This is a genomic window from Mesorhizobium sp. L103C105A0, from assembly GCF_000502215.1.
In the GTDB taxonomy this organism is placed as follows: domain Bacteria; phylum Pseudomonadota; class Alphaproteobacteria; order Rhizobiales; family Rhizobiaceae; genus Mesorhizobium.
This window is the reverse complement of sequence record NZ_AYXF01000003.1, coordinates 228,104-284,185: the sequence shown is the minus strand read 5'-3', so window position 1 is coordinate 284,185 and position 56,082 is coordinate 228,104. Positions and strand designations below refer to the sequence as shown.

53 protein-coding genes and 1 pseudogene (2 of these 54 only partly in view) are annotated in these 56,082 nt (G+C 63.2%); 32 read left to right on the top strand and 22 right to left on the bottom strand.

Going from position 1 to position 56,082, the window contains the following annotated elements:
* Nucleotides 1–580, bottom strand: partial view of a N,N-dimethylformamidase beta subunit family domain-containing protein gene (locus X727_RS152760; protein ID WP_023834155.1) — the start only. The gene continues 1,052 nt to the left of window position 1, outside the view; only the first 580 of its 1,632 coding nucleotides appear in the window; it begins with the start codon at nucleotides 578–580; its stop codon lies off the left edge, out of view.
* A 169-nt stretch (nucleotides 581–749) separates the two neighbouring features.
* Here X727_RS152760 and X727_RS152765 point away from each other — a divergent pair, with 169 nt between their 5' ends.
* The 6 genes from X727_RS152765 (at nucleotide 750) to X727_RS152790 (ending at nucleotide 5,045) form a co-directional block, all read left to right on the top strand.
* Complete coding sequence (locus tag X727_RS152765) at nucleotides 750–998, top strand: ParB N-terminal domain-containing protein (protein WP_008875526.1); 249 nt, start codon at nucleotides 750–752, stop codon at nucleotides 996–998.
* Between the two features lie 115 nt (nucleotides 999–1,113).
* Nucleotides 1,114–2,070 (top strand): alpha/beta hydrolase, encoded by a 957-nt coding sequence (locus tag X727_RS152770; protein ID WP_023834154.1) that lies wholly within the window; start codon nucleotides 1,114–1,116, stop codon nucleotides 2,068–2,070.
* A gap of 187 nt (nucleotides 2,071–2,257) precedes the next feature.
* Nucleotides 2,258–2,656, top strand: a complete 399-nt coding sequence (locus X727_RS152775; RefSeq protein ID WP_023697596.1) for a GFA family protein — start codon at nucleotides 2,258–2,260, stop codon at nucleotides 2,654–2,656.
* Between the two features lie 116 nt (nucleotides 2,657–2,772).
* Nucleotides 2,773–2,964: a hypothetical protein gene (locus X727_RS152780; protein WP_023669058.1), complete on the top strand. Its 192-nt coding sequence runs from the start codon at nucleotides 2,773–2,775 to the stop codon at nucleotides 2,962–2,964.
* Between the two features lie 357 nt (nucleotides 2,965–3,321).
* Nucleotides 3,322–4,386, top strand: a complete 1,065-nt coding sequence (locus tag X727_RS152785; protein WP_023690159.1) for a GH25 family lysozyme — start codon at nucleotides 3,322–3,324, stop codon at nucleotides 4,384–4,386.
* A 152-nt stretch (nucleotides 4,387–4,538) separates the two neighbouring features.
* Nucleotides 4,539–5,045 (top strand): DUF2314 domain-containing protein, encoded by a 507-nt coding sequence (locus X727_RS152790; RefSeq protein WP_023684921.1) that lies wholly within the window; start codon nucleotides 4,539–4,541, stop codon nucleotides 5,043–5,045.
* Here X727_RS152790 and X727_RS152795 read toward each other — a convergent pair.
* Nucleotides 5,035–5,994 carry a LysR family transcriptional regulator gene (locus X727_RS152795; RefSeq protein ID WP_023669055.1) on the bottom strand — a complete coding sequence of 320 codons (960 nt, stop codon included), beginning with the start codon at nucleotides 5,992–5,994 and terminating at the stop codon, nucleotides 5,035–5,037. The genes X727_RS152790 and X727_RS152795 overlap by 11 nt on opposite strands.
* Nucleotides 5,995–6,097: 103 nt before the next feature.
* Here X727_RS152795 and X727_RS1000000168500 point away from each other — a divergent pair, with 103 nt between their 5' ends.
* The 3 genes from X727_RS1000000168500 to X727_RS152805 are packed head-to-tail and all read left to right on the top strand — an operon-like array spanning nucleotide 6,098 to nucleotide 7,789.
* On the top strand, nucleotides 6,098–6,271 hold the full coding sequence (locus tag X727_RS1000000168500; RefSeq protein ID WP_023669054.1) for a hypothetical protein: 174 nt from the start codon (nucleotides 6,098–6,100) through the stop codon (nucleotides 6,269–6,271).
* Between the two features lie 28 nt (nucleotides 6,272–6,299).
* Entirely contained in the window at nucleotides 6,300–6,908 is a 609-nt protein-coding gene (locus X727_RS152800; RefSeq protein WP_023669053.1) for a class I SAM-dependent methyltransferase, read from the top strand.
* Nucleotides 6,905–7,789: a DMT family transporter gene (locus X727_RS152805; RefSeq protein ID WP_023669052.1), complete on the top strand. Its 885-nt coding sequence runs from the start codon at nucleotides 6,905–6,907 to the stop codon at nucleotides 7,787–7,789. The genes X727_RS152800 and X727_RS152805 overlap by 4 nt, the downstream gene beginning before the upstream one ends.
* Before the next feature lie 20 nt (nucleotides 7,790–7,809).
* On the opposite strand, the gene X727_RS152810 is transcribed toward X727_RS152805, so the two are convergent.
* Nucleotides 7,810–8,751: a phosphoribosylaminoimidazolesuccinocarboxamide synthase gene (locus X727_RS152810; protein WP_023669051.1), complete on the bottom strand. Its 942-nt coding sequence runs from the start codon at nucleotides 8,749–8,751 to the stop codon at nucleotides 7,810–7,812.
* 163 nt (nucleotides 8,752–8,914) lie between these two features.
* Here X727_RS152810 and X727_RS152815 point away from each other — a divergent pair, with 163 nt between their 5' ends.
* Genes X727_RS152815 through X727_RS152825 form a run of 3 tightly spaced genes read left to right on the top strand, consistent with a single transcriptional unit; the run spans nucleotide 8,915 to nucleotide 11,043 of the window.
* The gene (locus X727_RS152815) at nucleotides 8,915–9,886 is read left to right on the top strand and encodes a DUF3592 domain-containing protein (protein ID WP_023669050.1); all 972 of its coding nucleotides are present in this window, start codon (nucleotides 8,915–8,917) and stop codon (nucleotides 9,884–9,886) included.
* A 13-nt stretch (nucleotides 9,887–9,899) separates the two neighbouring features.
* Nucleotides 9,900–10,436, top strand: coding sequence for a hypothetical protein (locus X727_RS152820; protein ID WP_245265831.1), 537 nt, complete (start codon nucleotides 9,900–9,902; stop codon nucleotides 10,434–10,436).
* Between the two features lie 4 nt (nucleotides 10,437–10,440).
* Nucleotides 10,441–11,043, top strand: coding sequence for a hypothetical protein (locus X727_RS152825; protein ID WP_245265832.1), 603 nt, complete (start codon nucleotides 10,441–10,443; stop codon nucleotides 11,041–11,043).
* Between the two features lie 23 nt (nucleotides 11,044–11,066).
* Here the strand turns inward: X727_RS152825 and X727_RS152830 are convergent, their stop codons facing one another.
* From X727_RS152830 to X727_RS152840, 3 genes are read right to left on the bottom strand one after another with little or no spacing between them, the layout of a single operon-like run.
* Entirely contained in the window at nucleotides 11,067–11,273 is a 207-nt protein-coding gene (locus tag X727_RS152830; protein ID WP_023669048.1) for a type II toxin-antitoxin system HicB family antitoxin, read from the bottom strand.
* Nucleotides 11,274–11,277: 4 nt separating this feature from the next.
* A complete protein-coding gene (locus X727_RS152835) occupies nucleotides 11,278–11,478 on the bottom strand; it encodes a type II toxin-antitoxin system HicA family toxin (protein WP_023669047.1) in 201 nt (66 codons plus the stop codon).
* A 6-nt stretch (nucleotides 11,479–11,484) separates the two neighbouring features.
* Nucleotides 11,485–15,249, bottom strand: coding sequence for a vitamin B12-dependent ribonucleotide reductase (locus X727_RS152840; protein ID WP_023745995.1), 3,765 nt, complete (start codon nucleotides 15,247–15,249; stop codon nucleotides 11,485–11,487).
* A 731-nt stretch (nucleotides 15,250–15,980) separates the two neighbouring features.
* On the opposite strand from X727_RS152840, the gene gltX reads away from it, so the two are divergent.
* Nucleotides 15,981–17,354, top strand: coding sequence for a glutamate--tRNA ligase (gltX, locus tag X727_RS152850; RefSeq protein ID WP_023834153.1), 1,374 nt, complete (start codon nucleotides 15,981–15,983; stop codon nucleotides 17,352–17,354).
* On the opposite strand, the gene X727_RS152855 is transcribed toward gltX, so the two are convergent.
* The gene (locus X727_RS152855; protein WP_023834152.1) at nucleotides 17,272–18,465 is read right to left on the bottom strand and encodes a DUF2865 domain-containing protein; all 1,194 of its coding nucleotides are present in this window, start codon (nucleotides 18,463–18,465) and stop codon (nucleotides 17,272–17,274) included. The genes gltX and X727_RS152855 overlap by 83 nt on opposite strands.
* A gap of 203 nt (nucleotides 18,466–18,668) precedes the next feature.
* On the opposite strand from X727_RS152855, the gene X727_RS152860 reads away from it, so the two are divergent.
* Nucleotides 18,669–19,289 (top strand): DUF1287 domain-containing protein, encoded by a 621-nt coding sequence (locus tag X727_RS152860; protein ID WP_023745998.1) that lies wholly within the window; start codon nucleotides 18,669–18,671, stop codon nucleotides 19,287–19,289.
* A 5-nt stretch (nucleotides 19,290–19,294) separates the two neighbouring features.
* On the opposite strand, the gene X727_RS152865 is transcribed toward X727_RS152860, so the two are convergent.
* Complete coding sequence (locus tag X727_RS152865; protein WP_023745999.1) at nucleotides 19,295–21,619, bottom strand: NADP-dependent malic enzyme; 2,325 nt, start codon at nucleotides 21,617–21,619, stop codon at nucleotides 19,295–19,297.
* 159 nt (nucleotides 21,620–21,778) lie between these two features.
* Nucleotides 21,779–22,558, bottom strand: coding sequence for an SDR family oxidoreductase (locus tag X727_RS152870; RefSeq protein WP_023834151.1), 780 nt, complete (start codon nucleotides 22,556–22,558; stop codon nucleotides 21,779–21,781).
* 120 nt (nucleotides 22,559–22,678) lie between these two features.
* Between X727_RS152870 and X727_RS152875 the strand changes: the two genes are divergently transcribed.
* Nucleotides 22,679–23,494 (top strand): UDP-2,3-diacylglucosamine diphosphatase, encoded by an 816-nt coding sequence (locus tag X727_RS152875; protein ID WP_023834150.1) that lies wholly within the window; start codon nucleotides 22,679–22,681, stop codon nucleotides 23,492–23,494.
* Nucleotides 23,495–23,598: 104 nt separating this feature from the next.
* Complete coding sequence (locus X727_RS152880) at nucleotides 23,599–24,813, top strand: MFS transporter (protein ID WP_023834149.1); 1,215 nt, start codon at nucleotides 23,599–23,601, stop codon at nucleotides 24,811–24,813.
* Here X727_RS152880 and dgcA read toward each other — a convergent pair.
* Nucleotides 24,784–25,767, bottom strand: a complete 984-nt coding sequence (dgcA, locus tag X727_RS152885) for an N-acetyl-D-Glu racemase DgcA (RefSeq protein WP_023834148.1) — start codon at nucleotides 25,765–25,767, stop codon at nucleotides 24,784–24,786. The genes X727_RS152880 and dgcA overlap by 30 nt on opposite strands.
* Nucleotides 25,768–25,844: 77 nt before the next feature.
* Between dgcA and X727_RS01000000164620 the strand changes: the two are divergent.
* The 4 genes and pseudogenes from X727_RS01000000164620 (at nucleotide 25,845) to X727_RS152900 (ending at nucleotide 29,995) form a co-directional block, all read left to right on the top strand.
* Nucleotides 25,845–27,108: pseudogene (locus X727_RS01000000164620) on the top strand (ABC transporter permease).
* Between the two features lie 4 nt (nucleotides 27,109–27,112).
* Nucleotides 27,113–27,928: an ABC transporter ATP-binding protein gene (locus X727_RS152890; protein WP_196814994.1), complete on the top strand. Its 816-nt coding sequence runs from the start codon at nucleotides 27,113–27,115 to the stop codon at nucleotides 27,926–27,928.
* A gap of 14 nt (nucleotides 27,929–27,942) precedes the next feature.
* Nucleotides 27,943–29,316, top strand: coding sequence for an MlaD family protein (locus X727_RS152895; protein WP_023834146.1), 1,374 nt, complete (start codon nucleotides 27,943–27,945; stop codon nucleotides 29,314–29,316).
* A complete protein-coding gene (locus X727_RS152900) occupies nucleotides 29,297–29,995 on the top strand; it encodes an ABC-type transport auxiliary lipoprotein family protein (RefSeq protein ID WP_023834145.1) in 699 nt (232 codons plus the stop codon). Before X727_RS152895 ends, X727_RS152900 begins: the two co-directional genes overlap by 20 nt.
* 34 nt (nucleotides 29,996–30,029) lie before the next feature.
* Here X727_RS152900 and X727_RS152905 read toward each other — a convergent pair whose 3' ends face one another.
* From X727_RS152905 to X727_RS1000000165575, 3 genes are read right to left on the bottom strand one after another with little or no spacing between them, the layout of a single operon-like run.
* Nucleotides 30,030–30,782, bottom strand: coding sequence for an RNA ligase family protein (locus tag X727_RS152905; RefSeq protein ID WP_245265833.1), 753 nt, complete (start codon nucleotides 30,780–30,782; stop codon nucleotides 30,030–30,032).
* 6 nt (nucleotides 30,783–30,788) lie between these two features.
* On the bottom strand, nucleotides 30,789–31,235 hold the full coding sequence (locus X727_RS1000000168975; RefSeq protein ID WP_245274157.1) for a hypothetical protein: 447 nt from the start codon (nucleotides 31,233–31,235) through the stop codon (nucleotides 30,789–30,791).
* Entirely contained in the window at nucleotides 31,220–37,012 is a 5,793-nt protein-coding gene (locus X727_RS1000000165575) for a kinesin (protein ID WP_245274156.1), read from the bottom strand. Before X727_RS1000000165575 ends, X727_RS1000000168975 begins: the two co-directional genes overlap by 16 nt.
* A 313-nt stretch (nucleotides 37,013–37,325) precedes the next feature.
* Between X727_RS1000000165575 and X727_RS152910 the strand changes: the two genes are divergently transcribed.
* The 3 genes from X727_RS152910 to X727_RS152920 all read left to right on the top strand — a co-directional run bounded on the left by X727_RS152910 (nucleotide 37,326) and on the right by X727_RS152920 (nucleotide 39,278).
* Nucleotides 37,326–37,664, top strand: coding sequence for an Hpt domain-containing protein (locus X727_RS152910; RefSeq protein ID WP_023688665.1), 339 nt, complete (start codon nucleotides 37,326–37,328; stop codon nucleotides 37,662–37,664).
* Nucleotides 37,665–37,821: 157 nt separating this feature from the next.
* Nucleotides 37,822–38,142, top strand: a complete 321-nt coding sequence (locus X727_RS152915; RefSeq protein WP_023673507.1) for a 2Fe-2S iron-sulfur cluster-binding protein — start codon at nucleotides 37,822–37,824, stop codon at nucleotides 38,140–38,142.
* 104 nt (nucleotides 38,143–38,246) lie between these two features.
* Entirely contained in the window at nucleotides 38,247–39,278 is a 1,032-nt protein-coding gene (locus tag X727_RS152920; protein WP_023673506.1) for an NAD(P)/FAD-dependent oxidoreductase, read from the top strand.
* A gap of 20 nt (nucleotides 39,279–39,298) precedes the next feature.
* On the opposite strand, the gene X727_RS152925 is transcribed toward X727_RS152920, so the two are convergent.
* Nucleotides 39,299–40,783, bottom strand: coding sequence for an MDR family MFS transporter (locus X727_RS152925; protein WP_023834144.1), 1,485 nt, complete (start codon nucleotides 40,781–40,783; stop codon nucleotides 39,299–39,301).
* A gap of 233 nt (nucleotides 40,784–41,016) precedes the next feature.
* On the bottom strand, nucleotides 41,017–41,637 hold the full coding sequence (locus tag X727_RS152930) for a DUF922 domain-containing protein (RefSeq protein WP_023728091.1): 621 nt from the start codon (nucleotides 41,635–41,637) through the stop codon (nucleotides 41,017–41,019).
* Nucleotides 41,638–41,785: 148 nt separating this feature from the next.
* Here X727_RS152930 and folP point away from each other — a divergent pair, with 148 nt between their 5' ends.
* Genes folP through folK form a run of 3 tightly spaced genes read left to right on the top strand, consistent with a single transcriptional unit; the run spans nucleotide 41,786 to nucleotide 43,510 of the window.
* Nucleotides 41,786–42,631: a dihydropteroate synthase gene (gene folP, locus X727_RS152935; RefSeq protein ID WP_023739999.1), complete on the top strand. Its 846-nt coding sequence runs from the start codon at nucleotides 41,786–41,788 to the stop codon at nucleotides 42,629–42,631.
* A gap of 17 nt (nucleotides 42,632–42,648) precedes the next feature.
* Complete coding sequence (gene folB / locus X727_RS152940) at nucleotides 42,649–43,008, top strand: dihydroneopterin aldolase (RefSeq protein WP_023673502.1); 360 nt, start codon at nucleotides 42,649–42,651, stop codon at nucleotides 43,006–43,008.
* Nucleotides 42,992–43,510 carry a 2-amino-4-hydroxy-6-hydroxymethyldihydropteridine diphosphokinase gene (gene folK / locus X727_RS152945; RefSeq protein WP_023739998.1) on the top strand — a complete coding sequence of 173 codons (519 nt, stop codon included), beginning with the start codon at nucleotides 42,992–42,994 and terminating at the stop codon, nucleotides 43,508–43,510. The genes folB and folK overlap by 17 nt, the downstream gene beginning before the upstream one ends.
* On the opposite strand, the gene X727_RS152950 is transcribed toward folK, so the two are convergent.
* A complete protein-coding gene (locus X727_RS152950) occupies nucleotides 43,507–44,055 on the bottom strand; it encodes a DUF924 family protein (RefSeq protein ID WP_031204189.1) in 549 nt (182 codons plus the stop codon). The two genes, folK and X727_RS152950, sit on opposite strands and share 4 nt — an antisense overlap.
* On the bottom strand, nucleotides 44,055–45,902 hold the full coding sequence (locus X727_RS152955; RefSeq protein WP_023834143.1) for a monovalent cation:proton antiporter-2 (CPA2) family protein: 1,848 nt from the start codon (nucleotides 45,900–45,902) through the stop codon (nucleotides 44,055–44,057). The genes X727_RS152950 and X727_RS152955 overlap by 1 nt, the downstream gene beginning before the upstream one ends.
* A 163-nt stretch (nucleotides 45,903–46,065) precedes the next feature.
* Here X727_RS152955 and X727_RS152960 point away from each other — a divergent pair, with 163 nt between their 5' ends.
* From X727_RS152960 to X727_RS152970, 3 genes are all read left to right on the top strand, one after another.
* Complete coding sequence (locus X727_RS152960) at nucleotides 46,066–47,055, top strand: AraC family transcriptional regulator (RefSeq protein WP_023706171.1); 990 nt, start codon at nucleotides 46,066–46,068, stop codon at nucleotides 47,053–47,055.
* 60 nt (nucleotides 47,056–47,115) lie between these two features.
* A complete protein-coding gene (locus X727_RS152965) occupies nucleotides 47,116–48,324 on the top strand; it encodes an MFS transporter (RefSeq protein ID WP_023834142.1) in 1,209 nt (402 codons plus the stop codon).
* Between the two features lie 183 nt (nucleotides 48,325–48,507).
* Nucleotides 48,508–48,774 (top strand): hypothetical protein, encoded by a 267-nt coding sequence (locus X727_RS152970; RefSeq protein ID WP_023688654.1) that lies wholly within the window; start codon nucleotides 48,508–48,510, stop codon nucleotides 48,772–48,774.
* Between the two features lie 343 nt (nucleotides 48,775–49,117).
* Here X727_RS152970 and X727_RS152975 read toward each other — a convergent pair whose 3' ends face one another.
* The 4 genes from X727_RS152975 to X727_RS152990 form a co-directional block, all read right to left on the bottom strand.
* Nucleotides 49,118–49,666 (bottom strand): hypothetical protein, encoded by a 549-nt coding sequence (locus X727_RS152975; RefSeq protein WP_023673495.1) that lies wholly within the window; start codon nucleotides 49,664–49,666, stop codon nucleotides 49,118–49,120.
* A gap of 82 nt (nucleotides 49,667–49,748) precedes the next feature.
* Nucleotides 49,749–50,816, bottom strand: a complete 1,068-nt coding sequence (locus X727_RS152980) for a TIGR01620 family protein (RefSeq protein ID WP_023834141.1) — start codon at nucleotides 50,814–50,816, stop codon at nucleotides 49,749–49,751.
* Complete coding sequence (locus X727_RS152985) at nucleotides 50,813–52,291, bottom strand: YcjX family protein (protein WP_023742505.1); 1,479 nt, start codon at nucleotides 52,289–52,291, stop codon at nucleotides 50,813–50,815. The genes X727_RS152980 and X727_RS152985 overlap by 4 nt, the downstream gene beginning before the upstream one ends.
* A gap of 86 nt (nucleotides 52,292–52,377) precedes the next feature.
* Complete coding sequence (locus X727_RS152990; protein ID WP_023693370.1) at nucleotides 52,378–52,881, bottom strand: histidine phosphatase family protein; 504 nt, start codon at nucleotides 52,879–52,881, stop codon at nucleotides 52,378–52,380.
* Nucleotides 52,882–52,950: 69 nt separating this feature from the next.
* Between X727_RS152990 and X727_RS152995 the strand changes: the two genes are divergently transcribed.
* Both X727_RS152995 and dksA read left to right on the top strand, forming a co-directional pair.
* Complete coding sequence (locus tag X727_RS152995) at nucleotides 52,951–53,130, top strand: hypothetical protein (protein ID WP_023706174.1); 180 nt, start codon at nucleotides 52,951–52,953, stop codon at nucleotides 53,128–53,130.
* Nucleotides 53,131–53,135: 5 nt separating this feature from the next.
* A complete protein-coding gene (gene dksA, locus X727_RS153000; protein WP_023673491.1) occupies nucleotides 53,136–53,552 on the top strand; it encodes an RNA polymerase-binding protein DksA in 417 nt (138 codons plus the stop codon).
* A gap of 174 nt (nucleotides 53,553–53,726) precedes the next feature.
* Here dksA and X727_RS153005 read toward each other — a convergent pair whose 3' ends face one another.
* Complete coding sequence (locus X727_RS153005) at nucleotides 53,727–54,443, bottom strand: flagellar biosynthetic protein FliO (RefSeq protein ID WP_023834140.1); 717 nt, start codon at nucleotides 54,441–54,443, stop codon at nucleotides 53,727–53,729.
* 205 nt (nucleotides 54,444–54,648) lie between these two features.
* Between X727_RS153005 and X727_RS153010 the strand changes: the two genes are divergently transcribed.
* Nucleotides 54,649–56,082: the 5' portion of a PAS domain-containing sensor histidine kinase gene (locus X727_RS153010; protein ID WP_023707485.1), read on the top strand. The gene runs 1,137 nt beyond the window's last position; only the first 1,434 of its 2,571 coding nucleotides appear in the window; the start codon lies at nucleotides 54,649–54,651; the stop codon falls past the right edge of the window.

Sequence of the window (56,082 nt, the reverse complement as noted above, 5' to 3'; positions counted from 1 at the left end):
ACCACGGCCGCTGCGTCGACACCATGCGCGCATATTGGTCGCGGCCAGGTCCGGTGATACCCTGATAGGCGTTGGAGCCGCCCCAGGTGTTGTAGGACAGCCAGGTGCCCGTCGCCGCCACCTGCAGCACGCGACCGGGCTTTTTGCCGGGCAGGGGCGCGACGATGATGAGGTGATGGCAATGGATGGGCTCGCGCCCGTCCGCCGTCAGCGTCAGCCGATAGGCGCCGGATGGCCAATCGTTGCCGATGCGAAATTCGAAAGACGCCTCCCAGCCGCAGCCTTCGACCGAGCACTGGTCGGGCGTATCCTGCCAGCGCGCCGAAAGCCCCGTTTGCTCGAAGACTTTTGTCTCGCTGCCGCCGTCGCGGACAATGACAATGCTGAAGCGCGGCACTGTCGAACTGACATGCAGCGTCACGGTATCGCCGGCGCGGTAGGAAAATCGATCAGAATAGCACCAGATCTCGCCGCGCTCGCCGTCCATTCCCGGCCATTCATAGTAATGGCCGCGCACTGCCTCGCGGCGCTGCTCGGGCGTCAGTCCGAAATCGGGAAATTCGGTTGGCAGATGGGTCATGAACACCGAAAAAGTGACAGGCCGCCATTTCGGCCATCTGCCGGCCAAGCGTCAAATGGAAACGATCGGGCCAGCAATTGCATACGACACAATTGCTTGGCCGCTCTTGGCCGCACCCGGCAAACCGACTATCTCAGGCGAGGCGGTATGTTCCGCCTCGGGAGCCGGCATGCTGAGAGTGCAGAAGGTCAAGGTCGACGACATCTACGTGCCGACGGCGCGCAAGAAGACGCTGCATCCCGAAACGGTCCGGCATCTGGCCGAAGACATACTGGAAAACGGCATGAAGACGCCGATCCAGGTTCGCCATGACGGCAAGCGCCACATCCTGGTCGAGGGCCTGCACCGGCTGGAAGCCGCCAAATGGCTCGGCGAGACCGAGATCGACGCCTATCTGGTGCAAGCCAAGCGCCACTGAGGCGCGCGACCGATCGACAACAGCCAAACCGATCATTCTTCCGCGGATTTTTTCGCAGGGCATGTCGGCACGCGGCGTGCTCGCTCGTCCTTGGGGGGAACCTGAGGAGACCGACATGTCCAGACGAATCTATTTCGCCATTCTTGCCTCGGTCGCTGCCTTGTTTGCAGCGCCCGGCCCAGCCAATGCAGAGGAGACCAAGCCCGCCATGACCACCGAAGCAACAGCCATGCCGAAGCCGGAAAAGTCCGGCCTGCTGCCGATCGACGGCCTGAATTACTACTATGCCGTCTACGGCAAGGGCGAACCGCTGCTTCTGCTGCATGGCGGCCTTGGCACGTCCGACATGTTCGCGCCGTTGCTGCCTAGACTGGCGGAAAACCGCACCATCATTGCCGTCGACCTGCAGGGCCATGGCCGCACCGCGCTCGGCGAGCGACCCTTCAGCCTGGAGGGGATGGGCGACGACATGGCTGGTATCGTCAAGGCGCTCGGCTATGACAAGGTCGACGTGCTTGGCTATTCGCTGGGCGGCGGCGTCGCCTTCCGCATGGCCGTTCAGCATCCCGAGACGGTGAGACGTCTGGTCCTGGTCTCGACCGGCTTCGCCGCCAATGGCTTCTATGACGAGATGCGCGGCCAGCAGGCGCAGGTGAGCGCGGCCGCCGCCGATTTCATGAAGGACACGCCGATGTACAAATCCTACGTCGCCGTCGCCCCACGTCCCGACGATTTCCCCAAACTGCTCGATGCGCTGGGCAATTTCATGCGCAAGGATTACGACTATTCCGCCGATGTGGCGAAGCTGAAGATGCCAGTCATGCTGGCCTATGGCGACAGCGACATGTACAAGCCCGAGCACGAGATCAAGTTCTACCAGATGCTCGGCGGCGGGCTGAAGGATGCCGGCTGGATGCGTGAGAACCTGTCGCAGAACCGGCTGGCCATCATTCCCAATCGCACCCACTACGATGTCTTCTTCGCACCGGAGCTGACGGCCGCGGCACTGCCCTTCCTCAATGGCGAAACCAAGGTGAAGACCTGGGACGAAGTCCTCAGCGAAACGAAATAGCTTGCCTGAAAATACATGCCGGCCGTCTCGAAGAGGCGGTCGGCTTTTTTGTGCCTGCGAAGCTACGGAGCCTTGGCGCAGCCATTGATCCTATCGGCGCAATCGATGGCGCCATCAGGGCTTTTCAATTGACCGAAAGGTACCTATCGATATCATCAAGAGACCTTCAGTGTGATGGGTTCGAATGATGACGAAATACCAGGGCGGATGCCATTGCGGGGCAGTGCGCTACGGCACCGAGGCGGCGCCGCTCAACCAGCGCGTCTGCCACTGCCGGCGCTGCCAGAAGGTGATCGGCGCGGCCTTCAACGCCCGCCTTTTGTTTCGCATCGACGATGTCACCATCGAGGGAGAGGTGGCGACGGTCAACACCTCTCCGGACCTAAAGCGCGGCTTTTGCGCCGCTTGCGGCACCACGCTGTTTTCCCGACGCGACTCCGCCGGCATCGTCGGCATCACCACCGGCTCGCTCGACGATCCCTCACTTTTCAAGCCGGAGATGCATATGTGGACCGCCTCGAAGCAGCCTTGGCTGCAGCTCGAAGACGGCCTGCCGCACCATGAAGGCGCGCCGCCTCCGAACTGACGCCGGCCTTACCGGAAATTAATCCCGAAACCACGACATAGCCGGCAAAGCGTCATTGGCGGGCCATGATTGCCTGCCTATCTGTCGTCTGCGGGCCGGTATCGAGGAGACGACCGATGAGCGACAGAATCAGCACCCTGGACGAGCTTTTGAGCGATCCGATGGTCCTCCTCGTGATGGAGCGTGACCGCGTGCGCCCCGAACAGGTTCGCCTGCTGCTCGAACGTGCCCGCCGCCCGGCCGCCGACGCCGTGCCACCGGCGCATGTGGTGGCGAAAAGCTGCATGCAGCAATGGCTGGGAAGGTAAGGGCTTCCCCTTCTCCCCTTGTGGGAGAAGGTGGCCGAGCGAAGCTCGGTCGGATGAGGGGTGTTCCAGGGAACGCCAACGCCTCACTCCGCTGGAACANGAGAAGGTGGCCGAGCGAAGCTCGGTCGGATGAGGGGTGTTCCAGGGAACGCCAACGCCTCACTCCGCTGGAACACCCCTCATCCGTCTCGGCGCTACGCGCCGATCCACCTTCTCCCACAGGGGGAGAAGACAAGAGGGCCAATTCCTAATAACTTGATTCAAACTTTGTTGGTAATTTCTCGTTAGTAATCGAGGCCGGTTTGTCCGGCGGCGTCTGTTTGCCTTCGGTCTGTTGTGTTTTGCGTACAGGTCCAGATGCGGATTTCAGGCGTCGTCAGTTTCATGTTGGCATCGCTGTGGCTTGCCGGCTGTTCGTCCACAGCGGGCGTCGATGGCTTGCAGCCGTCGAACGAGACGACCAGTTCGGTCGTGCGTCCGAGCGCGCCGGTCACAGCGGCTCCGGCGGAGACCGCCGACCTCGCGCCGATGCGGTCCGACATGGTGGCCGACAACGCTGTGGCCGACAATGCGCCGCCCTTTTCCATGGTCGAGGAAGAAGAGGCCATCGTCGCGGGCACGCCGCAGGGGAGCACCAGACCACAGCTCGAGCCCGCCGCTCTGATGTCTGCGCCGAAGCGGTTGACGCGCGCGGCGCCGGCCATGCTGGCCTCGCCGGTCACCCGCTACGGTTTCCGCGACGCCAAGCCGATCAATTTCGGCAAGGCTTCGCCACGCTACCTTGCCGTCCACGGCGTCGACGTCTCGCGCTGGCAGGGCAATGTCAACTGGCGCAAGCTGCGTGCCCAGGGCGCCAACTTCGCCTACATCAAGGCGACCGATGGCGGCGACCATCTCGACCCGATGTTCATGAAGAACTGGCGCAATGCCGACGCCGCCGGGCTGAAGCGCGGCGCCTATCATTTCTTCTACTGGTGCCGCACTGCGGGCGAGCAGGCCGACTGGTTCATCCGCAATGTGCCGAGGGTCGAAGGCGCGCTGCCACCGGTAATCGATGTCGAGTGGAACGGCGAATCTTCCTGCAAGCGGCGGCCGTCGCGGGCCACCGTGCTGGAAAAGATGAAGGTGTTCATGGACAAGCTGGAGCGCCATTACGGCCAGCGGCCCATCATCTACACCGCGCCGGATTTCTATCGCGACAATCTCAAGGGTGCGTTTCTCGATTATCCGTTCTGGCTGCGCGCCGTCGCGCGGCATCCCTCAAAAGTCTATCCCGGCCGCAAATGGCTGTTCTGGCAGTATTCCGGCTCCGGCCTGTCGCACGGCGTGACCGGCCGCATCGACCTCAACGTCTTCCATGGCGACGAGCGCGCCTGGCGGGCATGGGCAGGCGGGCAGACGACCGTCGCCGACGCCGACTGAACGTCAGGCAGGTGCCGGTGCGCCTGCGCTGCCTGCCGCTGCGCCTTGGGTTGAATTTTCAGCGTCTCGCTAACGATCCGCTCACTGTGTCCTTTAGCGGTATCGCAACAGCCTTCCGGTAACGTGCCCGTGATCGGGTTTCGGAGGGATCCATGCGCAATCCAGTTGTGGCTGTCGCACTTGCCGCCGCCGTCGGCTACGGGTTTTTCAGTTCGCTCGGCCACATGCCGGGCGGAAGTGGCGCTTCGCTGGCGGAGTCGAAGCAGAACGTCGTGTCCTATTCCACCGAGGACAAGGCGATGCAGGCCGCCAAGGACAGCGGCCGCTCGACCCTCAAGCGCTTCCACGAATTGATGGACGCCGGCACACCCGGCACCTACACGGTAAAATTCCCGCTGACCCAGAACGGCGCCACCGAGCATATCTGGCTGCAGCTGGTCGGCTACAGCGACGGCTCCTATATCGGCCTGCTCGCCGACGTCCCGGTCAATGGCAACAAGTACAAGATGGGCGACAGGATGACGGTGACCGAGGCCGACGTCGAGGACTGGATGATCAAGAACGGCAAGGTGATCTATGGCGGCTACACCACGCGCCAGGCGCTTGCGGATATGCCGAAGGAACAGGTTGCAAGATACGGGTTGACCTTCAAGGACTGAGGGTTGAGGCGGGGGCGAGTTTTATCGCGGTGCCTAGAGGGCTGTCGCGCTTTTCGCGTTCGCGTATCTCTGCCGTCTGCGCCAGCACCCAGTCGCGAAACACCTTGATTTTGGGCGCGTTGCGGCGGCTCTCCAGATGCACCAGCCAATAGCCGTCGCCGTCCGATCCAAGCACGCCGAATGGCTGTATCAACTGGCCCTTTTCCAACAGGGCGCTGTAAAGGTTTCTGGTGAGGATCGCGGCGCCCTTGTCGGTCAGCGCCGCCATCGCATCATAGGCCTGCGTACCCAGCTTCGGGCCAGCGATGACGCGATCGGGCTCGAACGGCACGCCGGCAGCCTTGAACCAGATTTCCCACCAGGGATCGTCGGCACAGCATAGCGGCACTTGGTAGAGATCCTCGGGGCGGTGGATGCCGCCGACGCTTTCGGCGAGTCTCGGGCTGAGCATCGGCGTATAGTCCGCCTTGAACAGATAGTGAGCCGTCAGGCCCGGCCATTTTCCACTGCCGGTGCGAATGCCGACATCCATGTCGCCGCGCGTGAAATCGACCAGCCCGTGCGATGTATTCACCTTCACGGCAAGATCGGGATGCATCAGCTGGAATGTTCCAAGCCATACGGCCAGCCAGTTCGATGCGAAGGTTTCCATGGTCGTCACCGACAGCACGCCGGTCGCTCCACCCTTGGTGGCGACCCATGCGTCGGCCAGGGTCGAGAACGCGCCTGTTGCGTGCGGCGCCAGCTGCTGTCCGGCCTCGGTCAGCGCGATCTGCCTTGTTTTTCTTATGAAAAGCGGCGTTCCGGCACGTTCTTCCAGCACCTTTATCTGATAGCTGGCAGCTGATTGGGTCATGCCGAGTTCTTCGGCTGCCTTGGTGAAACTGCCCAGCCGGGCCGCGGCTTCAAAGACCCTGATGGCTCCTAATGGTGGTAGTTCCCAGCTCATGACGCATCAATCCCGCTGATGCATACTACGCGACGTTCGATTGGAAACCAAGCCCGGAAAACGGCATGCTGCATTCATCGGATCAAACCCTGAGGATACGGCAATGACCACCACCATCGCTCTCTACAACACGCTTCGCCGCCCGGTGCTCGACCTCTTCACCGCGCCGTTCAGGCCTCGCAAGCGCGGCTTGCTCGACCGCCGCTCGCTGTCGGATCATTTCCTCAGGGATATCGGTATGCTTGACGGACGCGTGCCTCCCGGCACCATTGGCTAAGCAAGCTCTTTGACCAGGGGAGGGAAAGATGACTGTGCCATCCGAGGATCTGGCGAAGAGCCGCCAAACGATCAACGCCTATGAGGACTATGCCGAACGCTACGACGCTCTGGTGCGGCACGTTCCGAACCAAAGAGAACAGAAATGGCTGAAGCGCCTGGTGAAGATCGCCGGCAAAGGTGGCCGGATTCTGGAAGTCGGTTCGGGGCCCGGATACGATGCGGACTTCGTCGAAGGGCTCGGTGTCCAGGTTCGGCGCACAGACGCAACGAAGCGGTTTCTCGAGTTGCAGGCCGCACGCGGCAAGCATGGTGAGTTTCTCGATCTCATCACCGACGATCTCGGCGGCCCCTACGACGCGGTGCTCGCATTGTGCGTCCTGATCCACGTGCCGCGCGAGCAGGCCGACCAGGTGCTTGCCAAGATTGCCGGGTCGTTGCGGCCGGGCGGCGCCTTCCTCGTCTCGATGCGCATTGGCGATGGCGAGAAGAGCGGCGAATATCATACGGTCTACTGGCGCAGGGACGACTTCGCGGCCCGCCTTGAAAACGCCGGGCTGGTTCTTGTCGGAGACGAATTCAACGTCGGCCGCGATCGCGAAGAGTGGACCACCTTTCTGGCTGTGAGGCCGTCATGACGCGCCGCGGACTGTTTTTGTTCGTGCTGCTCAGCCTCCTGTGGGGCATTCCCTATTTGTTGATCAAGCTGGCGGTTGCCGAGGTGTCGGTGCCCTTCCTGGTCTTTGCCCGAACAGCCGTCGGCGCCCTGGCGCTGCTGCCCTTCGTCCTTGTCCAGCGCAGTTTCGGATGGCTGAAGACACATTGGCCGGCGGTCGCCGCATTCTGTCTGGTCGAGATGATCCTGCCATGGGGGCTGATCACCCATGGCGAAGTCAGCATCGACAGTTCCACCGCCGGACTGCTGATTGCCATGACGCCGGCGGTAACCGTCGCGCTCTCAAAGCTGATGGGCTCGGATGAGCGGCTGGGGATACGCCGCTGGACCGGTCTTTTCCTCGGTTTTGCCGGTGTCTTCGTGCTGGCGCTGCCGACCTTGGGTGGCGGATTTCTCGCGGTCGTCGAGATTCTCATGGCCGCGGCCTGCTATGCCTCGGGTTCGATCATCGCGTCGCGCTGGCTGAACGATGTGCCGGCAACCTCGCTGACGGCAGTCTGTCTGGCAGGGGCCGCGCTGATCTACGCCGTGCCGGCGGCGTTGGCCTGGCCGGCGGCCATGCCGTCGACAACGGTGGTTGGCGCAATCCTCGGTCTTGGCGTGTTTTGCACGGCGATCGCCTTCGCCACCTATTTTCTGCTGGTGCGGGAGATCGGCCCCGAACGGGCGGTCGTCATAACCTATGTGGCGCCCGCCGTCTCCGTGGCAGCCGGCGTGCTCGTCCTTTCAGAGCCGCTCGATATCGGCATTGTAGCGGCTTTCGCGCTCATCCTGTGCGGATCATATCTCGGCACGTGGCGCGCTCCGCCAGAACCGTCCGTGTCCGCGACCTCGGCAAGTTGACCGGCGGCCGCCAGCCGCCGTCAGAAATAAGGTCGCAGGTTCTCGCGAATGCGGTCCAGCACCGTCTTTCCCGAGATATCGGCGGTGAAGGTCTTGCCGGTGATGGTCTCAAAGGCCTGCGTGTAAACCCGCGATGTCTGCTCGATGAGCTCGGCGGGGATTTTCGGAATACGATCCTTGTAGGGATCGCAGCGCGCGGTCACCCAGGCGCGAATAAAGTCCTTGTCGAAACTTTGCGGCCGCTCGCCTGCCTTGAAACGCTCTTCATAGGTTGCCGCAAGCCAGTAGCGGCTTGAGTCGGGCGTATGGATTTCATCGGCAAGGATGATGGTGCCATCCTTGTTCGTGCCGAACTCATATTTGGTGTCGACCAGGATCAGGCCGCGCTTCGCGGCCAACGCTTTGCCGCGCGCAAACAGCGCCAGCGCATAGCGCGAGACTGTGTCCCATTGCTCTTCCGATAACAGGCCGCGCGTCAGGATCTCGTCGCGCGTCAAGGGCTCGTCATGGCCGCCATCGAGCGCCTTGCTGGTCGGCGTGATGATGGCCTGCGGCAGCTTCTCATTGTCGCGCAGCCCGTCCGGCAGGCGGATGCCGTACATATCGCGTTCGCCGTTCTTGTATTTCGTCAGCACCGAAGTGCTGGTGGTGCCGGCGAGATAGTCGCGAACAACGATTTCCACCGGCAGAATGTCGAGCCTGGTGCCGACAACGACATTGGGGTCGGGATAATCGAGCACATGGTTTTGGCAGATGTCCGCCGTTTCCTCGAACCAGTAGCGCGCCGTCTGCGTCAGCAGCTCTCCCTTGAGAGGTATTGCGGTCAGGATCACATCGAAGGCGCTCAGCCGGTCGGTGGCGATGATGATGCGGCGGCCATCCGGCAGATCGTAATTCTCGCGGACCTTGCCTTTGTAGTGGTTCGGGAGTTCCGGAATGAAGGCATCCGAGAGAACGCGCAGTGCTGTCATCCTGGTCTCATGGCTCCTAACAGTTTGGGCGACTCTTAACAAAGTTGAGGGGGCTTCGATACCCGAGGAAGGGCGGTTCGTCCTTCGGGAATAATCAAGACATTGCCTTCGCCGTGCTATCTATTCGCAGCTTCCGACACTCCTGGGGGACGCGGTGGACGTAGAGCTCAAATTTCTGATTGTCGGATTTGCCTGCGCGATCGCGGGCGGTCTGTCGTTCATCACTTTCGTCAAATGGCGCGAGGTGCAGGCGATGAGCCACTGGCTGCCGGCGCCGGGCAAGATCATCTCGTCGCGCGTCGAGGCGCGTGAAGTCAGAAGGTCGGGCGTCGGCTCGGACAGCAGCGACACCACCGAGATGCGCAATTTTCCGGCGATCACCTTCGAATACAAGGTCGGTAAAAAGAAATTTCAAAGCTCGCGCTACAGCGTGAAGGAGAATCTGGGGAATTTCGAAGTCACCGAAACCCTGGCGCAGTTTCCCACCGGCGCTGAAGTGACCGTCTTCTACAATCCGGCCGATCCGGGCAAGGCCGTGATCGAACGCACCCTGCCGGACGGCGCCTTCAAGTTCATGGTCAAGCTCTCGGCCGGGCTGGTGATCGGCACGGTGGTGCTGGTGTTTTCGCTCGGTGGCGTGCTGGAGGCGATCCGGCCGCACCTGCCCAAGCCGCAGAACCTCGGCGCCGGAGCGCTGCTGCTGTTCATGGGCCTGATGATCCTGCGCATGGCCTTCGTCCAGAAGTCGCTTGCCGAGCAGGCGGCAAAATGGCCGGTCGCGCCCGGCCGCATCGATTCCTCCGGTCTGCAGGCGCTACGAAACTACAGCGGCCACCGACGCTGGAGCACCGTTTTCAAATCCCGCATCGTGTACAGCTACGGCGTCGCAGGCCAGCACTACACCTCAGACCGCGTCACCTTCGGCGCCACGGTCACCGCTTCAATGCCCGGCCTCGTCAGCAGCCAGGCGCGCAGCTATGCCGAGGGCGGCAAGGTCGACGTGCATTACGACCCAGCCAACCCCGCCTCGGCAGTGCTCGAATGCAGGGTGCGCGGGCTTTGGCTGCTGTGGGTCTGTTCGGCCGCGTTTCTGGGCGGCGCGGCTTGGCTGGTCGGTTTTATCTGAGGCGCCCACTTTCATGACAAGACATCCAATGATCGTCCGCAGGCTGGCCGTCGTTTGCCTGGCTCTGCTCGGCGCCGTGCAGGCAGCGAGCGCAAAGGAATGTCTGCTCAGCCACGCCACCTATCGCGAGCCGCGTTCGGGCGCGGTGTTGCAATTCCGGCCGCTAGACAATGAGCCGGCGGCACTGACGGCCGAAGTGTTTTCGGTGACCGTGCCCAACACCGACACGCGCTTGCCGGCCGACATCGCCTGGACCAATGGCAAAAATTCGTTTCCGCTCGGCACCATCCGCCACGCCTGCACCGACGACGACCGCGAAGCGGGGCTGGAGGATGGCAGCGGTCTCTGCCGGATATGGATGGGCCAGGTCTATGCCTTGACCGGAGGCGGCGCCGAGCAGCTGAATTCGCGCGAAGCGACACCGGCGCCGAAAGGGCTGTTGCTGCCCGATTTCGGCGCGGGCTTCACCGAATTTGCCGATTTCGCCAATGCCAATCCGGACGGCTCGGCGTGGGACGCCTTCACATTGACAGGATGCAGCGATGAATAGCGCCATGAGACCGATTGTCTGGATCTGCACGCTGTTTGCCTCGGCGACGATATCAGCCGCAGCGCGGGCGGACGAGCCGGCGCCATCGCGCCCGCCGATCGACAAATGCGTCTGGGAAAAAATGGCCGACAAGACGGTTGGGCTGGCCGCCTGGGTGCAGCGCTGCGATTTCGGTTTTCGCCAGATCCACTTCGAATTCGTCGGCAACGCGCTCGCCATCAAATACAGCGATGGCGGCGCGCCCGATCCGCTGGTCGAGGTGTTCGACATCAAATCAGGCGAAACCGCCGAGGCCGCGGTGTTGCGCCTGTTGCTGGAAAAGACCGACAAATCAGTCAGCGCCCGCTGCGTGCTGACGCCCTACACCGAGGGCACCGTGCCCGCGGGCGTCAAACGCTACACATTCAGCCCCGATGCTGCCTATGCGAAAGAGCTGAAGGCGCTAGCCAATGACGAAGTTCCCGAACCGCCCTGCGGCGACTGGGGCGAAATGCCGGATGGTATTCAGTATTTCGAGGCGCCGGCGGGTGAGGGGCGGAGGGTGCTGTTCGTTCGGGCGGGGCAGGACGAGCCGCTGTTCGACGATCAGACGCTAAGGGCGCGGTAGGAGGTTGTCCTGAAGGTTACCGCTTATGCCTCTACGTATTCCGCGAGACTGATTCCTTTGGGCACCTCCAGCCCATCGGCACGCAAGCCCTCGATGTGAAAGCGTATAGCGTCGCGAATTTCGATTTCTACTTCTGGCACGGTAGCACCAGTTGCGATGCAGCCGGGTAGGTCCGGCACATAGGCAGAGAAATTGTTGCCTGCTTTTTCAATCACCACCGCGTAACGCATATAGTCACTCCTTCAAACCGGACTGCTTGAGGATGCTGTTCAGTGTTCCTGGCGCAACCTCTTCAGACGGTTTGCCGGCCACGGTGACGCGGCCGGCTTTGGTTTTGTGCTTATATTGGCGATGGCTGCCCTTGGTTGCAACCAGATACCAACCGTCGGTCTCCAGCAGGCGAATGACTTCGCGGACTGTAAGCCGAGGCGGCATGATTTCTCAGCTGCACCCGCTCGTCGAGCCGCAGGTATCGCACTTCTCGCAGGTGCCGTTCCGCACCATGGTGAAGTTGTGGCATTCCGAGCATTCGTTGCCGGTGTAGCCTTGCATCAAGGATTGCTGACGCCGCGTAGAGGCAAGCGCCTTTGCCTCGGCCGCTTCTTTCGCTGCTTCGTCGGTGAACAACCCGGTGGGATCGGCTGCCTCCTCGGAAACAATATCTTCGACCAATTCCTTGGCTCGCTCCTCATAGTCGCGCTTGTAGGCGATGGCTTCGTCGCTTGCTGGTTTAAGCGCCAGCACATTGGAGCCTGAGAACGCAGTTGGGGTGACCCGGGCAGGGGCCGCGGCAGGTGATCCGGCAAAACCCTTGGGTTCGCCACCTAGGCCAGACACCAACTTGACCGGCGAGGCGCCGCGGGTAAGGCCCTTCGAGAACGGCGTCGCCTTGCCTTCGTTGATGCCGCGTCCGAGCGCCGTCTTGTCGAAATCCGACTGGTCGACATGGGCGAGGTCGTGGCGGCCGAGGTAGGACACGGCGAGTTCGCGGAACACGTAGTCGAGGATCGACGTCGCATTCTTGATGGCGTCATTGCCCTGCACCATGCCGGCCGGCTCGAATTTGGTGAAGGTGAAGGCCTCGACAAATTCCTCGAGCGGCACGCCATATTGCAAGCCAAGCGAGATGGCGATGGCGAAGTTGTTCATCATCGCTCGGAAAGCGGCGCCTTCCTTGTGCATGTCGATGAAGATCTCGCCGATGCGGCCGTCGTCGAATTCGCCCGTGCGCAGGTAGACCTTGTGGCCGCCGACGACTGCCTTCTGGGTGTAGCCCTTGCGGCGATTCGGCAGTTTTTCACGATCGCGGTAGAGGCGTTCGATGACGCGCTCGACGATCTTCTCGGTGACCTGCACGGCACGCTGTGAAGCGGGCGCCGCGATCAACTGCTCGACCGCGTCGTCCTCGTCGTCCTCGCTGTCGGCGAGCAGCGACGAATTGAGCGGCTGCGACAGCTTCGAGCCGTCGCGATAGAGCGCGTTGGCCTTCAGCGCCAGCTTCCACGACAGCATGTAGGCGCCCTTGGCGTCTTCCACCGTCGCATCGTTGGGCATGTTGATGGTCTTGGAGATGGCGCCGGAGATGAAAGGCTGTGCCGCCGCCATCATCTGGATGTGGCTGTTGATGGACAGCGAGCGCTTGCCGATCTTGCCGCACGGGCTGGCGCAGTCGAACACCGCGAGATGCTCGGCCTTGAGGAAGGGCGCGCCTTCCAGGGTCATCGCACCGCAGACATGGATGTTGGCGGCTTCGATGTCCTTCCTGGAGAACCCGAGCGCCGGCAGCATCTCGAACGAGAAGTCGTTGAGCTGCTCGTCGGTGAAGCCGAACGTCTCCTTCACCCAGTCGGCGCCCAGCGTCCACTGGTTGAAGACGAACTTGATGTCGAAGGCCGACTTCAGCGCCGCATTGAGCGCCGCGATCTTGTCGTCAGTAAAACCCTTCGCCTTGAGCGAGCCGGGGTTGACCGCCGGCGCCTGGTTCATGTTGCCGTGGCCGACAGCGTAAGCCTCGATCTCGGCGAGCTGGCTCTCGGAATAGCCCAGCGTGCGCAGCGCTTCCGGCACGGCGCGGTTGATGATCTTGAAGTAGCCGCCGCCAGCGAGCTTCTTGAACTTCACCAGCGCGAAGTCGGGCTCGATGCCGGTGGTATCGCAATCCATGACCAGGCCGATCGTGCCGGTCGGCGCAATCACGGTCGCCTGCGCGTTGCGGTAGCCATGCTCTTCGCCGAGTTCGATGGCGCGGTCCCAGGCAGCCTTGGCGTGCGTGGCCAATTCCTGCTGCTTCAGGTCGGACGCGACCAGCGGCACCGGATTGACGGCGAGTTTCTCGTAGCCCTGTTTCTCGCCATAGGCGGCACGGCGATGGTTGCGCATGACGCGCAGCATGTTCTGCGCATTGCGGTCGTAATCGGCGAAGGCGCCGAGCTCGCCAGCCATCTCGGCCGAGGTGGCATAGGCAGTGCCGGTCATGATGGCGGTGAGCGCTGCGCAGATGGCGCGGCCCTCGTCGGAGTCATAGGGAATGCCGGACGTCATCAGCAGGCCGCCAATGTTGGCATAGCCGAGGCCGAGCGTGCGGTATTCGTAGGACTGCTTGGCGATCTCCTTCGACGGGAACTGCGCCATCATCACCGAGATTTCGAGGACGACGGTCCACAGCCGCACCGTGTGCTCGTAGGCGGCGATGTCGATCGTGCCGTCGGCATTGCGGTAGGGCAGCAGGTTGATCGAGGCCAGGTTGCAGGCCGTGTCGTCGAGGAACATGTATTCCGAGCACGGATTGGAGGCCCGGATCGCACCGGCCGAAGCGCAGGTGTGCCAGTCGTTCATCGTCGTGTTGAAATGCAGGCCCGGATCGGCCGAAGCCCAGGCGGCGTAGCCGATCTTTTCCCAGAGGTCGCGTGCCTTCAGCGTCTTCAGCACCTTGCCGTCCTTGCGGGCGGTCAGATGCCAGTCGGCGTCGTCCTCGACGGCGCGCAGGAAGTTGTCCTTCAGCGACACCGAATTGTTGGAGTTCTGGCCGGAAACGGTGAGGTAGGCGTCGGAATCCCAGTCGGTGTCGTAGGTCTTGAACGACATCGCGGTGTAGCCCTGCTTGGCGAACTGGATGACGCGGTAGATGTAGTTCTCCGGCACGGCCGACTTCTTGGCCGCCTTGATCTCGCGCTTCAGCGCGGTGTTGATCGACGGGTCGAAGCAATCGTCATCATGGCCTTCGCAATTGATGCAGGCCTTCATGATCGCTTCGAGATGTTTTTTGACGATCTTGGAGCCGGTGACCAGCGACGCCACCTTCTGCTCTTCATTGACCTTCCAGTCGATGAATTCCTCGATATCGGGATGGTCGGCGTCGACAATGACCATCTTGGCCGCACGACGCGTGGTGCCGCCCGACTTGATTGCGCCCGCCGCGCGGTCGCCGATCTTGAGGAAGCTCATCAGGCCGGACGAACGGCCGCCGCCCGACAGCTTTTCGCCTTCGCCGCGCAGCATGGAGAAATTGGAGCCGGTGCCCGAGCCATATTTGAACAGACGCGCTTCACGCACCCACAGGTCCATGATGCCGCCTTCGTTGACGAGATCGTCCTGCACGCCCTGGATGAAGCAGGCATGCGGCTGCGGATGCTCGTAGGAGGACTTCGACTTGGTCAGCTTGCCGGTGAACGGGTCGACATAATAGTGGCCCTGGCTCGGGCCATCGATGCCGTAGGCCCAGTGCAGGCCGGTATTGAACCATTGCGGCGAGTTCGGCGCAACGCGCTGGGTGGCGAGCATGTAGGCGAGTTCGTCGCGGAAGGCGCTGGCGTCTTCTTCCGACTTGAAGTAGCCGCCCTTGTAGCCCCAATAGGTCCAGGTGCCGGCCAGCCGGTCGAAGACCTGGCGGGCGTCGATTTCGGAACCGTAGCGCTCGGCTTCCGGCAGCTTGGCAAGCTCGGCCTCGTCGGCGACGGAGCGCCACAGGAAGGAGGGGACGTCGTTCTCCTCGACCTTCTTCAGGCGCGCGGGCACGCCGGCCTTGCGGAAATACTTCTGCGCCAGGATGTCGGCGGCAACCTGCGAGAACTGCGCCGGCACATCGATATTGTCCAAGCGGAACACCACCGAGCCGTCCGGATTCTTGATCTCCGAAAGCGCCTTGCGGAATTCGATCTCCGCGTAAGCTGATTGGCCTGGCTTGGTGAAACGACGCTCGATGCGCATTGGTCCGGTCCCTTTTGTCTATATATAGCGCTTTTCCCCGGGGATTTCTGCCCCCAATGCGAAACGCGCATGTCCGCCGTCTGCCGGCGTTCGAAAACACCGGCTCTCCTTGTGGCAGTCTTCGTCGCCTTGCTGGTCGAGCTTCTTACGAAGCCGCTGTTCCAACTCTGCGCCGAACCCTGCGGGTCCCTCAAAACTGAATTTTTCCTCGATTCCCTCGACCGAGGGAAATTCACACTATCTAGCGTCGAACCTGCCTGCAAACACTAAATATAGTGTTAACAGACAATTTATTCCAGTCCGACAAATCTCCCTTTTCGCTCCCGAAGCCCCCACGATCCAACGCTTCCGCCAGCCTCGTAAACAGGCGGAAATCATGGCCAAAACGCACAAAATCCGGGAAAATGACCGGGCTCGAAACTCTCCGGTCGCGCCCTCAACAAGAGCACATGGCACATAAAAGGCGACTCGGTTTGCGTCGTCAAGGATTCGTTTGCGTAGCTTTTGTGACCCCAACATCTTGTGTGTCACATATGTGGATAACGGGGACAAAAAGCGGCTGAGGAAAGCCCGATTCTGCCGGCGTGGACCGCTGGTGAGCGGTTCACCCGAGACAGGCCCGGCCGGATTCTGGCTCACAGCCTTTTCATTTTAGCTGGCGTGCATTATGTCTTTGGCGTCGCGCGGGGGCGCGTCTTGTCAATTCCAAGAGCATCCGTTACGCCCCGCCCATGACAGTTACCGTCCGTTTTGCCCCCTCACCAACCGGCCGCATTCATATCGGCAATGCCCGCACCGCCTTGTTCAACTGGCTGTTTGCCATGAACAACAAGGGCCGTTTCATCCAGCGCTTCGACGACACAGACATTGCCCGCTCGAGGCAGGAATTTTCCGACGCCATCCTCTACGACCTGCACTGGCTGGGGATTTTTCCCGACGCCACCGAATACCAGTCGCGGCGCTTCGAAACTTACGACGCGGCGGTGGAGCGGCTGCAGAGAGCCGGCGTTGTCTATCCCTGCTACGAGACCCCCGAAGAACTCGACCTGCGCCGCAAGGTGCGCCGCACGCGCGGCCTGCCGCCGGTCTATGGTCGCGAGGCGCTGGCGCTTTCGCAGCAGCAGATCGCCGAATACCGGTCGGACGGGCGCCGGCCGCACTGGCGCTTTCTGCTGCCGAATTTCACCAGCGATCCGCTGCAGCCCGAACGCACCGAAGTGCACTGGAACGATCTGGTGCGCGGCGAGGAAACCGTCGATCTGGCCTCACTGTCCGATCCGGTGCTGCGGCGCGAGGACGGCACTTATCTCTACACGCTGCCTTCGGTCGTCGACGACATCGAGATGGGGGTCAGTCATGTTATCCGCGGCGACGACCACGTCACCAACACCGGCGTGCAGATCGCGCTGTTCAAGGCATTGGGCGCCGAGCCGCCTGTCTTCGGCCACCACAATCTCTTGACCACGGCCTCGGGCGAGGGCCTGTCGAAGCGCAGCGGTGCGCTGTCGATCGAAAGCCTGCGCGAGGAGGGCATCGAACCGATGGCTGTGGCTTCGCTGGCCGTCCTTGTCGGCACCTCGGAAAATGTCGCGGCGGTGCATGACATGCCGGCACTGGCCGCGCGCTTCGATCCCGCCGCTACGTCGAAATCGGCGGCCAAATTCGACCCGGACGAGCTGTTCGTGCTCAATCGTGCGCTCATGCACCACATGCCGTTTTCCGAGGCGCGGGATCGGCTGATCGTGCTCGGCATCTCCGGCGACAAGGCCGAGCCGTTATGGCTGGCGGTGCGTGGCAATCTCGACCGGCTGAGCGACGCGGTCGGCTGGTGGCGTATCCTTGCCGACGGCCCGCAGCCCGCGCCGGAATTTTCCGACGAGGATCGCGACTTCCTGCAGCAGGCCTTCGACCTGTTGCCGGAAGAGCCGTGGACCGGAACGGTGTGGAAGGACTGGACGGCCAGGATCAGGGAAGCCAGCGGCCGCAAGGGCAAGGCGCTGTTCATGCCGCTGAGACTGGCGCTTACCGGACTTGCTTCCGGGCCGGAGCTTGCAGATCTATTGCCGCTGCTGGGTCGGGAAGGAACGTTGGCCCGACGACCCTGACCTTGCGCTGGTCCGGCGGGATCAGCGACACCGGCGACACCACCGGTTTGACGGCAAGGCGCTTGATGGCAGCGCGGTCGAGCCCGCCTTGTACGTTCGCCAGCGTCTCCGGATCCGCGCCCGGATCGGGTTTGGCCGCCGGCACCGGAATGAATGGCGTTGTCTCGGTATCAGGCTGCGATTGCTCGGGCGGTGGCGGGTTGCCGCCGATGATCTCGAAATTTCCGGCCTGCGCATTGCAGCCACAAGCCAGCGGCCGCGACATGTTGGGCTGTTTGTAGAGATAGGCGGTCGGCAACTCGCTGTAGGGCCTGCCGGTCACCGACGACGTCATGTTGGCCGAATCGTCTTCCATGCCGCGCGAATAGAACACCTGCATTTCGGTGCCGGGGCAGCTCGATTCGCAATTCTTCTGGTCGCGCTCGAAATCGCCGAGCGAAGCCGAGTTCGACATCGGGAAGAAATAGCCGTCGCAGGTGCGCACGCAGTTCGTATGGAACTCGCCGCCGACCGTCGGGAAATCCGGCACGCCGGGCTGATTGAGCACCCGGCGCACATTGCGCTCCTCGCCGGGATCATCGGGCTGATCGAGCGTGTCGATCTGCCGGTTGCCGCCGAAAAGCTGGTCGAACAGATTGCCGTCGTCGGGTTCGCGGCTGGCTTCCTGCAGCGGCTCCCGGCGCGGCGCGGGCTCGTCGCGGCAGCCATTGGCGTCGAGCGCGGCCAGGATGCGGCCGCGGTCGCCCCGCGAGCCGCCGGCAAGCTGCGCGCGCTTGGCTTGCAACGCATCGAGATTGGCGTTCATGCGATCGATGCTGCTGTTCAGCGCAGCACATTGGCTGACATTGCGCGAAAACAGCGAAAACCCGCAATTCGCATCGCTCGCACGACCGCGCACCTTTGATAGCTGTTCGAACTGGCGGGAGATGGCCTTGTCATACTTCCGCACCATGCTGGAATTGCCGCCGCCATTCGATGAAGAAGCAAGCTCGGCTTCCAGTTGACGGCAAACGCGGGAGGCGGCCTGCGTTTCAGTGGTGGCGACGGCCGAAAGCACAAGCGCGCCGAGCAGCGCAGCCAGGTGCTTCAGCCTCCATCGTCCGCCCGTCATTGCCCGAACCCCGCTTGCCTGCCTGTCTACCGGATTCGCGGTTAACCGTTCCCTCAATCTACAACCAAAGATGGTCTTAGCCCATAGAGGCGTTGCAGGAGGCGTTTGGATAGGGCGGCAACTGTGCGATCTCACCGCTGCATGAAAAAGGCGCAATCGCCCCGGAATTATCCCACGATCCAGCAATGCCCCGGGGACCTGGCATGACCGCGATTACCCGTCGAACCGCACTGCAGTTCGGCCTCCTGTGCCTGGCGGCGCCCGCCGCCCGGGCGCAGGAAAATCCAGCCGCTCCGGACTGGCGCAGCAAATTGGTCGAAGCCGCGCGTGAGCAGATCGGCGTCACCACCTTCTACGACCCGGCCTATGTCCGCCTCGGCTATCCCGGTGGCGACGTCGCGCCGGATAGGGGCGTGTGCACGGATGTCATCGTGCGCGCCTATCGCCGCGCCTTCAATCTCGACCTGCAGAAACTGGTGCATGAGGATATGGCCGCCAATTTCGCCGCCTATCCCAAGACCTGGGGTCTGAAAGCGACCGATCGAAACATCGACCACCGACGGGTCGGGAATCTTGCCGCATTTTTCGGGCGCAAGGGAGTTTCCTTGCCCGCCAGCGAGTATCCTCCCGACTTTCAGCCGGGCGATATCGTCACCCAGATGCTGCCCGGCAACCTGCCGCACATCGTCATCGTCTCATCCGAACGCACGGCGGACGTGCCGGAACGAGCGCTGGTCATCCACAATATCGGGTCGGGCGCCCGCGAGGAGGACACGCTGTTCGCCTTCAAGCAGACCGGGCATTACCGCTTCGCGCCTGCGTGAGAAACTCAGCCGAAATGAACCACCGCCTGCGCCTTGTGCGCCGCCTCGACCACCGCCAGCGCCGTCATATTGACGACGCCGCGCGACGTCACCGACGGCGTCAAAATATGCGCCGGCTTGTCGGTGCCAAGCAGGATCGGACCGACATGCAGCGCATCCATCATCGTGCGCAGCGCGGTCAGCGTGATGTTGGCGGAGTCGAGGTTGGGGAACACCAGGAGATTGGCTTCGCCCTTCAGCCGCGAATGCGGATAGACGCGCTGGCGCAGATGCTCCGACAGGGCTGAATCGGCATGCATCTCGCCGTCGCATTGCAGGTCGGGCGCAACGCGCGCCAGGATCGCCGCTGCCTGCCGCATCTTCAGCGCGCTGGGAGAATCGCGCGAGCCGAAATCCGAATGCGACAGCAGCGCCGCCTTCGGCTCGATGCCGAAGCGCTGGATTTCCTCCGCCGCCAATATGGTCATTTCGGCGATTTCCTCGGCCGTCGGGTCGACCGAGACATGGGTGTCGGTGAGGAAGATGATGCCGCGCTGCGAGATTAGCATCGACAGCGTCGACAGGTCGCGGTCCTTGACGCCCGCGCGTGGTCCGATGACCAGCGTCACATTGCGCAGATGCCGCTCGAAACGGCCCTCGAGGCCGCAGATCATGGCGTCGGCGTCGCCGCGTTTGAGGGCCAGTGCCGCAATCACCGTATTGTCGGTGCGCACCATGGTGCGCGCGGCCTCCGTCGTCACGCCGCGCCGGCCGGCAAGCTCGATCAACAGGTCGACATAATGGCGGTAGCGCGGATCGTCTTCCGGGTTGATCAGGCCGAAATCGACGCCCGGCTTGATACGCAGGCCGTAGCGCTTCAGCCTGACCTCGATGACGTGCGGGCGGCCGATCAGGATCGGCTCGGCAATGCCTTCCTCCAGCACCACCTGGGCTGCGCGCAACACGCGCTCATCCTCGCCGTCGGCATAGATGACGCGCTTGGCGGTCGACGCCTTGGCCGACGAAAACACCGGCTTCATCACCAGGCCGGAGCGGAAGACGAAGCGGTTGAGCTGGTCGATATAGGCGGCGAAGTCGGTGATCGGCCTTGTCGCGACGCCGGTGTCGCAGGCAGCCTTGGCCACCGCCGGCGCGATGCGCAGGATCAGGCGGGGATCGAAGGGCGAGGGGATCAGGAAGTCGGGTCCGAAGATCGGCGTCTCGCCGGAATAGGCGCGGGCGGCGACGTCGGATGGTTCCTCGCGGGCAAGGGCAGCAATTGCCCTGACCGCGGCCATCTTCATCTCCTCGTTGATGGCGCTGGCGCCGCAGTCCAGCGCACCGCGGAAGATGTAAGGAAAACAAAGCACGTTGTTGACCTGATTGGGAAAATCGGAACGGCCGGTGCAGATCATCGCGTCGGGACGGGCGGCGCGCGCGACCTCCGGCATGATCTCGGGATTGGGGTTGGCCAGCGCCAGGATCAACGGCTTAGGCGCCATATGATCAAGCAATTCCGGCTTCAGCACGCCGGCGGCCGACAGGCCGAGAAAAACGTCGGCGCCAAGGATCACATCGGCCAGCGTGCGCGCCTCGGTGTCCTTCACATATGGGTCTTTCCAGCGATCCATCTCGTCGGTGCGGCCCTTGTAGGCGACGCCGAAGCGGTCGGTGACCCAGATATTCTCTACCTTGGCGCCAAGCGAGACCAACAGGTTGAGGCAGGCGAGCGCTGCCGCACCGGCGCCTGAGGTGACGATCTTGATGTCGGAAATGGTCTTGCCGGCGAATTCCAGCCCGTTGAGCACCGCGGCGGCGACGATGATGGCGGTGCCATGCTGGTCGTCATGGAAGACGGGAATGCCCATGCGGGCCTTCAACTGCGCCTCGACCTCGAAGCATTCGGGCGCCTTGATGTCCTCGAGATTGATGCCGCCGAATGTCGGTTCCAGCGCCGAGATCGTCTCGACCATGCGCTCTATGCCCGGCGCGTCGATCTCGATGTCGAAGACGTCGATGCCGGCGAATTTCTTGAACAGCACCGCCTTGCCTTCCATCACCGGCTTGGAGGCGAGCGGGCCGATATTGCCGAGGCCGAGAACGGCCGAGCCGTTGGAGACGACGCCGACAAGATTGGCGCGCGCCGTGTAGTCGGCGGCGGTCGCCGGATTGTCGCGGATTTCGAGGCAGGGGGCGGCAACACCAGGCGAATAGGCCAGCGCCAGATCGCGCTGGTTGCCGAGTGGCTTGGTCGCCTGGATCTCGAGCTTTCCCGGCCTTGGATGCTTGTGGAAGTAGAGGGCGGCTTCGTCGAGGTCCGAACGTGCCGTTTTCTTGTTCTCGCCTTCCATGCGGCCGCTCCCTCAAACCTGCTTTGCAGCCTTTTAGCACGCAAGAATGGTTTTTCGCGACGCCAAATGACGCAAGAGCTGCTAAAACAACCCGGTCCGGAAAGATCGAATTATTTCAGTTGGTTGCGGGGAAATCCTACCGATTATCCATCGAGCCCTTCAGAACGCGCTGACATAGAGGCCGCCATCGACGGGGATGTTCTGGCCGGTGAGATAACCGGCATGGACCGAGCACAGAAAGGCGCAGATCTGGCCGAACTCTTCCGGCGTGCCGAGTCGCTTGGCCGGAACGTCGGCGCTGATGCGGGTCTTGCGCGCTGCGGCCGCTGCCGGGTCTTCCATCGTGCCGGCCTCATGCGGGCCGCGCAGCCGGTCGGTGTCGAGCTTGCCCGGCAGCAGACTGTTGATGGTGACGTTGCGGTCGATCACCGTGCGCGCCACGCCGGCCAGGAACGAGGTCAGGCCGGCGCGCGCGCCGGACGACAGATCGAGGCCGGGAATCGGGACGTAGACCGACAGCGAGGTGATGTTGACGATGCGGCCGAAGCCGCGCTTGGCCATGCCGTCGATGACGGCCTGCACCAGTTCGATCGGCGTCACCATGTTCTGCGTCACGCCTTCGAGGATCTTTGCGCGGTCGAGTTCGCGGAGATCGCGCAAGGGCGGGCCGCCATTGTTGTTGACCAGGATATCCGGGTCGGGGCAGGCGGTCAGGATTGCCTTCTGCACCTCGGGTTTCGAGACGTCGCCGACGATCTCGGTCACCTTCACGCCGTAGCGTTCGCGCAGTTCGGCTGCGGTTTTTGCCAGCAGCTCGGCATTGCGGCCGTTGACAACGAGATCGCAGCCGGCCTCGGCCAGCGCCATGGCGCAGCCGCGGCCCAGCCCTTTGCTCGATGCGCAGACGATGGCTTTCTTGCCCTTGATGCCGAGATCCATGACGATTTTCTCCTGTGAATGGCGCGGCACGCTAGCCCTTTGGCTGGCCCAATCGCAACCGTCATACGGTTGTTGCATGAATCGGGGCATAGCCTGCGCGAAAGCAACGGTGACGATCTGATGTCCGGTACAGAAACCCGCACTTTCCGCAGCATGTTCATATCCGACCTGCATCTCGGATCGAAGGCGGCCAAGGCCGAGTTCCTGATCGATTTCCTGCGGTATCACGACGCCGATATCATCTATCTCGTCGGAGACGTCGTCGACGGCTGGCGTCTGCGGCGCAGCTGGCATTGGCCGCAGAGCCACAATGACGTCGTCCAGAAACTGCTGCGCAAGGCGCGCAAGGGCACCTCGATCACCTATATCGCCGGCAATCACGACGAATTCGCGCGCCAGTTCCAAGGCGTGCATTTCGGCGGCATCGTCGTTGCCGACCGCGCCATCCACGAAACCGCCGATGGCAGGCGCCTGCTGGTCATCCACGGCGACCAGTTCGACACCGTCGTCCACAATGCACGCTGGCTGGCCTATCTCGGCGATTACGCCTATGACGCGGCGATGCTGGTCAACCGCGCGGTGACGAGGCTGCGCCACCTGCTTGGGCTTCCCTACTGGTCGTTCTCGTCCTGGGCCAAGGTCAAGGTCAAGAAGGCGGTCAACTTCATCGGCTCGTTCCAGACGGTGCTGACCGAGGAGGCCCGCCGCTCGCATGTCGACGGCGTCATCTGCGGCCACATCCATCACGCCGCGATCGAGACTTATGAGGATGTGCAGTACATCAACACCGGCGACTGGGTGGAGAGCTGCACGGCGGTGGTCGAACATTTCGACGGCAAGATGGAGATCATCCACTGGGCGCTGGTGCTGCCCGAAGCACCGGACGAGCCGTTCATCCCCTTGCTGATCGAAGACAGGGTCGTCGAAGCGGCATAACCCTCCTGTTAATCGACTGGTCCAGGCAGTTTCGGACCGCTTTCGCGCATGTTAAGGGATCGATCTGCGTTGCAGCCCTTTGTGCAGCGTAATTGGATCGATTCATGTCGCTGCCGCCGCTCTCGCCTGAACAACTCGTCAAGCCGCGCCATTTCGAACTGCGCATGAGCCTGATCTTCGCGACATTGTTCGTGTCGCTGGGAACGCATGTGCCTTATTTCCCGCTGTGGCTGCATGCCCAGGGTTTCCACGCCGAGCAGATCGCCATCATCCTGGCCGCGCCGATGTTCCTGCGCGTGGTGACGACGCCGCTGCTGACCGCGCTGGCGGACCGGGCGAAGGACAGGGCCGATGTCTATATTGCGCTGGTGGCCACGACGATGGTGCTTTCCGCCGGCTATTTCCTCACTCCCACCTATGCGGCGGTGCTTGCCGTATCGCTGGCGCTGACGGTGGTGTGGACGCCGCATTCGCCGATCGCCGATTCGCTCGCGCTGTCGGGCGTGCGCCGCTTCGGCTCGAACTACACCGCGATGCGCAAATGGGGCTCGATTTCCTATCTCTGCGCCAACGTCGCAGGCGGCTTTATCCTGGCCTGGACGAGCCCGCAGGCCGTGCCGGTAATCATCTTTGCGGCATTGTCTGCCGCGCTCGTCGCCGGATTGCTGGCGCCGCGGCTTGGCCGCCCGCGCCGGGCTTCGCCGCTTTCGGCCGCCGACATCCAGCATCAGGCGCCGAGCCTTCTCAATCCGTATTTCCTGTATTTCACCCTCGGCGTCGGCATCATCACCGCCAGCCATGCCTTCCTCTACGGCTTTGTCTCCATCTACTGGAAATCGGTCGGCATCAGCGATTCCGTCGTTGGCCTGCTGTGGGCCTGGGGCGTGGTGGCCGAGGTCTGCATGTTCTTGTTTTTCAACGGTATTTTTGCCTCGGTCTCGGTCGTCAAGGTGATGCTGATCGCCGGCATCGGCTCCATCGTGCGCTGGATCGCCTTTCCGCTGATCTGGCCACTCGGGCTTGGCGTCGCCGGTTTCTTCGGCGTCCAGACCCTGCATTCGGTGTCGGTGGCGATGGTGTTGATCGGCCTGCAGAAGATGATCGGCGAAACGGTTTCGGAAGAACGCACGGGTGCGGCGCAAGGCATTGCCTATTTCTTCAACGGCTTCTTCATGGCGGCGGTGACGCTGGCGTCCGGCCCGCTTTACGAGCGCTACGGCGTCGACGGCTTCCTGGCGATGATCCCGATCGCCATCGTCGGCCTGGCGCTGATCGGGCTCGCCGCGCGTTCAGCCCCACAGCATCCTGTCAGGCGGTGACACCAGCGACCCCTGGTACACGAGGCCGGGCTGGCGGTCGCGGGCAAGCAGCAGCGGACCGTCAAGGTCGACGAAGTCGGCGCCTTGCGCCAAAAGCACTGCCGGCGCCATCGCCAGCGACGTGCCGACCATGCAGCCGACCATCACGCCGAATCCCAGCTCCCGGGCGCGGTTGCGAAGGGTAAGGGCGGCGGTCAGGCCGCCGGATTTGTCGAGCTTGATGTTGACGGCGTCATAGAGGCCGACAAGCGCTTCGAGGTCCTTCGCCTCGTGGACGCTTTCGTCTGCGCAGATCGGCACCGGATGCGCGATGTGGCGCAGGATGGCATCATGGCCGGCGGGAAGCGGCTGTTCGATCAGGGCTATGCCATGTTCGGCGGCGAAAGCGAGATTCTCGATGATGTTGGCATCGGTCCAGCCTTCATTGGCGTCGAGGATGATGCGGCTGTCGGGCGCCGCTTGGGTCACGGCGCGGATGCGGGCCATGTCGTTGTCGCCGCCAATCTTGACCTTGAGCAGCGGCCGCCCGGCATTGGCGCGGGCTTGCGCCGCCATTGCCTCCGGCTCGCCTAGCGACAGCGTGTAGGCCGTCTCCAGCGCCGACAAGGGCACAGCATGGATGGCGTCCGCGACCGCAACGCCGCTGATCTTGGCCTCCAGGTCCCACAACGCGCAATCGATGGCGTTGCGGGCAGCACCCGCCAGCATCGCATCGAGCAGGTCCTTGCGGCTGATGCCGCCTTCTATCTGCCGGCGCATGGCCTCGACGGCGTCGCGCACCCCCTCCATGGTCTCGCCATAGCGCTTGTAGGGGACGCATTCGCCCCAACCTCGATTGTCCCCATCGCTGATCGTGCAGGTAATGACTTCGGCTTCGGTCTTCGACCCGCGCGAGATGGTGAAGGTGCCGGCAATAGGAAAACGCTCGGCCTCAACCGAAATGACACGCGCCATAATTTTCTGCTCCGGCTATGCGACAACGCGTCGTCGGCAAATCGACAGGTACGACCCGTCAGGCTAAACAGGACGCCATGTTGACCATCGGCAAACGCGACGCAAGCGGCAACGCCGCCAAGGAGGCCGACCACCAGCCCCGCGTTGCGGTCGGCGAGGAGGGCGGCGTCCTCGGCTGCGCTTTCTCCGGCATCTGGACGACGACGACAGTGGCGCTGATCGACGCCGAGATGCGCAAGATCGAGCAGCGCAAAGGCTTCCAGACGCTCGCTTTGGATCTTTCCCACATCGAGAAGATGGACACCGCCGGAGCCTGGCTGATCGATCGCCTGGTCAGTGTCTTCGAAAAGAAGGGTGTCGAGATCAAGATGCAGGGGCAAAGCGATGTCGCCTCGATCCTGCTCGGCGCCGTTGGCGAAGCTGTCCGGCGCGAGCCCGAATCGCGCGGCGTCCGGCGCCCCAACATCATCCTCCGCGGGCTGGAGGCGGTCGGCCGCCGCATCTATGAGATGCGCGACGATTTCCTCGCCTCGATGAACATCCTCGGCGCCACCATCGGCGGCGCCCAGATGAAGCTCGGGCGCGGCCATGCCATCAATCCGGCGGCGATCTTCAACCAGATCGATCGCATGGGGGTCGGCGCCATCCCCGTGGTGGTGCTGATGTCGGCGATCGTCGGCGCCATCGTCGCCCAGCAGGGCGCCTACCAGCTCAATTATTTCGGCGCCAACATTTTCGTTGTCGATCTGGTCGGCGTGCTGATCCTGCGCGAGCTCGGCGTGCTGATGACCGCCATCATGATCGCCGGCCGTTCCGGCAGCGCCATCACCGCCGAGATCGGCTCGATGAAGATGCGCGAGGAGGTCGACGCGCTGAAGGTCATCGGCCTCAACCCGATCGGCGTGCTGGTNGATCGGCTCGATGAAGATGCGCGAGGAGGTCGACGCGCTGAAGGTCATCGGCCTCAACCCGATCGGCGTGCTGGTGTTTCCGCGCCTGGTGGCGCTGGTGATCGCGCTGCCCTGTCTCACCATCGTCGCCAATTTTGCCGCTCTTGGCGGCGGCATCCTAGCCGCCTGGCTTTATTCCGGTATTGCGCCGACGGCCTTCATCGACCGGCTGCGCGGGGCAATCGATATCAGCACCATCTTCGCCGGGCTGATCAAGGCGCCGTTCATGGCCATGATCATCGGCACCATTGCTTCCGTAGAAGGCATGAAGGTCGGCGGCAGCGCCGAATCGCTGGGTCTGCACGTCACCGCCTCGGTTGTGAAATCGATCTTCGTTGTCATCATCCTCGATGGCCTTTTTGCCATCTTCTACGCATCGATCGAGTTTTGACATGATGCGCAGAAACTCAAAGGCGACCAAGGCTGTGCAGGGAATGGAAGAAGACGATATCGTGCTGTCGGTGCGCGATATCACCGTTGCCCTGGATGACAAGCTGATCCTCGACAAACTGGCGCTCGACATCAAGCGCGGCGAAATCCTCGGTTTCGTCGGCGCCTCGGGCGCCGGCAAATCGGTGCTGCTGCGCACGATTCTCGGCCTGCTGCACAAGCAGTCCGGCACGATCAAGCTGTTTGGTCTCGACCTCGAAAAGGCCAGCGACATCGAGCGGTTGCGCATCGACATGCGCCTTGGCGTGCTTTTCCAGCACGGCGCCCTGTTTTCGGCGTTGACCGTGCAGGAAAACGTGCAGGTGCCGATGCGCGAATATCTCGATCTGCCGAATAAACTGATGGACGAGCTGGCCTTGCTCAAGATCGAACTGGTCGGCCTGCCGCCGGACGCCGCGCAAAAATTTCCCTCGGAGCTTTCGGGCGGCATGATCAAGCGCGCCGCCCTGGCACGGGCGCTGGCGCTCGACCCCGACATCGTCTTCCTCGACGAGCCGACTTCCGGCCTCGACCCGATCAGCGCGTCCGAATTCGACGAACTGGTGGTCAAGCTGCGCGATACGATGGATCTGACGGTCTATATGGTGACGCACGATCTCGACACGCTGTTTACCGCTTGCGACCGCGTGGCGGTGCTCGGCAACAAGAAAATCCTGGTCGAAGGCACGATCGACGACATGCTGAAAAGCGAAGAACCGTGGGTCAAATCCTATTTCCGCGGAAAACGCGCTCGGCAACTTGATCTTGCCGCGCGCGCATAGACATAAGTGGGGCAATGGAAACCAGAGCCAACTACGTAATTGTCGGCATTTTCACCCTGGCTGCGATCCTGGCGGCGTTCGGGTTCGTCTATTGGACCGCCCAGATCGGTGATCGCGGCGAGACGGCGGAGCTGCGCGTGCGCATTCAGGGTTCGGCCTCCGGCCTCGGCCCCGGCAGTCTGGTGCTGTTCAACGGCGTCAAGGTCGGGGTGGTCAAGCGCGTCTATTTCGACCGCAATGACCCGAATGCCGCCATTGCTACGACCGAGATCGACCAGACAACGCCGCTCACCAAATCGACGCAGGCCGATATCGGCATCGCCAGCCTTGCCGGCCAGGTCAACATCGAATTGAAGGGCGCCGATCCCAAGGAACCGAACCTGCTGGATGAGGCGGCAAAGGAAGGCAGGACGGCCGAGATCATCGCCAATCCGTCAGCGGTCACCAACCTGCTGCAGACGGCGCAGAACATCTTCACCCGCGCCGACAAGGTGCTTTCCGACCTAGAAGGGTTCACCAGGGATGTGCGCGGGCCGCTGACTCAGACCGTCAAGAACGCCCAGACATTTTCCGATGCGCTGGCCAGGAATGCCGACGGCATCGACAAGTTCCTGACCGCCGTCAGCGCGCTGTCGGACGAGTTGAAGGGTGTTTCCGGCAAGCTCGACGGCACACTGAAGGCTGCCGAAGGCCTGCTCAATGCCGTCGACAAGGACAAGATCAAGAGCATCGTCGCCAATGTGGACGCCGTCACCGCCAATCTGAAGGAGACCAGCGGACAGCTCGACGGCGTGATCAAGAACGTCGATACCGCGGTCGGCTCGGTCAACGATTTCGCCAAGCGCACGCAAGGCACGCTGGCAAAGGTCGACAATGTGCTCGACGGCATCGATCCGGCACAAGTGCGCGTGGCGCTCGCCAACATTCAGAAGGCCAGCGAAAATGCCAACAAGGCCGCCGCCGACATCGCCCAGGTGACCGACAAGTTCGCCGACCGGGCCGACGACATCGACGAGACGATCAAGGACGCCAAACAGCTTGCGTCGCGCCTCAACGATGCCTCGGTGCGCGTCGACGGCATCCTGAAAAGGGTCGATACGCTGCTCGGTTCGGGCCAGGCCGACGGCGTCATGGCCGATGCCAGGGACACGCTGAAGTCGTTCAAGCAGGTCGCCGACACGCTGAACGCCCGGCTTGGCACGATCACCGACAATATTGCGCGCTTCTCGGGCCAGGGCCTATCGAATGTCGAGGCGCTGGTCCAGGACAGCCGGCGTTCGATCAGCCGCATCGAAGAGGCGGTGACCGATCTCAGCCGCAACCCGCAGCGCATCCTGTCGGGCGGCGACGGCGAGGTCCGGCAGTTCGATGGCAGGGCACGGCGTTGACTTCCGTGCCTGCCCGCAGCAATTACATGGACCGCGGATGCGGATTCATCATACGATCCGGGGACAGTGGGGATCACGCGTGACGTTCGGATTGGGTGGGTATAGATCGGCAGTCGTTTTGCTTGGCTTGACGCTGGCTGGTTGCGCGGCATTGGGAGGCAAGCCGGCGCCGCTCGATACGTTCGAGCTGTCCGCCCCGTCGATCGACGCCCGTGGCCACAGCCGCCGCCAGATCCTGATCGCCCAGCCCTCCGCGCTCAAGGCGCTGGACAGCCAGAACATCGTCATCAAGCCGTCAGATCGCTCGATCCAGTATCTCAAGGGCGCGCAATGGGCCGACCGGCTGCCGCTGATCGTGCAGGCGAGGCTCGCCGAAACCTTCCAGCGCTCCGGAAGCTTTGCCGGCGTCGGCAAGCCGGGCGAGGGGCTGGCGATCGACTACCAGGTGATCGTCGAGATCCGCTCCTTCGAAGTCCGCGTCAATGGTGGCGAGCATGCCGAGGTCAATCTCTTCGTGCGCATCCTGAACGACCGCAACGGCGAGGTGCGCGCCTCGAAGAGCTTCACCGCATCCGCTCCCGTCTCGGGCAGCGGCAATCCGGCCTATGTCAGCGCGCTCGACAGCGCCTTCGGCGAGGCGGCGAAGGATATCGTGGGCTGGACGGATTCGGTGATCTGAGCGAACCCGGCGAGGCGCTTGAGACCCAGGAACCTTAGCCGCCTGCCAGACGGTTGGTGACCAGTTCTGCCTTCATCCAGTGGGTTTCACTCTGGACATGTCCTGCCCGTACATATTTGCCCATGCGAATGGGCATGTCTGCCTCAGCAAATGCTTCGGCAACCCTAGCCACAAAGCCTTCTTGCTTGGCCTTATCCAGGGACGCAGCCAGATTGTCGAAGAGGTTGGGGCTGAAAGGCCCACGATAGAGCGTGGGAACAGGAGTGATGCCCAGTTCCTCAAACCGGGCCAGGGTCAAATCCCACGGTTGAATCTCGGTCCCGATGATCCATGCAAAGCCAAGAAAAAATGACGGCAGCGCATCATACGCAACCGAATGTCGGGCATAGAGGTTCTCGCCGACAATCCGTTCATCGTCAGCAAGTTGCGGTGAAACATTTGCTGCAAATGCCTTCAGCCAGTCTCGGGATGGATGATAACGGCTATCGGGACTGCGCGCGTGAGAGCCATCGCGATGAAGGGTTGTGTTCTCTCGATCCATCTTCTCGGTGACCACAAGATCAGCCACCCTTAGTCCTTCAAGCGACGCCATGACCTTGTCGTCGCTGGTGGCTCCGACCGATATCGGCAGATGAAAGGTGCGACCGTATTTCCTCATGCTGGAGGCATAGCTTGCAGCCCATCGCGCCAGCAAGGGCAGCCTGAGTTCTTTGCGCTCGTCATTGTTCGATCCATGACAAACGAAAAAGGCGGGAAATTTCCCGCCTTTTTCATTTTGATGCAGCAATCGTAGCTAGTGCAAACGGCCGCTCGCATGGGCCAGCATGGTGTAGACCTTGCCGGTGTCCGACGTCAGGTAGGTCTGCGCCATGATGTTGTCGCGGTCGTTGCGCGAGACGTCCTTGAGCAGCTTCTCGAAATCGTCGCAGTAGCGGTCGACGGCGGCGCGGAACTCCGCCTCGGCCTGATATTTGCGGCGGATTTCGTCAAAGGTCTGCTGGCCCTTGAGCGTGTAGAGGCGGCGCGTGAACACGTCACGCTCGCCGCGCCGGTAGCGGTTCCACAGCTCGATCGAGGCGTCGTGGTCGATCGCCCGGGCAATATCGACCGAGAGCGAGTTGAGCGACTCCATGACATGCAGCGGCGAACGCTGGGCGGGAGTTGCGCGCGGTGCTTCCGCGGGCGCAGCCGGCCTGGCGACTTCCTCCTCGCGCGATGCCCCGGTCAGGAGATCGCGCACCCAGCCGCCTTGCGGCGTGCGGGCGTTGGCGTCGCGCTGGCGCGGTGCTTCGGCGGGGCGTTCGATATCGAGCGTGCCACGCAGGCCGCCGAGCGGCGCCTGCGGAGCAGGGCGTTCCGGCTGTGGCGCCGGCGGCGGGCGGCGTACCGGCTCNGGCGTACCGGCTCGGCCGGGCGCTGCACTGGCGCCTGCGGCGCCGGGCGCAGGGCGCGCGGTTCGGCATTGTCGCCGCCGCGTCCCGATTTCGCAACGATATCCGAAAGTTCCTTGAGCGCGTTGATCTGCTCGGCAACGGCACGGCGGATCGCCGAGGTCGATTCCTTGGCCTCTTCCGGCATCTCGATGACGCCCTTCTTGAGCTCGGCGCGGGTGAGGTCGAGCTCGCTCTTGATCGAGCTTGCGGTGCGCCGCATCTCCTCGGTCGCATCGGCGAACCGGCTGGTTGCCGAATCGACCACTTCCGTTATGGCGATGCGGATCTTGTCGGCTGATGCCAGCGTCTTGCCTTCGGCATTCTGCATCGTCTGGCCGACAAGGTTTTCGAACGAACGCATCACCTTCTCGAGGTCTTCCGACTTCTTGACAAGGCCGACGGCGAGATCTTCGAGCGAGGATTGCCGCTCAAGCGTGTGCTCCAGATTGCTCTGCGCCGAGCTCAACAGATCCGAAGCCGAGGACAGCAAGCGGCTGTGCTCGTCGAACTTGGTGGCGATCGAGGCCACTTCGCGCAGGGTCGACGACGACAGTTCGGTAAGCCGCGTCGTGTTCGAATCGACCAGGCGTGCCGAGCTGGCGAAGGTCTGCGCGGCCTTTTCGGTGGTTGCCGCGAAGCTTTGCGTGCTGCCGCTCAGACGTTCGTCAACCTGGCCGAGGTTGATCGCCGCCTGTTCGATCAGCTCACCAAGCTGCGAGCTGGAGACGCTCATGCGGCCGATGAGGTCGGCGACGCTATCGGCGAGCGACGAGCGCGCGCCTTCGACGGCCGACAGCGTTTCGGCGGTGCGGCTGGCGAGCGCGTTGACGAGGGCGGCATTTTCGCTGCGCAGCTTCTCGGTCGCGCGTTCGGTGACCTCTTCCATGCTCTTTTGCAGTTCCGAGCCGCCCTGGGCGAAGCGCTCGACCAGCGGCCGCGCGGTTTCGTCCAGGATCTTCGCCATCTCGGCCGAACGCGCCGCCAGCATCGTGTTGAGCTCGCGGGTATTGGTGCCGATGGTCTTGGCAGCGTCGTTGGTGCTCTGGCCGATGTGCTGGCCGACCGCGGTAAAAGTCTCCGCAATCGTGTTGGCGCGCGAGATCAGCTGAGCTTCTGCGCTGGAAACCTGCTCGTTGAGCTTCTGGCCCATTGTCTCCGTCGTATAAAGAAGGCGGTTCTCGACGCTGGCGACCTGTTCCTCGACGCGCGAAGCTGCGGACGCAACGCTCGCGGCCAGCCGCTCGTCGGCCCCGGCAAGAGCCTGCTCCATCTCGCGGGCGTGGACGGCAAGTTCCTGGCCGGTCTGGCGTGCACGTTCGGCAACACGCTGCTCGGTGCTGGCGAAGGCGCCAACGATGTTGTCGGCATGCTCGCCGATCGTCGAAGTGGAGTCGGCGATGCGCGACACCAGGCGGTGATCGGCCTCGTCGAAGATGCGGCTGATCTCGGTGGCGCGGGCTGACAGCGCGTCCGAACCCTCGGCGATGCGCGAGATCAGCTGCTGGTCGGCGGCGTCGAAGATGCGGCCAAGGTCGGAGGCGCGGGCGGCCAGCGCTTCGGCGGATTCGCCGATGCGCATGCTCAGCCGCTGGTCGGCGCCCTCGAAGTTACGCAGGATGTCGCCGGCGCGGTCGGCCAGCGACTGCGCCGTCTCGACCGCGCGGGCGACCAGCTTCTGGTCGGCGGCGTCGAACGTGCCGGCGATCTCGCCGGCGCGGGCAGCCAGCCGTCCGGCCGTTTCTTCGGCGCGGGCGAGCAGCGAGTTCGACGTCTCGTCATGCCGGGCAAGCAGCACGCTCGTTGTGTCTTCGGCGCGAGCAAGCAAGGCATTCGTCGTATCCTCGGCGCGAGCAATCAGGGCGCTCGATGTGTCCTCGGCACGGGCGTGCAGACGGCGATCCGCGTCCTCGAAGGTGCGGGCGATGTCCTCGGCCCGGGCCAAAAGGGCGGCCGAAGTCTGCTCGGCACGCTCGGCGATCTTGCGGTCGGCGTCACTGAAGGCAGCACCGGCCTGTTCGTGCAGCGCGCTGGTGACTTCCATCACCTTCTCGCGCAGCGCGCCGGCAACGAAGACGGCGCTCTTTTCGAGCACGCTGCGGACATTGTCGACACCCACCGACAACGCGCGCTCCATGGTTCCGGCGCGCTCTTCGATGATGCCGGTCTGCTTGCTGAAGGCCTGCTCGATCTTCTCGACATCGGCAGCGATTGCCGCCGAGATATCGGTGCTTCTGCCGGCAATCTGGTCGATATGGCCCGACAGCGAGCGGTCGACATCCTTACGTATGTCGGCGAGCTTTGCCAGATCGTCTTCCAGCGCCTGGGTCAACATGTTGCGGCCTTCGGCCAGCTTGCCGACATGGCCGGCGATGATGTCGTCAACCTCACCGCGGCTTGCCGACAGCTTCTGCAGGTCGGCTTCCAGCGCACGCTTCAAGATGTCTCGGCCCTCGGCCAGCTTCTCGACCTGGCCTGCGACCAGTCCGTCGATGCTCGACCGGCTCTCGGCCAGCTTGGCGAGGTCGTCCTCGAGAGCCTTCGACAGCGTCGCGCGATCCCGGACGAGCTTGTCGCTGTGACCCTCGATCAGGCTGTTGACATTTTCCAAATCCGCTTCCAGCACCCGCGCGAACTCGCCACGGTTTTCGCTCAGCTTCTGCGACTGGTCGGCAATGGCGCTCCTAATCGCATTGAGATCGGCTTCGAGCGCCCGTGTGAGGATGTCGCGGCCCTCGGCGAGCTTCTCGACCTGTCCGGCGACCAGCCCATCGATGTTGGAGCGGCTCTCCGCCAGCTTGGCGATGTCGTCTTCCAATGCCTTTGAGAGCGCCGAACGGTCCTGGACGAGCCTGTTTTGATGATCGGCCATGATGCCGCTGACATTGTGCAAATCGTCCTGAAGCGCCTGAGATAGCGTCGAACGATCCTGGACAAGCCGGCTCGAGTGGTCGGTGATCAGGCTGTTCACATTCTGAAGGTCATCCTTAAGCGCCTGGGATAGCGTCGAACGATCCTGAACAAGCCGGTTCGAGTGGTCGGCGATCAGGCTGTTCACATTCTGCAGATCGGCCTCCAGTGCCCTGGAAAGCTGACCGCGCTCTTCCGCCACCTTGTCGGAATGACCCGCGATGGCGCCCTTGATGGTGTTGAGGTCGGCTTCGAGCGCGCGCTTAAGGATATCGCGCCCCTCGGCCAGCTTTTCGACCTGGCCGGCGACCAGCCCGTCGATGCTCGACCGGCTCTCGGCGAGCTTGGCGAGGTCGGCCTCGAGCGTCTGTGACAACAGGCCACGATCGTCGGCAAGCCGGCTCGAATGGTCGGAGAGCAGGCCCCTGATGCCGGATAGGTCGTTCTCCAGCGCCTTGCTGAGTTCGGTGCGGTCCTCGGCCAGTTTCGCCGAGTGGTTCTCGATCACGCCCTTGATGCCGATAATGTCGTTTTCGAGCGCCTTGGTCAGGATGGCGCGGCCTTCGGCGATCTTTTCAACCTGGCCGGCGACCAGCCCGTCAATCGAGGCGCGGCTGTCGGCGAGCTTGCCGAGATCGGCTTCCAGGGCGCGCGACAGAATGTTGCGGCCTTCGGCCAGTTTACCGACATGTCCGGCGACCATTTCGTCAATGATCGTACGGGCTTGCACAAGTTTTCCGGAGTCTTCATGCAAAGCCTGGTTGAGCCGGTTGCGGCCTTCTTCAAGCCGCTCGAGATGGCTGCCCAGCGACGCGTCAATGGCGGCGCGCGACTCGTTGACCTTGCGCAGATCCTCTTCCAGGGCGCGCGAGATCAGGTTGCGGCCTTCGGCCAGCTTCTGCACCTGGTTGGTTACGGCCGCATCGATGCCGGCACGGCCCTCGGCGAACTTCGCCAGGTCCGCCTGCATGGCAGCCGCCATGCGTTCGCGGCTTTCGGACAGCTTGCGGCTGTGGTTTTCGACGGCGTCCTCGATGCCGACACGGGCATCGGCAAGACGCTGGATGTCGGTGTCGAAGGAGCGCGACACGACATGGCGGGCGGCTTCCATGCGGCCGGCGAAATCGCTGGCGCGGGCTTCGAGCATCGACGAGGTCGACGAGACGATGTCGGCCATGTCGGCGCCGATCTGGGTCTTGCCCTGATCGATCATCGCAGTCAAATGATCCTTGCTCTCGGCAAAGGTGTGGGCGATCTCGCGGGCGCGCTCGACCAGCGTTTCGTTGATCTGGCGGGCGCGCGCCTCGAGCGCGGCGTTGAGCTTCTGCGTGCCGGTATCGAGTGCTTCGGCGCGGGTCTGGAATTCGCTGATCAGCGCCTGGCCGCGCTCGGCCAGCGTCCGCTCGATGCCGTTCAGGCTGGACTCGAATTCCGAGCTCAGGGTGCGGGCGGCGCCGCCGAGCAGCGACACCATACCGGTGGTGCGGTCGTCGAGCAGGTCGGTCAGCGACCGGGTCAGGCCGTCTGTGGTGTCCGTCAGCTTGGCGATGCGGGTGTCGAGCAGCGAAGCAAAGGCTTCGCCCGATGTCGACAGCCTGTCGGTGATTGAATCCAGCCGGGTTTCGACGGAATCGAAGATCGACATCGAGCTTTCATTGATGCGGTCGATCAGCGTGTCGCCGGAATTCGTGATCGTCATCGACAGCTTGGTCGACGCGTTGAGGATAGAGTCGCGAATAATGTCGGAGGCGGCGCCGATCTCGTCCTTCAGCGTTTCATGCGCGCCGGTGATCGAGGCGCGCACGCGCTCGGCATGAGTGACGACGGCTTCGCGCTCGCTGCCCAGCCCGTCGACCAGCGACCGGATGCGCGATTCATTCTCCGAATAGGAGCGTTCGATCTGGTTGACCTCGCTGTGGACCAGCGTTTCGAGCTCGACGGCGCGCGCCAGCGTGCGCTCAATGCCTTCGCCCATCGCCGCCACTTCACGGCGAACGGCCTGGCCGATCATCATCACGCGATCCTGGGCGAGGTTTTCCGGCTCCGCCAAGCGGAAGGCCACCTCCGTCATCGACTGCGCGGCAATGCGCATTTCCTGCGCGCGGCGGATCATCGCCGCGAAGGCCCAAAACAGGACGACCGGTATGATTGCCGCGATCGCCAGGCCGATCAGTTCAGGGCGGGCCAGGATTTGATCGAACGTACGAATTTTCCAGATGCTGGGGCCAAACAGCAGATTGGCGAGGCCGCCGGCGCCGGCGATCCAGGCCAGCGACACGAACGCCACGACCCAATAGATCGTGCTCGACGCGCGCCGGTTGAGGCTGTGCAGCAGCGTCTTGTAATCTTTTTGGCGGTCATCGTTTGCCGGCTTGAAGCCGGCTGGCTGAGCGCTGTTGCGCGATTCGACCGGCCGCAGCTCGGCGGGCTTGGCTGCCGGCTTCGCACTCTGGTTTTGTTGGACGGGCGCGTTTTGAGCGGGGGCGGGCTTCTGGGGGCGGCCTTCGCGCGCCAGTTCGTCCGCGGCCTGCGATATCTGCGCTTCCAGATCTTCCATCGACGCCGCAATATCGAGATCGCCGCTGCCGTCTCCGCTGAGATCGAGGTCTAGTGCCTTTTCGAGTTCCCTGGCTACGTCGCTGTCGAGAGTTCTGGTCGTCGTTGGTTTCTTCGCCATGCCTTCGCTACCCTGTACTAGCTGCCGAGGGACTTCTTATTTTTGCCTGATTCTGGCTCGTCTTATCCCACGCAGGAGGCTGAAAATGGACCTTCGTATCGTAATGACACACAGGGGTAAAGAAAACATGCATTCCGCGAGATACGTAAAACTTTAAATATAAGGTTAACGACAACGTGATCTAACCGTCTCAACGGCAACAATTTTCCAGCCCAGTCATTAACGCGTTGGCGACGGAAATCGCCTAGTTTTTTCGGCGATCGGCACAAGGAGTTTCAAATTGGTACGCGGTGAAAGCGGCATTGCCTTCTCAATGCCGGGCGGCGATGCGTCGGGACCGGCCCGTTCGCGCCCAGTGGATCTGGCCCATCTGGCCCGTCAGACAATGGGCGATCGCGCCCTCGAACAGGAGGTATTGGCACTGTTCGTACAGCAGGCGCTTTCCGTCCGCGACAGAATTGTCGATGCCGACGTCAGGGAGCGACTGCTTCTGGCGCATGGGCTGAAAGGTTCGGCGCGCGGGGTCGGCGCCTTTGCCATCGCCGACTGCGCCACCTCGATCGAACAGCAGCCGGAAGATGCGCGCATCCTCAAGCGCCTCGGCACCCTGATCGAGGAAGTGCGCGATTTCATCGCCGCCATCAGCCGGTAATGGCTGCCGCTCGGCAGCGGCCACCGGGATGAATCGACGGGGCCAGGGCGTGCTTTGGCCAGCTTTCCGAAAAAACGTCACAAAGCGGCGCTTTCGCGCCGCAGTTGACTTGTCCGGTGGAGTGATTATCTCGGCTGGGACTCCCTTCAGGTGATAAATGACCAAGCTGACCTTCATTGCCCATGACGGCACTCCTTTCGATGTCGAGGCCGAAAACGGCTCGACCGTCATGGAGAATGCGATCCGTAGCGCGGTGCCGGGCATCGAGGCAGAATGCGGCGGCGCCTGCGCCTGCGCGACCTGCCATGTCTATGTCGACGAAGCCTGGACGGCCGAGGTCGGCGAGCCGGAGGCGATGGAAGAGGACATGCTGGACTTCGCCTATGACGTCCAGCCGAACTCGCGGCTGTCCTGCCAGATCAAGGTGCGCGACGCGCTTGACGGCCTGGTCGTGCGCGTGCCGGCTCGCCAGGGTTGATCTCCCGTACCATCTGATTTTTCCCGCCGCCGCTTGGCAGCGGGCCAATGCTCATGCAGTCTCGCGCCAGTTTCGCCCCAGTCTGACAATGAGGCTCGCCTGGCATGACCGATGTAATCAAGACGGACGCACTCATCGTCGGGGCGGGTCCGGTCGGCCTGTTCGCCGTGTTCGAACTTGGCCTCTTCGACATGAAGTGCCATCTGATCGACATCCTCGACCGACCGGGCGGCCAATGCGCCGAACTCTATCCGGAAAAGCCGATCTACGACATTCCAGGCTGGCCATCGATCTCGGCGCAAGGCCTGGTCGACAGACTGCTCGAGCAGATTCACCCGTTCAAGCCGGATTTTACCTTCAACCGCATGGTCTCCAGCCTGGAAAAGCTTGACGACGGCTCATTTCGGGTCACCACCGACGAGAACGAGGTGTTCGAAGCCAAGGTGGTGGTGATCGCCGCCGGTGGCGGCTCGTTCCAGCCCAAACGGCCGCCCATTCCCGGCATCGAGGCCTATGAGGGCAGGAGCGTCTTCTATTCGGTGCGCCGTATGGAGGAATTCCGCGGCCACGACCTCGTCATCGTCGGCGGCGGCGATTCCGCACTCGACTGGACGCTGAACCTGCAGCCGGTGGCAAAAAGCGTGACACTGGTCCACCGGCGCGCGGAATTCAGGGCGGCGCCCGACAGCGTCAACAAGATGTATGCCATGCAGGAGATGAAGCAGCTGGAGTTCCGGGTCGGCCAGGTGAGCGGCCTGACCGGCGCCGACGGCGAGCTGGCCTCTGCTACCATCAAGGGCGGGCCTGACGGCGACATCGAGGTGCCGTGCACGCGCATGCTGCCGTTCTTCGGCCTGACCATGAAGCTCGGCCCGATCGCCGAATGGGGGCTCAACCTTCATGAGAACCTCATCCCGGTCGATACCGAGAAATTCCAGACTTCGGTGCCAGGCATCTTTGCCGTCGGCGACATCAACTGGTACCCAGGCAAGCTGAAGCTGATCCTGTCGGGTTTTCACGAGGTGGCGCTGATGGCGCAGGCCGCCAAGCGCATCATCAGCCCCGGTGAGCGCATCGTCTTCCAGTACACGACGTCGTCGACCAGCCTGCAGAAGAAGCTCGGCGTCGTGGAGTAGGTCCTACAGCGCTTTCCGGATCACTCCACCAGAACGACCGGCGCCTCGGCCTCGTCGCGGCCGCGCAGTGACTTCTCCGGCATCAGCGCCAGCGTCATCAGCGCCAGCACGAGCGTGACGGCCGCGGCAAGGAAGATCATCATGAAGGGCGTCGCCGAGACGATCTGTCCGGCAGCCGGCGCGCCTTCGCCGGCAAGCGGCAGGCCATAGCCGAGCGCGACGGCGCCGAGCATGGCGACGCCGAGCGCGCTGCCCAGCGAACGCAGGAAGGTCAGCACGCCGGTGGCAACACCGAGATGCGCGCGGTCGACGGCGTTCTGCACCGATACGGTGGCGACCGGGAAGGTGGTGCCGCTTCCAAGGCCGATGCAGATGGTCAAGAGCTCGACCACCAGCAGCGAGGCGCGGCCGGCGACCAGGCTGAGCACGCCAAGGCAGATAATGGCGAAGAGAACGCCGACCATGGCTATACGCTTGTAGTGGAAGAAGCGCGGTATCGTGCGGCCGCTGAAGGTCGCGCCGGCGACCGTTCCGAGCAGCAGGCCGAGCATGGCAAGGCCCGACTGGCTGACCGACAGGCCGATGATCGACTGCAGATAGACCGGCAGGTACACCGACAGGCCGATATTGGCGGCCTGCAGCAGGAACATCGACGCCGTGCCGGCAAGCACGATCGGATTGCTCAGCACTTCAAGCGAAATCAGCGGCTCGGCCGCACGCATCAGCCTGAGCGCGAACGCACCCCAGAAGACCGCCGAACAGGCGAGCAGGCCGACGATCTCGCGCGAGGCCCATGGATAGGCGCTGCCGCCCCAGTTGAGGGCCAAAAGCAGCAATGCCGTCGCCACCACCAGAAGCAGCGCGCCCGGCGCGTCGATGCGATGCCGCTTTGCGGCGACCGGCAGTTTGCGCAGCGGCTTGTTGATGATGGCCATGGCCAAGATGCCGAGCGGGATATTGATCCAGAAGATCAGCGACCAATGCAGATGTTCGGCAAATCCGCCGCCGAGCAAAGGCCCGGCGATGCTGGCGACCGCCCAGGTGCCCGAAATCCAGGCGGCATAACGCGCGCGTTCGCGCGGCGGCACCAGGTCGCCGATGACGATCTGCGCCAGGGCGAACAGGCCGCCGCCGCCCGCACCCTGGATCGCCCGGCCGATGACCAGCACGAACATGTTGGGGGCCATGGCGCTGACCAGCGATCCCAGAAGGAAGATCAGGATCGCCGCATAGACGGTCGGCCGGCGGCCATAGACGTCGGAAATCTTGCCGTAGAGCGGCGCCATGGCGGTCGCCGTCAGGAGATAGCCGGTCACGATCCACGGCAGGTAGTCGGCATGGCCGAGCGAACGGCCGATGGTCGGCATGGCCGGCGCGACGATTGTCTGGTCGAGCGCCGCCAGCAGCATCGACAAAAGGATGCCGGCGATGATGACGTTCTTCTCGCTTTCCGTCAGCGGCGCGGCGGGAGGCAGCCTAGCCGGCTTGTCGACAGCTTGGTCCATGTCAGTTCATCCATAAAGTTTGAGAGCGATTGCGCGGCGCCAAATGGCCGCTCCGCTACGCGCCGCCTCAATTGGTCTTGATCTGGTGTTTCGAAGGTCGCGCCTTGCCAGCCTGACATATCTTGCGAGCCTGACATATGTCGTCCCGTATAGGCCGATTTCGACCTATGCCCGAAAATTTTCTGGGGCTGGCCTCATGTTTCGGCAGAATTGGCTTGGTATCAGTCCGTGTTTCAGCCGGGCGGAAGCTGGCCGTTCTCGACGCGCTGCATGCGGTAGCGCAGCAGCCGCAGGATGCGGCTTTCGAAATTCACGCCTTCCACGCGGTCGAAGCGCAATTGGTCCTGGTCATGCCTGGCGAGTTCGGCCGCGGTGATCTGCGCCGCCTTCGCCTTTGCCCCGGCGCAGGTCTTTTGCGCAAAGCTCGCGTTCAGCGCGTCTTCGAGCAGACGGCCGTGGTTCTTGGCGATCTCGACATGACGCTCCTCATGGCGCTTGATGTCGGCCGACAGCGTGTCCCAGAACAGCCTGACATCGGGATCGGCCTTGCGCGGCCTGCGCCACTCCGGAAGGATGACCTTGACCTTGACGGTGACGGCAGCCTTGGCGATGCGGCAGGTGTCAGCGGTTTGCGCGTAGCTGATGCGGGTGGTGAACGCCATCTGGGTGGCGCCTGGATGCCGCATCCCGGTGCTTTTCACCTCGGGTCCATGCTTCGACAATTGCGTCTCGATGTCATCGAGCGTGCTGCCGCCGATGGCAAAATAGCTGTAAGTCTTCACCAGATTGGCAGCATTCGCCGGCAGGACGGTCAAAGCCAGCATCAGGGCGCAGAGCAGGGGTCGTTTCATCATGTTGCCTCTTCACTCACCTTGCTTTACGGCCGTTGCCGGCGCAACGGAATTGATCTTCCACCGATCACGCATCGTTGATGGATTGCAAGCGCTCGATGAGCCACATGCCAATGAGCCACATGCCAATGAGACACATGGTTGAAGGACAATGACGACAAGGCGATGGCAACTGGCGCATAAGTGCCATCTCGACCTTGGCGAGAAAGCCATTGTGGTCGGCATTCTCAACGTCACGCCGGACAGTTTTTCGGATGGCGGACTGTTCATCACGCCTGACCAGGCGGTGGCGCAGGCGCACCGCATGGTGGAAGAAGGCGCCGCCGTCGTCGATATCGGCGGGGAATCGACGCGCCCCGGCGCCTCGCCCGTGACGCCTGAAGAAGAGCAGACCCGCATCCTGCCGGTGATCGCAGCACTCGCCGGTTCAGGCGAAGCCCTGATTTCGGTCGACACCTATCGCGAGGAAACCGCGCGCCTCGCCGTCGCCGCCGGCGCGCATATCGTCAACGATGTCTGGGGCTTGCAGCGTGAACCCGGCATCGCCCGCGTCGCCGCCGAGACCGGCGCCGGACTGGTCATCATGCATACCGGGCGCGAGCGGCAAAAACTGCCCGACGTCATCGCCGACCAGTTTTTGTTCCTCAAGGCTTCGCTGGAAATCGCCAGGCGCAGCGGCGTTGCGGACGATCATATCGTACTCGATGCCGGCTTCGGCTTCGCCAAGGAGACGGCTGAGGAAAACCTCGACCTGATGGCGCGGTTTTTCGAGCTTAAGGAGCTCGGTTTTCCCTTGATGGCCGGCACCTCCAGAAAACGCTTCATCGGCACCGTCACCGGCCGCGAAGCCGGCGCGCGCGCCGCCGGGACGGCAGCCACCAGTGTCATCCTGAGGCTGAAGGGCGCCGATCTGTTTCGCGTTCACGATGTCGCAATCAACATGGACGCACTGGCCGTCGCCGATGCTATGCTGGCGCGCGAAAAGCCAGGACGCTGAGCCCAGGACACTAAGAAATGTACGTCATCCGCATGAAGAACTGCGCCTTCTTTGCCCGGCACGGCGTGCTGGATGAGGAAGAGGCGCTTGGCCAGCGTTTTTATGTCGATGCCGAGTTGACGGTCGAGCCCAGCCGCCCGCTGGAGGATGATTCCATCGAGGATACCGTCAATTACGGCATCGCCTTCACGGTGATTGAAAAGATCGTCACTGGACATCGCCGTTTCCTGATCGAGGCGCTGGCGCTCGAAGTAGCGAAGGCGCTGACTTCACGGTTTCCGCAGATCAGGAAGGCCGAGATCACCGTGCGCAAGCCCAACGCACCGGTGCCCGGCGTGCTCGATTACGTCGAGGTGACCGTTGTCTGGCCAGAGTAGCAATAACACGGTCTATCTCAGCCTTGGCGGCAATCTCGGCGATCCCTCGGCCTCGATGGCCACGGCGCTGCGCCTGCTGGACGCCGACGAGAACACGCGTGTAATCGCCGTCTCCTCGCTCTATCGCACGCCGCCCTGGGGCAAGCTCGACCAGCCGGATTTCCTCAACGCCGCTGCCGAAATCTCGACCTCGCTGGCGCCAAGGGCGCTGCTCGACCTCTGCCTCGAGGCCGAGCGCAAGCTGAAGCGGGTGCGCGAGGAGCGCTGGGGTCCGCGCCTGATCGACATCGACATATTGGTGTTCGGCGACCGCACAATCCACGAAACCGGGTTGGAAGTGCCGCATCCCAGGATGCTGGAGCGCGCCTTCGTGCTGGCGCCCCTGGCCGAGATCGCGCCGGATCTGGCGGTGGGCGGCAGGAGCGTGAGCGCGCGGCTCAGCGCCGTCGATACATCAGGCATAGAGCGACTGGCATCCGGCCGTGATTGGTGGCTGGGTTAACCGGAGAAGCCGCCGCCATCGAGAAATGCCTGTTCGTCCGCCGTCGTCTCGCGGCCAAGCATCTTGTTCCTGTGCGGAAAGCGGCCGAAACGCTCGATGATGTCGCGATGCTCGATGGCGTATTTCACATACTCCGGCGCCCTGGCGGTGGTGAGCTCGACCGATCTGTCCTGGTCGGCGGGCAGTTCCGAATGTTCGTAGGGCAGGTACAGGAAGACGCGCAGGTTTTCTTCCAGCGCAAGGTCGTGGCCGGCAGCGATCGCCTTGGCGGCAAAATACCGCGCCAGCGGATCGGTGGCGTACATATGGCCTGAGCCGCGAAAGCAGTTGCGCGGAAACTGGTCGAGCAGGATCATCAGCGCCAGCGAACCCTCGGCATGCTCCGACCATGCGTCGCACTCGCGCCGGGCGGCGGCAAAGTGCAGGTCGAGAAACCTGCTGCGGAAATTCGCGTCGAAGGCGTCGTTCTTCTCGAACCACGCGTCTTCGCCGGCCTCGCGCCAGAATTTTGTGACGGCGAGCGCGCGCTCATCCAATGCGGTCATCAGCTTTCCCCCTGATCGGCGGGCTCCGGCTTGTGCAGCACGCCGGCCGTCTCTTCGTTCAGCGCCTGGCCGGGCCGGCGCGGTTGCGTCAGCGGCGTCGGGATCGGCGTGCCGGTATTGCCCCTGAGGAAACGTTGCCCGGCGCGGACGCCTTCGGCCAGCTGCGTCTCCAGTCGGGCATTGTCGCGCCGTCGCACATCCTCGATGACATCGGCGACATCTTCCGGCTCGACGCCCAAAACCTCGAGCGCGGAACCGCTGAAGACGAGGGCCGATTCGAAGGTCTCGCGCAGTTGGAAGTCGACGCCGGCGCGGATGAGCGAGAGCGCGGTGCCGCGATCGTACGCGCGTGCCAGGACGGTCAGCAGCGGGAACTCCGCCTTGATCAGTTCCGCCATGCGCACGGCGGCGTCCGGCTTGTCGACGCAGATCAGCACGGCGCGCGCGCGGCCTGCACCTGCGGCGCGCAGAATGTCGAGCCGCGTGCCGTCGCCATAATAGACCTTGAAGCCGAAATCGGCGGCCGCCTGGATCATTTCGACATCATTGTCGATGATCGACACATCGATGCCGCGCAACAAAAGCGGCTGGCTGGCGATCTGGCCGAAACGGCCGAAGCCGATGACCAGCACACTGCCGGTAAGGCCGTCGGCGATGTCGACGCCTTCAAGCGACTGCTCTTCGCGCGGCGTCACATATTTGAGCGCAATGATGGCCAGCGGCGTCAGCACCATGGAGATGATGATGATCGCGGTCAGCGTTGCGTTGGCCCGGCTGTCGATGATGCCAACCGCCGCTGCGGCCGAATAGAGGACGAAGGCGAATTCGCCGCCTTGCGCCATGATCACGGCGCGTTCCAGCGCTTCACGATGACCGCTCTTCAGCAAGCGGGCGACGAGGTAGATGCCGAGCGCATTCATCGCCATGTAGGCGACGACATAGACGGCGATCAGCCGCCAGTTGTCGGCCACCACATGCAGGTCGAGCGACATGCCGACGGCGAGGAAGAAAAGGCCAAGCAGGATGCCGCGGAATGGCTCGACGTCGGCCTCCAGCTGGTGGCGGAAGGTCGATTCCGACAACAGCACGCCGGCGAGGAAGGCGCCCATCGCCATCGAGAGGCCGGAAAGCTGCATGACCAGCGCCGACCCCAGCACGACCAGAAGGGCTGCCGCCGTCATGACTTCGCGCGCCTTGGCGTCGGCCAGGATGCGGAAGAACGGGTTGAGCAGATAGCGGCCGGCCACCACCAGCCCGACGATGGCGCCAAGACCGATGCCGATTTCGGCCAGCCTCTGCTGCAGGGTCATCTCGGCGCCGCCCGGCGCCAGGAAGGCGACCAGCGCCAGAAGCGGCACGATTGCCAGATCCTCGAGCAGCAGGATGGAAACGATGCGCTGGCCCTTGGGGCTCGCCATCTCGCCGCGCTCTTCCAGAAGCTGCATGACGATAGCCGTCGAGGTTAGGACGAAACCGGCGCCGGCAACGAAGGATTGCGCGATCGGAAAGCCGCCGGCGAGACCAACACCGGTGAGCAGCAAGGCGCAGACGCCGACCTGCAGCGCGCCGAGGCCGAAAATCTCGCGGCGCAGGCCCCATAGCCGCGACGGCTGCATCTCCAGCCCGATGATGAACAGGAACATGACCACGCCGAGTTCGGCGACATGCAGGATGGCTTCCGATTCGGAAAAAATGCCAATACCGAACGGGCCGATGACCACGCCCGCGGCGAGATAGCCGAGGATCGAGCCCAGCCCCATGCGTTTGAAGATCGGAACGGCGACGACGCCTGCGGCAAGCAGCGCCACCACCTGAATGAGATCGCTGCCCGATGCTTCCGCTGCCATGCCTCTTGTCCCTGTGTCCGACAGCACTCCTTGCATGCACTGGGAGCGGGAGGCAAGGGCGGGAAGTAGCCTGCCAGGATGGGTAGGGTGCCGCGGCAGCGATTCCCCGGTGGAACAACAGTCTGCGCTTGCCTGTCGGACGGCCGGTATCTATATCTGACAAATGCCTGATTATTCGTCCCGGCCGTCGCCGCTGCCACATATCCCGATGGATGCGCTCAGCGAAGTTCTGCAAGACTTTCGTTTGAGTGGCGTCAACTATGGCCGCTGCGAACTCCGGCACCCCTGGAGCATAGACTTTCCGCAACAACAACTGCTTCGTTTTCACTTTGTCGGCCAGGGTCCATGCTGGATTCACACCGAAGCGCAAGGCTGGCAGGAGTTGCGCGATGGCGATCTGGTGCTGCTGCCGCAAGGCATCGCCCATCGGCTGGCGAGTGCGCCGGACGTGGTGGGCGACTCGCTCGAGGGCTGCCAGGTGATCAAGTTGGGCGGCAACGTTTGCGAAGTGATACGGCAGGGAACGGGCGCGACAAGCACCCTTTTCTGCGGCTCCATGTCTCTCGGCTCCTATGCGCTCAATCCGTTGATCACGTTGATGCCGCCTCTCATCAAGGGTTGCGACGTGGCCGGCAATGACCCGATGGTCGGCCCTTTGCTGGCGGCCATGACGGTGGAGGCCGCGCAACCGCAGATGGGCAGCGCCACCATCCTGTCGCGTATGGCGGATTTGCTGACAGCCAGGCTCATACGCTGCTGGGTCAATTGCAACGGCGCCTCGACCATCGGTTGGCTTGCAGCCATCCGCGACCCCCATATAGGGCGCGCTCTGGCGGCCATGCATCGCGATCCCGGCCACAACTGGACGCTGGGAAGCCTGGCCGGCGTGGCAGGCCAATCGCGTTCGATTTTCGCCGAGCGCTTCAGCGCGGTATTGGGTGAGGGCGCCGCACATTATCTCGCCCGCCTGCGCATGCAGCTTGCCCGCGAATTGCTGGGCCAAAACGGCTTGTCTGTTGCCGAAGTCGCTACCCGTTTGGGCTATGATTCCGAGGCGTCCTTCGCCCGCGCGTTCAAGCGCATCACCAATGTCTCGCCAGGCGTTGTGCGCCGCACAATTCCCGGACGAATGGATATGAATTTCGGATTTTAAGGTACATAACATCCGGGCGGACTCGCCTATCTAAGATCTCCAAACTGTGGAGATCTTCCCGTGACTGACACAACATTACAGCTTGAAGACGCCGCCATTGGCCTTGATGCCGATGCACCAGCCGCGTGGAGCGCGGCCACCTGGTTCGCGGTCCTTTCATTGGCGGCCACCAGCTTTGCCCTGGTGTCTGCCGAATTCTTGCCGGCAGGTCTGTTGACGCCGATGGCGCGCGATCTCGGCATCAGCGAGGGAACGGCCGGACAGGTCGTCACCGCCACCGCTTCCGTTGGCGCCGTGACGGCCATGTTGAGCAATGTTCTCATCGGTCGATTGAACCGCAAGGCGGTGCTGGTTGGCCTCATGGCCCTGGCGGTCGGTTCCAATATTCTTGCGGCGCTGGCGCCCAATTTCTGGCTGCTGTTGCTGGGCCGGGCCGGGTTGGGGATCGCTCTTAGCGCTTTCTGGGCACTTTCCGTTGCCGTCGTGGCGCGGCTGGTTGGCGCCAATGCGACAGGTCGCGGCATGGCGATCGTGACCCTCGGCGTCTCGCTCGCCACCATTGCCGCGCCGTCGATGGGTGCGTTGATCAGTGACTGGCTGGGATGGCGCAGCGCCATGGCCATGACGGCGGGGCTGGCCGCGCTTGCCATGCTGCTGCAGCTTCTCAGCCTGCCGACCTTGCCTGCGGCGGCAAGCAACAGCCTTGCAGACGTCTTTCGGCTGACACGGCGGCGTGGCATCCAACTCGGTATGCTTGCCATTGTTCTGCTGATGACCGGGCATTTTGCCGGCTCGGTCTATGTGCGCCCGTTCCTCGAACAGGTGACGCTCCTCACAACCGGGCCGATTGCCCTGGCGCTGCTCGGGTTCGGCATCGCCGCTGTGATCGGCAATATTGCCGGTGGCCGCCTGGCCGACACCAACATCCACATGGCCCTCGCAGTAACCGCCGCGTTGATGGCGTTTGCGGCACTCGCTTTGGTGCTTTGGGGCGCGCAAACCGGCGTTGCCTTCGGCTTTGTTACGCTGTGGGGCTTCGCCTTCGGCATGGCGCCGGTGGTGCTGCCGACCAATATGTCTCGCGAGGCACCTGATGCGCTGGAAGCAGCAGGCAGCCTGATGGTCACTTCCTTCCAGGTTGCCATCACCGTCGGTGCGGTTGTCGGCGGTTATGTCGTGGACACCTATGGCGCTACGGGGCCTTTGACCCTTACCGCCGTCCTTGCCGCGGCGACGGCCGCACTGGCGCTGCTGCAGCCTCGTGGCTGAAACCTTGCTTCGTCTGACACGGGCGGCCTCAATCAGGCCGTCCGCGCCGTTGCAGCAGCGCTGCACAGGTTTATGCGCCGCACACGTTGCGTTTTGCCGCAATCGGCGGCTATGGGACGCCAGGCTTCGGCCGTTGGAAGGCAGCGGCGATCAAGTTCTGCCTTCGTGAGGAGAATGACTGACATGAAGAAGTTTTTGCTCGTCGGCGTGGGTGTCGCCATGCTTGCCGCATCGGCCTGTTCGAAGGCGCCTGAATGCACGCAGGAGATTGCCGCCAAGAAGGCGCAGGAGATGACCGCCGCGCTGCAGGAGGCGATCACCAAGGATCCGTCCAAGGCCGCCGACCTGACCGCCAAGGTGCAGGCTGTGACGACCAAATATCAGGGCGCCACCACGCCGGCCGACGCCTGCAAGGCCTATGACGAGCTGACGGCCGCCATCAAGGGCTGATTCTTCGTTCGGAAATTGAGAAAGGCGGTGGCTCGAGTAGCCGCCGCCTTTTTTGCTGGCGTTCTTAAAGCGGATCGCGCTGACACGAAGGACGGCCGGCACGCACAGGACCCTGACACGTTGGCCTTGCTGTGGCTTGGGCCGTCGGAGACGCTGACATCGTCGGTTGCGCGCCACATGTCCGATCGCGGCAGAAAGGTGCCGCACCGAGCGGCCCGTGCTTGAGGAGCGCCAACCCGGCCGCAAGGTGGCCTGTCATTTCCCGACATCGAGCTGAGCGGAACAGCTCAGCTATCGCGCAGTGCAACCCCGTTCCGCGCTTTTTGGGGGAACCGCTTGAGAGTCAGTTTTTGGCGATGGAGCCAACTTCGACGGCATCGACGCGCTTGAGGCTCATACCGATGACCGGCACCAGCTGCTGGTCGACGCGCACCGCGATGGTCACCGTCATCGAATTGTCGTCGGGAATGCGGGCCTGCATGACGCCGCGCAATTGGTTGCGGTTGATGGTGAAGACGACTTTGCGGGCATCGACCACATTGCCGCCGATGATGTCCAGGCCCGACCCCGCGGCGCCGCCCATGAAATTGCCCTTGTAGTCGCGGCCCTTGCGCTCGACGGTCGCCGACATTTTCTGGGTGAAGACACCGACGCGGCAGTCGCCATCGAGCGTCATGCCGGTCTTGTTGTCCGGCGTCGAGCCGTCGAAGCTGCAGGTGAACTTCGTGCCCTTGTATTTGCCGGCGATGATTTCGCCCGGGCCGACCCATTTGCCTTCAACGGTCCGGAAGAACTGCTTGTCGGGCTCGGCTGCAAAGGCTTTCCCGGTCGGGCCCAGAGGTGCTGCAAGCGCGACCAGGGGCAGGACGCAGGACAAGATTACGCTTTTCATAGACGACACCCGGCAACAAGGAGGCTGTTGTTGGACGACCATGAACAAGATTGGTTAATGCTTGGTGACCGCGAGAGGGCGTTCACTTGCTTGAGGCGGGTGCTTCATTCTCTTTTTTGGCCGCAAACGAGGTCAGCGCCGACAGGAAATCGCCCATACCCGGCCGCCTGCCGGCAATGAAGGGCAGGGGCCGCGCCGTCTCCATGGCAGCAATGCCGATACGCGCCGTCATCATGCCGTTGACCACGCCTTCGCCGAGTTTCGCCGAAAGCCGTGCGGCAAGGCCATGCCCGACGATCTGCTGGACAAAGCTGTCGCCGACGGCGATCGAGCCGGTCACCGCCAGATGGGCAAGAACGCTGCGCGCCAGCCGGAAAAAGCCCAGCGTGCCCGGCCTGCCGCCGTAGAGTTCGGACAAGCGGCGGATCAGGCGCCCGGCCTCGAACACGACATAGGCAACGTCTACGAGTGCGCGGGGGCTGACGGCGGTGACCAGCGACACGCGTTTGGCTGCTTCGAGGATCATCACCTTGGCTCTCGCATCGAGCGGCCCGAGAATCTCGGCCTCGGCCAGTCGCACCAGATTGCCGCCGTCGATGATCTCGCCGCGCAATTCGGCCAGGGAGCGCCTGCCGGCCGCGGTTTCGGGTTTCGCAGCGACAAAGGCCGAAAGCTCTTCGACGACGGCCCTTGCAGCCTTCGGATCGTCGCGCGCCACGGCATCGAGCGCCCGCTTTTGCAGTTTTTCGACCTCGGCCAGCCGGGCAATAGCCAGGAATTCCCGCACCAGCACGACCGCGAGCGCCAACACGGCAATTGCGGCCATTCCCGCTGCCAGCCACCCCAGCCACTCTGCGCGCTCGAACAGGTCGCGGATGAGTTGGTCGGTCCACAGGCCGACGGCGAGCGAAACCAGCACGCCGACCGCGCCGAAAAACAGGCTGGCAAACAGCGAGCGCCTGCGCGGCGCGGTCGCCAGCGGCGGTTCGGCGGCGACAATGTCGGGTTCGTCGAAGACATCGATCTCGGCCGGCACGACGACGGCGCGCGACTTGCGTGCCGGCGGCTCGGCATGGGGGCGGCGCGTTTCCTGCTTCGGTTCGGCCTCCGGCTCGATGCGGAAAGCTGCCGGTCTGCGGGGCGCGGTCATGCCAGATGGTCTCCGATCAGGAACTGCAAGGCGCGGTCGAGCCTGATATGCGGCAGCGACAGCGTGACGCCTTCAGCGGTGCGTTCGAGCTTTGGCGGGCGAAAGCGCACGAAACGGATCGCCGGATCGTCGCTGCTCTGCCGGTGGTCGGCTTCGGAAACGTCGAAAACCGCGTCAATTTTCTCCGGCAAGTCCCCGGGAAATATGGCGGTTTCGGCTTTACCATCAAAGGTTTCGCCGTTGATCTTCTCGCCCTTCAGCGGCGTGCCGATGATCACCGGCAGGGTTTCGCGGCCTTGCTTGACCGTGCCTTCGCGCGTCGCGCGCACCGCCGCCATGGCGACCACGTCGACATCGGCGCCGGTGAAATTTGCCCGCGCCACGGCGCGGTCGGCAAGCCGCCGCACGATTGCCTGCAGCCGGTCATGGCTTTCGTGATGCAAATGGTCGGCCTTGGTCGCGGCAACCAGGATGCGGTCGATGCGGCGTGAAAACAGGTCGGTGAGGAAATTGCCTCGGCCAGGACGGAAACAGGAGAGGATTTCGGTCACCGCGCGTTCCAGGTCGGCCATCGCGCCGGGGCCGGCGTTCAGCGCCTGCATGGCGTCGATCACCACGATCTGGCGGTCGAGGCGGGTGATGTGTTCGCGGAAGAACGGTTTCACCACATGCGTCTTGTAGGCCTCGTAGCGGCGCTCCATCATCGCTTGCAGCGAGCCGGACCGCGGCCGTTTCTCGCCCTTGAGCAGCAAGGGCGCGAAGGTCAGCGCTGGCGATCCCTCGAGGTCGCCAGGCATCAGGAAACGGCCGGGCGGCAAGGTCGAAAGCGCCCGCTCGTCGAGCTTGCAGGCCTTGAGGTAGGCGGCAAAACTCTCGGCGAGGCGCCGCGCCGTCATCTCGTCGGCGTCGGCATTGGGTTCGATCCTCGCCGACAGCGCCCGCCAGTCCTGCGACAGGTCGGCCCGCACCGGCAGCATCGCCATCTCGAACGCCTCGCGCGAAAAATCTGCGAAGGATTTGCCGAGCAGCGGCAGGTCGAGCAGCCATTCGCCGGGGTAGTCGACGATGTCGACCGACAATCGGCCGCTGGAAAACATCCGGTTCCAACCGGAGGCAGACTCATATTCGATGGTGAGCCTGAGTTCCGAAATGGCGCGCGTCGAGTCCGGCCAGACACGGTCGTTGACCAGGGCGGAGATATGGTCCTCGTACTGAAAACGCGGCACGGCATCGTCCGGCTGTTCCTCGAGGAAGGCGCGAGCGATCCGTCCCGACTTCTGCGCCTCGAACAGCGGCAGGCGCCCGCCATGGATGAGATTGTGGACGAGAGCCGAGATGAACACCGTCTTGCCAGCCCGGGACAGGCCGGTGACGCCCAGCCGAAGCGACGGCGAAAAAAGCCCGCTCGCACGCCCCGACAGCGTATCCAGGGCAATTCTCGCTTCGTCGGTGAAAGTGGTCAGCGATGATGCCAAAATCTGTTCTCTCAGGCGTGCTCTTGCGCCCGATATAGGCTTTGCGGTTCAAGTTTGAAATGGCGCCCGGCCTCGGCCGGCTCGGCTCAGAGATCGACGGGCGTCAGGAAGGCTTCGAGGTAGCCCGCGCCTTGCGCAGCCTCGGTGAGGGTGCCGTCGAAGCGCACGACCGCAAGGCCGGAGGTCGGGAAACCATGGTTCATGATGGCCCGAGCAGCCTCGTCGCCGTCGCCCGAGACCGCCATGGCAAGGTCTTCCGTCATCGGATTGTGGCCGATGACCAGCAGCGAGCCGGGCCCGCCATTGCTGCGGATGATGGCGAGGTAGCCGGCGGCATCCTCGCTGTAGAGCGTGTCGAAGAACAGCACCCGGCCGGTATCGGTGTGGCCGGCGATGCCTTCCAGCGTCTGGCGCGCCCGCTTGGCGTTGGAGCAGAGCGTGATATCGGGGATGTAGTTGCGGGCACGCATCGCCGTCCCCATCATTTCGGCATCGGCAATGCCGGATGCGTCGAGCGGGCGATCGAAGTCGCGCACGCCGGGCAGGGCCCAGCCAGCCTTCGCATGCCTCAACAGATACAGTCTGCTCACCGGACCCCCAATGGTGTGCTGCCCACCAATGACACAACTGGATTAGCCACGAGAAAGGCCTGAGGCACAATGGGCGGCGACGCCCAAGCGCAGCGAATCATGTGCGAATTCGCCCGCGCCCTTCCTATGGAAGGCTTTGCTGAGGATCGCCCGCGCGGCATTAACAATTGCGTGAAACGCGCGCGGATTACGCTTGTGCAGCCTTCTCTGCGCGAATATATAGGCGCCAAATTTGGGGTTGTTGGGTGAGTCGAATGAACGATATCGTTACAGCCAATTACGTACCCTCCGAAGACGAGCCGTTCATGAACGAACGGCAGAAATCCTACTTTCGCCTGAAGCTCGTCACCTGGAAGACCGACATACTGCGCGAAGCGCGCGAAACCCTCGAAATCCTGCAGCAGGAAAACGCCAACCATCCCGATCTCGCCGATCGCGCTTCCTCGGAAACCGACCGCGCCATCGAGCTTCGGGCCCGCGACCGCCAGCGCAAGCTCATTTCAAAGATCGATTCGGCGCTGCAGCGCATTGATGAAGGCACATACGGCTATTGCGAGGAAACCGGCGAGCCGATCGCGCTGAAGCGGCTGGATGCGCGTCCGATCGCGACCTTGTCGATCGAAGCGCAGGAGCGCCACGAACGCCGCGAGAAGGTCTATCGCGACGATTGAGCCGCTGCCGTCAGGCAGGACTGTTTCATCAGAAATGGCCGGGTTTCCCGGCCATTTCTGTTTTGGCCGAAGGGTTTAGTCCGCCCCCAAGTTAAAGCGCGTCGCGTTGAAACGGACGAGACGCTTAAGCGGCGTTCGATCGGGAATCGGCAAGATGTGACGGTTCGCCGGGCTTTATCGTTTCTGGCTGGCGAGTTCGCCGAGCAGCTTGGTCATCTCGTCGTCGAGAGACTGCGGTGCCTTCGCAGCCGGCTTGCTTGCCGGTTTGGGGTGCGAATCGTCGAGCGAGACCTCGAGTTCCCGCATCAGCGTATCGTCGATAGACTCATGCTTCGGTGGCGGGGCCTGCCGGGCAGTATTGGCGGCGGAGCCATAGGCCGGCAGCGGTGTCACATTGCTCGCCTGGTAGATTTGAGCCGGTTTCGGCGCCGGTGCGGCCTGGCGCGGCGGAACGGCGGCTGGAGCAGCCCTTACCGGTTGCGGCGGTGGCGCCTGCCTTGCGGGCGCGGTGGGAGCGGGTTGTGCTGCGCGCGGCCGCGGCGCCTGTTGCTGCTGGCCAACACCGCCATCGCCGGTCAATGCCGGACGGCGTGGCGCTGCAAGTCTGATATCGCGCTCGACGACAACGTCGGTCGGGCCGCCGATCAAAAGCAGGTGTTCGATGTCGTCGCGACGGATGAGCACCAGCCGGCGGTGGCTGTCGACCGCCGTGGCGTCCATGACCGCCAGCCGTGTCTTGCGGTTCCTGCCGCCGGCAACGAAGGTGCCGAAGGTCAGGTTGCGGATCAGCCTGATGATGATGAGCACGATGACCAGCAGGACAAGGGCAGCAAACGTCCACAGCAGCGCTGCGGCATATCCGGGACCCGCCACATTATCCAGCCACTGCATCGGTGCCCCCAATCGGCTTTTGAAGTGGAGGGACACTAGACCGTTGCGGCCAGCCACCGCAAGTTGCCTTCACGCTTCGTGAACAGCTTGAAAACACCGACGCGTCATTTTTATCCGACATTTGCCGCCAGGGCCTTTTCCGGATTAGGAGAATGTGATTCAACCGGCCGGGGGCGGTGTCGGACAACTCACGAGCAGGGGGCATATGGCCAGGGAAACGCGCGGCGATTTCTATCCGGTACCGATCGTCGATCAGAACACGCGGCCAGGCGCGGTTACCCGGCTCATCGTGTTCATCATCGTCCTGACTGGGGCCGCGATCGTTTTCGGCATTTTCCGCGAGCGTCTTGGCGATCCGTTCCTGCTCGGCATGCTGGGCGTGCTTGCCATGATCGGCGTCGGCTTCCTGTTCGCCACGGCCATCGGCTTCGTGCAGATCGCGCCGCGTTCGACCGGGGACGAACTGTCGAAGGCCTTCGTCGATTCGATGTCGCAGGGCCTGATCGTCACCGACACCAAGGGCCGCGTCGTCTACGCCAACCGGGCCTACGCCGAGATGACCGGTGCCGCGTCGGCCGCCGATCTGAAGACGGTCGAAGGCCTGCTTTCCGATGTCCCCGAAGCTTCGGTGACCATATACCGGCTGGCCTCGGGCTTGCGCGATGGCCAGGCCGGCGACGGTGAGTTCCGGCTGGCACAGTCGATCCGGCCGGGCGCCGAACCCGGCGCGCGCTGGTACCGGGCGCGGGCCCGGACCTTCAGCGTTCCCGGTCAGCGCCTGCCGATGCTTGCCTGGCAGCTTGCCGATATCTCGCAGGAACGGGCCGAGCAGGAGCGTTTCTTCCTCGACTTGCAGAAGGCCATCGACCATCTCGACCATGCGCCGGCCGGTTTCTTCTCGGCCGACCAGGAAGGCCGTGTCACCTACATCAACGCCACGCTCGCCGAATGGCTGGGCATCGATCTGGCGAGCTTCACCCCTGGCGCCGTGACACTCCCGGAAATCGTCGCCGGCGACGGCATGGCGCTGGTGCGCTCGGTCAAGGCCGATCCCGGCACCACCCGCAACGCCGTCATCGATCTCGATCTGACGACGACAACCGGCGAGGCGGTGCCGGTGCGCTTCATGCATCGGGTCTCGGCCAGCCGAGAGGGGACCAACGGTCCGACCCGCACCATTGTGCTCAACCGCACCCAGGGCGAGGACGCATCGGCCGACCTTCGTGCTTCGGAAGTGCGCTTCACCCGTTTCTTCAATTCGACGCCGATGGCCATTGCTGCCGTCGACAATGGCGGCCGCATCCTGCGCACCAACGCGCCGTTCCTGTCGCTGTTTTCCTCCGTCGTCGACGGCGACGCGGTTGACCGCCGCGTGCGGCTGGACACCGTGATCCATGAGCGCGACCGGCCGGCCTTTGCCGCCGCCTTCGAGAAGGCGCGGCTGAGGCAGGCCGACATCGAGCCGATCGACACGCTGCTGCCCGGCAATGAGGAGCGTCACATCCGCTTCTACGTCAACGCCGTCGCCGACGGCACCGGCGAGGGCGCCGACGAATCGGCCATCGTCTATGCCGTCGAGACCACCGAGCAGAAGGCGCTCGAGGGCCAGATGGCGCAGAGCCAGAAGATGCAGGCTGTC

Excerpts from the sequence above, each read along its gene's own strand:
- X727_RS152855 (WP_023834152.1), bottom strand. The coding sequence starts at position 18,465 with ATGACGGGCGGACGATGGAGGCTGAAGCACCTGGCTGCGCTGCTCGGC.
- X727_RS152785 (WP_023690159.1), top strand. The coding sequence starts at position 3,322 with ATGCGGATTTCAGGCGTCGTCAGTTTCATGTTGGCATCGCTGTGGCTT.
- X727_RS152860 (WP_023745998.1), top strand. The coding sequence starts at position 18,669 with ATGACCGCGATTACCCGTCGAACCGCACTGCAGTTCGGCCTCCTGTGC.
- X727_RS152970 (WP_023688654.1), top strand. The coding sequence starts at position 48,508 with ATGAAGAAGTTTTTGCTCGTCGGCGTGGGTGTCGCCATGCTTGCCGCA.
- X727_RS152910 (WP_023688665.1), top strand. The coding sequence starts at position 37,326 with ATGCCGGGCGGCGATGCGTCGGGACCGGCCCGTTCGCGCCCAGTGGAT.
- X727_RS152775 (WP_023697596.1), top strand. The coding sequence starts at position 2,258 with ATGACGAAATACCAGGGCGGATGCCATTGCGGGGCAGTGCGCTACGGC.
- X727_RS1000000168500 (WP_023669054.1), top strand. The coding sequence starts at position 6,098 with ATGACCACCACCATCGCTCTCTACAACACGCTTCGCCGCCCGGTGCTC.
- folB (WP_023673502.1), top strand. The coding sequence starts at position 42,649 with ATGTACGTCATCCGCATGAAGAACTGCGCCTTCTTTGCCCGGCACGGC.
- X727_RS152950 (WP_031204189.1), bottom strand. The coding sequence starts at position 44,055 with ATGACCGCATTGGATGAGCGCGCGCTCGCCGTCACAAAATTCTGGCGC.
- X727_RS152975 (WP_023673495.1), bottom strand. The coding sequence starts at position 49,666 with ATGAAAAGCGTAATCTTGTCCTGCGTCCTGCCCCTGGTCGCGCTTGCA.
- X727_RS153005 (WP_023834140.1), bottom strand. The coding sequence starts at position 54,443 with ATGCAGTGGCTGGATAATGTGGCGGGTCCCGGATATGCCGCAGCGCTG.
- X727_RS152790 (WP_023684921.1), top strand. The coding sequence starts at position 4,539 with ATGCGCAATCCAGTTGTGGCTGTCGCACTTGCCGCCGCCGTCGGCTAC.
- X727_RS152920 (WP_023673506.1), top strand. The coding sequence starts at position 38,247 with ATGACCGATGTAATCAAGACGGACGCACTCATCGTCGGGGCGGGTCCG.
- X727_RS152925 (WP_023834144.1), bottom strand. The coding sequence starts at position 40,783 with ATGGACCAAGCTGTCGACAAGCCGGCTAGGCTGCCTCCCGCCGCGCCG.
- X727_RS152835 (WP_023669047.1), bottom strand. The coding sequence starts at position 11,478 with ATGCCGCCTCGGCTTACAGTCCGCGAAGTCATTCGCCTGCTGGAGACC.
- X727_RS152765 (WP_008875526.1), top strand. The coding sequence starts at position 750 with ATGCTGAGAGTGCAGAAGGTCAAGGTCGACGACATCTACGTGCCGACG.
- X727_RS152900 (WP_023834145.1), top strand. The coding sequence starts at position 29,297 with ATGGCAGGGCACGGCGTTGACTTCCGTGCCTGCCCGCAGCAATTACAT.
- X727_RS152830 (WP_023669048.1), bottom strand. The coding sequence starts at position 11,273 with ATGCGTTACGCGGTGGTGATTGAAAAAGCAGGCAACAATTTCTCTGCC.
- X727_RS152840 (WP_023745995.1), bottom strand. The coding sequence starts at position 15,249 with ATGCGCATCGAGCGTCGTTTCACCAAGCCAGGCCAATCAGCTTACGCG.
- X727_RS152995 (WP_023706174.1), top strand. The coding sequence starts at position 52,951 with ATGGGCGGCGACGCCCAAGCGCAGCGAATCATGTGCGAATTCGCCCGC.
- X727_RS152805 (WP_023669052.1), top strand. The coding sequence starts at position 6,905 with ATGACGCGCCGCGGACTGTTTTTGTTCGTGCTGCTCAGCCTCCTGTGG.
- X727_RS152870 (WP_023834151.1), bottom strand. The coding sequence starts at position 22,558 with ATGGATCTCGGCATCAAGGGCAAGAAAGCCATCGTCTGCGCATCGAGC.
- X727_RS152865 (WP_023745999.1), bottom strand. The coding sequence starts at position 21,619 with ATGGAAGGCGAGAACAAGAAAACGGCACGTTCGGACCTCGACGAAGCC.
- X727_RS152825 (WP_245265832.1), top strand. The coding sequence starts at position 10,441 with ATGAGACCGATTGTCTGGATCTGCACGCTGTTTGCCTCGGCGACGATA.
- X727_RS152820 (WP_245265831.1), top strand. The coding sequence starts at position 9,900 with ATGACAAGACATCCAATGATCGTCCGCAGGCTGGCCGTCGTTTGCCTG.
- X727_RS152930 (WP_023728091.1), bottom strand. The coding sequence starts at position 41,637 with ATGATGAAACGACCCCTGCTCTGCGCCCTGATGCTGGCTTTGACCGTC.
- folP (WP_023739999.1), top strand. The coding sequence starts at position 41,786 with ATGACGACAAGGCGATGGCAACTGGCGCATAAGTGCCATCTCGACCTT.
- X727_RS152890 (WP_196814994.1), top strand. The coding sequence starts at position 27,113 with ATGCGCAGAAACTCAAAGGCGACCAAGGCTGTGCAGGGAATGGAAGAA.
- X727_RS152980 (WP_023834141.1), bottom strand. The coding sequence starts at position 50,816 with ATGACCGCGCCCCGCAGACCGGCAGCTTTCCGCATCGAGCCGGAGGCC.
- gltX (WP_023834153.1), top strand. The coding sequence starts at position 15,981 with ATGACAGTTACCGTCCGTTTTGCCCCCTCACCAACCGGCCGCATTCAT.
- X727_RS152895 (WP_023834146.1), top strand. The coding sequence starts at position 27,943 with ATGGAAACCAGAGCCAACTACGTAATTGTCGGCATTTTCACCCTGGCT.
- X727_RS152770 (WP_023834154.1), top strand. The coding sequence starts at position 1,114 with ATGTCCAGACGAATCTATTTCGCCATTCTTGCCTCGGTCGCTGCCTTG.
- X727_RS152795 (WP_023669055.1), bottom strand. The coding sequence starts at position 5,994 with ATGAGCTGGGAACTACCACCATTAGGAGCCATCAGGGTCTTTGAAGCC.
- X727_RS152960 (WP_023706171.1), top strand. The coding sequence starts at position 46,066 with ATGCCTGATTATTCGTCCCGGCCGTCGCCGCTGCCACATATCCCGATG.
- X727_RS152880 (WP_023834149.1), top strand. The coding sequence starts at position 23,599 with ATGTCGCTGCCGCCGCTCTCGCCTGAACAACTCGTCAAGCCGCGCCAT.
- X727_RS152915 (WP_023673507.1), top strand. The coding sequence starts at position 37,822 with ATGACCAAGCTGACCTTCATTGCCCATGACGGCACTCCTTTCGATGTC.
- X727_RS152875 (WP_023834150.1), top strand. The coding sequence starts at position 22,679 with ATGTCCGGTACAGAAACCCGCACTTTCCGCAGCATGTTCATATCCGAC.
- dksA (WP_023673491.1), top strand. The coding sequence starts at position 53,136 with ATGAACGATATCGTTACAGCCAATTACGTACCCTCCGAAGACGAGCCG.
- X727_RS152780 (WP_023669058.1), top strand. The coding sequence starts at position 2,773 with ATGAGCGACAGAATCAGCACCCTGGACGAGCTTTTGAGCGATCCGATG.
- X727_RS152800 (WP_023669053.1), top strand. The coding sequence starts at position 6,300 with ATGACTGTGCCATCCGAGGATCTGGCGAAGAGCCGCCAAACGATCAAC.
- X727_RS152955 (WP_023834143.1), bottom strand. The coding sequence starts at position 45,902 with ATGGCAGCGGAAGCATCGGGCAGCGATCTCATTCAGGTGGTGGCGCTG.
- dgcA (WP_023834148.1), bottom strand. The coding sequence starts at position 25,767 with ATGGCGCGTGTCATTTCGGTTGAGGCCGAGCGTTTTCCTATTGCCGGC.